Here is a 56924-nt window from a genome sequence, read left to right on the forward strand (position 1 = left end):
CCGAACTGGCGCGGGCTCAGCCCGGTGAACGGGGCTATCCAGGAGGGCTCCGACGCCGTGATCACACCAGACACAGCAAGATCATCTCATCCGTGGACCAGCAGTTACGGGACAGCCCTTAGCTACTCCTCGGTGACGAGCCGTCAACTGACTCCCGTCGCCCTCCGGGAGCATCACGTCGCGAACTCGCAGGGCGCGAGCCTCCCCCGGACGCAGTGCCTGCTCGGCCACGGTGAGCATGAAGGGGTACACCGAGCGATCGGCACCCGCGTGCCCACGTATCCACTCGAGCAGCGATCGAACTTGCTCCACGGAAAGCAGCCATTCTTCGTCCATTACGTCGACGGGCACAGGATTAACTCCTCAGGGAAAGAGACAGAATGCGCCACTCGGGGATCCGCGTGACAGATTCAATGGTCGGCACGATCCCCGGTTTCGGTAACCGGGGATCCCGTGCTATAACGCCACGGGATCTCAACGATGCTGACGTCAGATCCACGTCAGGGATGGCGACGGCAAGTCATCACGATCTTCAGGAAGCGCTCTAGATTGACTTGCACAGGGCCCTCTATTCCAGTCCGTTCCGGCCCCAACTTGTCTGCCGTCGGCGAACCGCCCCGATGCCGCCGCCTCGCAAGGGAGCATCGACAGCGCCCGTTTCGTGGCCCGAAGCAGCCGAACAGAGCAGGCGCCTTCTAAGCGCCTGCTCTATCGCGACGGCTCATCGCGTACGCCGTACCGCGACTTGAACGGTCTACAGATCTACCGCAAGGCTACAGAGATCCTCCCCTGCGCCTTACTCGGGCGACAATCTCAGCACCCGAATATCAGGGATTAGAAATGCAGGCGGATGGCAGGTAAGGCGAGCCCACATTCAGCCCTGAATCGCCGCAACCAAATTACTGGCTGCGGCCAACGAGTTCATACTGAAAGGGCGGGTAGAGACCGCCAACGAGGCTATGGGCATTAACCGTCGAAGAGATCCGCTTGCTCCCAGTGAGCTGGGGCTGGCTCGCCCGTGTCAAGCAAGTTCCCAAGTTGCGCGGCATCTTCGGCATCCAAGCCCAGGATCAGTCGGAGAGTTGTGCCGAGCAGCTCGGTATATGGAACCAGCGCCCTCGCTCCCGGTGGACTGGCGGTCCTGCTGACGAAATTGCAGCGCAGAGGGACGCGGGTGGGGGTGAGGGCTTGCGCTTCGACCACGCCTTCCTCCTGTCCCAACGCGGCGCTGATCCCATCCAGTTGCGGATCATGGGTCACGTCTTCGCCCGGGGCGTCGTAGCCGATGCTGCGGTTGGTCATCAGCATCCGGATCGAGGTCAAGGGGATGGCAAACCTGGCGGCCCGTTCCCGGACCTCGGCCAGCAGGGGCGCCTCGTACTCCTCTGGAGCATGGAGATCCTTACGGCTGGCGGCCAGGAAGGCCACGAAGTCAGATCCGCGCAGGCCGAGATGTCCATCGTCGATGACCCAGCGCCAAGCGCCCCCGGCCCTTACGGTCTCCGATTCGACCACCATGCACACGTGCGCCTTCCATGCCTGCACTGCGCTACGCATCAACCGCTGGAGGTTGGGGGTGTCCGTGATGTCGGTACGCAGCAGCGTCTTGGCGTCCACGAGCGGTCGGATGCGACGCCAGAAAGCCTCATCCGTGATCTCCGGAGAGGAGAGGAGCAGGCTCAGCGAGGTCTCGTCGAGGGATGCCTGGTGGGGCACATTGGCCGGGAACTCGGACAACGAACGGCCGCTGCCCTGCCACATGGCCGCCATCAACGTGGACATGCGGCGCGACACATCAGGCACCGTGTGCCGAGAGACTTCGGAGAGAGCCAGCCGAGTGGGGTCGGCTTGGCCCTCGCGGGCCGCCTCCACTCCCGAGCCGACCATGTACAGGAAGCGCTCCACCTGACGCTCCCCCATGATGCCGCGACCGCCCTCGACGATCGCGTCGGATGCCAAAGCGGTCGGCGTCCGTGTAGGGGCGCGGGCAGGCAGCGCTCCAAGTCCGGAGGGATCGAGCACAAGGGTGTGATGTTCCTCGGCGACGGTTTCCAGCTGGTCTCGTGCAGGCCCGGACCCGAGGCGGGCGAGTGGCACCACCAGTGGCTGCTGTTCACGCTCGAAGAGCTGAACATCCGATGCCAAGAGTTCAGGATCAGAGGACGCGCGAAGGTAGACGCGTCGTTCGGACCTGCGGGTGCCGGCGCTCCACGTCATCAGCAGGTCCGGAACGTAGGTGTGGTTGAAGAAGTCCGTCCGCACAATCCGCGCGGTTGGGTACACGTCCAGGAGACGCCGCTGGATCACATCCTTGACGCGCTCGACCGCTTGCCGCGGATCGGGGTGGTCGAGAGCGCTGTCGATCTCCGGCGCCACCGGCGTCACCATGACGACCTCCCCTGGCTGTTGTAGAAGTTGGCGACGACTCCACGCCAGTCGTCCAGCGGTACCAGCTTCTCCTGCTTCTCTGACATCACGACCAGCCAGAGCCGCTTGGACAAGTCCTCCACAAGCTCGTCCTTGATCGACTCGGCAGCCGCTTCAGGATCCTCGATGCCGAAGATCCGCAGCGACTCCGCGAGGACGGCCTCGCGGATCGTCTGCGGGCTGGTGAGCAGGTCCCAGTCATTGGCACGAAAGGGCGCCCAGCTGATCCACATGTAGTGGTCGCCGAGCATGTACTCCTGGCTCAGTGCCACGTAGCACTTGGCCAGGAAGCTCTTGTAAGCGGGGCCCTGGTCGCTCGCGTTCTTGCGCCACTTCACCTCGGCGCAAAACATCTGGCCGTCCCACTCGCCGCCCCGCATCATTCCGCCGAGGTCGTACGAGAAGGGCCGCTCGTTCCCGTTCGGCCATCGCAAGGTGAGCTTCCGCGCCCACGCACCATCGATGTTGGTGTAGGACTGCGACACACGCATGGTGCCTTCAAGCCACCGCTTGACCCGCTGCACCGCCTCGGCGCCCTTGACGTGCTCTTCTTCACCCGGCACGGCGCAAGAGTATCTTTACGTACCATCTCCGATACAGAATGCGAGGAATCTGGCAGCGTTCACACGTGGTCGTCGGCCACGACCACGACTGCGGTCCCTGTCTCGGCCGCGAGGCCACGGAACTCGTTCAAGCGAGCGCCCTATGAACGATTTCAGCCTCAGTACTCATCGTCCAGCCTGCCGCTCGGGCCGGTGCGGACTCCAGCCCTTCAGATACGGCTGAAGTTCATCCGGCGCCGGATCACGCGGAGTCGGCATGCTCGGAGGGTTAAGCAGCGGGTCGATTCCCCGCGCATACGATCGTGCCCACTCCAGCCAGAGTCGGGGCGAATGCAGGGTCTGCTCGCCCAAGTCCCCGTCCAGCTCAGCGAGACGACGCTCCAGGGCGTCGCAGTACTCACCAATCACGACGACTTCCCGCCAGCGCCCGGCCTCCTCACGCAGCACCTCGGCGAACTGCTCCCGGACGGCAAGCTCCTTCGCTTCCTCCATAGCCTCCCGCAAGCGCACTGCACGCTGTTCTCTCGCGCGTTCCTCCCTCTCTCTGCGCCGGGCGTCCTCCACCGCTCGCGCCTCGATCTCCCCGAGAACCAGCCCCAGAGATTGTTCAAGGGGCCGGCTCTTGCGGTCCCGCCAGCGGCCGGGTCTGCCGGTCAGCCCGTGGGCGACCTCCACGACGAGACGCGAGGACCGCTCCGGATCCAGGGACTCGGGAAACTCCTGCCTGATGGTGACCGGATACGCGAAGCCGTCGACAACAACGTCCATCCCACCCTCGCGCGGGCGGTAGGACGACCCGACCTTCCGCACCTCGTACCCGCGCCGCGCCGCCTCGGAGGCCAGCCCCTGGAGCATCAGAAGCGATCTGCGGCGCAGCGCAGGCGGCATCACCAGCCGCCTCACGTCATCCTTGAGCGCAGCTACAACTGGGTGAAGGGATGCCAGCCGCGTAGGCACCCTGACCGCCGATGTACCCGTCTTCGGTCGCTGACTCCGGGCATTGGGATGCGGGCCCTCCGCGAGAAAAAACTCCAGCCCGACCAGACCGTACGGCACCTTCTCGATGCGCTTCCCCTCCGGCTCCATGCCGTGGCGCTTCGCGTAGTTGACCACCCGCCGCCATTCCGCGATCTCCTCATCATCGGCATGGGCGAAGCGGACGTGCCCTTCAGCGAGGAGCCGTTCGACCAACTCGCGAGCTTTCGCCCGCCGCGCACGAGCGACGGGCCGCTCGCCGTACGACGCCGAAGACTCGACGGGCACCGACGGCCCACCGTGATCGGCAGGCACCGCGTCGTCAGGATGGCGGCCATGGCGCAGATAGAACCGGCCGGCATCCGTGACCTCCACACGAGCAGCACCGCCACCCTTGTCCACCGTCAACAGCCCACGGTGACGCAGGGCATACGCCGAGCGCCAATCCCCCGGCGCCCAAGCTCCGGGTTCCTCACCGTCCGCGAGCCGCTCAAGAAGCGCGCGCTGCTTTTCATTCGGAGCAGGCCGTCGTTCCACGGCATCCAGCCCACACCGCGCAGGCACGCCCTGTATAGACCCGAAAGGGCGGCTCCCTGCCGTGGGAGTCCTCCTGGGTCTGCTCTGGGACTCCCGGCTGCATTGCCGAGAGCGTCACCAGCCCTCAACACCCCACCAGCAGTCGCCACATGGCTAGGGTCTGACGTGCCCAAAAGCCGCCTGACACTCCATCAGAACGAGCGTCAAATGAGCGTCACGAGCGTCATTTCAGCGTCAAGATATCGCCCGTAACGCCCACACCGCACATAATGCGCACGGGAGAAACCGCAGGTCAGGAGCCCTTCGCGGCCGGTTCAAGGATGGCAACGCACTCCACATGATGAGTCATCGGAAACAGATCGAACGCCCGCAGCATCCGCACCCGATACCCCCCCTCTCGGAAGTACCCCAAGTCCCGCGCCAACGCCGCCGGATCACACGCCACGTACGCGATCCGCCGCGCCCCGAGGGTCGACAGGTGCTCGACCGTCTTCCGGCCCGCCCCGGCCCGCGGCGGGTCGAGGACGATCAGGTCGACCTCCGTGATCCCCGTGCGCGGCAACACGCTCTCGACCTTGCCCTGCTCGATACGCACACGGTCGAAGTCGGCGAGGTTGTGCCGCGCGTCCTCCACCGCCCGCTTGCCGGACTCGATGCCGAGGACCGCGCCCTGCTCGCCGACGCGGTCGGCGAGTGCGCCCGCGAAGAGGCCGACGCCGCAGTAGAGGTCGAGGGCCATGTCACCCTTGCGGGGCAGCAGGCCCTGCATGACGGCGGTCACCAGGGTGTCCGCCGCCTTCGGGTGGACCTGCCAGAAGCCGCCGTTGCCGACGCGGTAGGTCCGGCCGTCCGCGCGCTCGCGGACGAAGGGGCGGCCGTGGACGCGATGGACGCCGCCGGAGCGCTCGTCCACGCGCAGCACCGACACCGGGTGGTCGAGCTCGACCAGCGGGAGGCGCGCGCCCGGCTTCGGCGTGAGGATCACCTGGCGGTCCTGCGAACCCGTCGCCGCGATCGCCTCGACGGAGTCCATGCCGGTCCAGACCCGCTTCTCGATGCCCAGCTCGCTGACGCCCTCCGCGGCGATCATGCAGTGGTCGATGGGCTCCACCTCGTGGGAGCGGTGCCGGCGCAGGCCCGCGCGGCCGTCGGCCGTGACCGCGTACTGGACGCGGGTACGCCAGGACGGGACCTGGCCCGCGGGCACCTTGTCGCCCTCGGCGGGCACCACCGTGCCGTCCCAGCCGGCCTCCTCAGGCGTGAGCCCGGCGAGCCGCTGGAGCTGTTCGGCGACGACGTCGGCCTTCAGGCGCCGCTGCGCGCCGGGCTTGGCGTGCTGCCAGTCGCAGCCGCCGCAGCGGCCGGGGCCGGCGAACGGGCAGGGCACGTCGATCCGGTCCTTGGAGGCGTCCAGCACCTTCACCGCGTCCGCGCGCAGGAACCGGGCGCCCTGCTCGCCCTCCGTCACCCGCGCCACGACCCGCTCACCGGGCAGCGCGTGCCGGACGAACAGCACCTGGCCCTCGGACGTACGGGCGATGCAGTGGCCGCCGTGGGCGACGGGGCCGATCTCGACCTCGTACTCCTCCCCCACCAGTGACTTCCTCGGTTCTGCCTGCATGGTGGGGTGACTCCAAAAGCGTTGGGGAAACGGCCGAACGGAAACGGCCGGACAACAGCCCACCAGTCTACGTGGGTGCCGCCCGGCCGATTCACGCCCGTTTCGCACAGGCGGACGGCTGCCCTCAGGCCTTCGGGTCCGAGGGCTCCTTCGGCCGCTCCTGCGCCGGCCCACGCCGCACCGAACCCGGCGCGTTCCACTCCTGCTGCCTGCGGGCCCGCCGCTTGGCCGCCTCGGAGGACTGGAGCTGGTACGGCACCGAGGTCACCATGATCCCCGGCGTGAACAGCAGCCGGCCCTTCAGCCGCAGGGCGCTCTGGTTGTGCAGCAGTTGCTCGTACCAGTGGCCGACGACGTACTCGGGGATGATCACGGACACCGCGTCCCGCGGCGACTCCTTGCGCAGTCCCTTGACGTACTCGATGATCGGCCGCGTGATCTCGCGGTAGGGCGAGTCCAGGACCTTCAGCGGTACGTCGATGCCGCGCCGCTCCCACTCGTCGCGCAGCGCCTTGGTCTCGGCGGGGTCGACGTTGACGCTCACCGCCTCCAGGGTGTCCGAGCGCATCAGCTTGGCGTAGGCCAGGGCGCGCAGGGTCGGGCGGTGGATCTTGGAGACGAGGACGACGGAGTGCACCCGCGAGGGGCGGACGACGTCGTCGCTGGGGCCCTCGGGCGCCGCGATCTCCTCGGAGACCCGATCGTAGTGCTTCCGGATCGCGGTCATGATCGCGTAGAAGATCACCATGCCGACCAGGGACACCCAGGCGCCGTGCTCGAACTTGGTGACCAGTACGACGACCAGCACCAGGCCTGTGAAGAAAGCGCCGAACGCGTTGATCGCGCGGGAGCGGATCATCCGGCGCCGTACGGCGGGGTCCGTCTCTGTGGCCAGGTGGCGGTTCCAGTGCCGGACCATGCCGGTCTGGCTGAGCGTGAAGGACACGAACACGCCGACGATGTACAGCTGGATCAGCCGCGAGGAGTCGGCGCCGTAGATCCACACCAGCAGCATGGCCGCGCCCGCCAGCAGCACGATGCCGTTGGAGAAGGCGAGCCGGTCGCCGCGGGTGTGCAGCTGGCGCGGCAGGTAGCGGTCCTGGGCGAGGATCGAGCCGAGTAGTGGGAAGCCGTTGTAGGCGGTATTGGCGGCGAGGAAGAGCACGAGCGCGGTGGAGGCGGCGAGCAGGACGAAGAAGAAGGTTCCGTCGCCGAACACGGCGGCCGCGACCTGGGAGATCACCGGGTTCTGGACGTAGTCGCTGCCGACGGGGACGCCGTCGCGGAGCAGGTCCCTGGCCGGGTACTCCGCCATGTGCACATCGGTGGCGAGGGCCAGGCCGATGATGCCGCAGAACATGGACACCGCGAACACGCCCATCAGGGCGAGTGTCGTCGCCGCGTTCTTCGACTTGGGCTTGCGGAAGGCGGGCACGCCGTTGCTGATCGCCTCGACACCGGTGAGCGCAGCACAGCCGGAGGAGAAGGTGCGCAGCAGCAGGAAGACGAGGGCGAAGCCGGCGATGCCCTGATGCTCGGGCTCGATGTGCAGGTCGGCGGTGGGCGCCTTCATGTCGTCGCCCAGCACCAGGCCGCGAAAGGCGCCCCAGGCGATGAGCAGGAAGACGCTCGAGACGAAGACGTAGGTCGGGATCGCGAAGAGCGTGCCGGACTCCTTGACGCCGCGCAGGTTCATCAGCGTGAGCAGCAGGATGATGCCGACCGCGCACGCCACCTTGTGCTCGACGAAGAACGGAATGGCCGAGCCCAGGTTCTCCACGCCGGAGGAGATCGAGACGGCCACCGTGAGGACGTAGTCGACGAGCAGGGCGCTGGCGACGGTGAGCCCGGCCTTCGGTCCGAGGTTGGTGTTCGCCACCTCGTAGTCACCGCCGCCGCTCGGATAGGCGTGCACGTTCTGCCGGTACGACGCCACCACCGTGAACATCAGGACGACGACCGCGACTGCGATCCACGGGGCGAAGTGGTACGCCGCCACACCCGCGATCGACAGGACCAGCAGCACCTCCCCCGGCGCGTACGCGACGGAGGACAGGGGGTCGGAGGCGAAGACGGGTAGTGCGATGCGCTTCGGCAGGAGTGTTTCCCCCAGCCGGTCACTGCGCAGTGCGCGCCCGATCAGGATCCGTTTGGGCACGTCGGTCAGTTTGGACACAACAGAGGATCGTAAGCGTTCGATTGCGGGCTCGCCCACCCGCCACCCCCCATTGGCGTTCCGTCTGCTCTCCGAGTGAATTCAGGGGCTGCTGTGGCTGCGGATTGCGCAGGTCACCCGGTTCCCATGCCTATATGACTAAGCCCTGTCCGTCCCCGGCTGTCGCCGCCCCTGGAGGCCCCATGCACCCGACCGCAGAACTGATCGGCGCCGCAGCCACACTGTTCGTCCTCGGAATCCTCACCGTGGCGAGTTTGCGGAGCATCAGCCGCCGCAAGGACGTGTCGCCGGGGACGCGTTAGGGACACGAGCCGTGGCCGCAGCGCAGGAGCGCGTCACCGGCTTCCGTCGCCCTGCCCGCTGCCGGCCCGGGCCCTCTCCAGTTCCGTCACCCCGGCACGCAGCTCCTCCCGCCCGATGCTGTCCGTCCGTGTCGACGGGACCGTGCAGGCGTACGCACCGGCCACCGCGCCGTGCAGGGCGCAGCGGCGGGGCTCGGCGCCGTTCAGCCAGGCGTGGAGGAACGCGGCGGCGAAGGCGTCGCCCGCGCCGTTGGAGTCGACGACCGGTGCCGGAGGTGTGGCGGCGGGTACGTGGGTCAGCTCGCCGTCGGTCAGCAGGTACGCCCCGTCCGCCCCGGCCGTTGCGACGACGACCTGGGACCGGCCCCGCTCGGTGATCCGCCGCATGGTCCGCTCCGGGTCGGCCAGCGCCGTGCAGGACAGGAAGACCAGGTCGGCCTGGTGGGCGAAGGGCTCGTGGTAGGGGTTGGACCCGTCCCAGTCGTGCAGGTCGGTCGAGATCGTGATGCCCGCCTCGCGCAGGACGGGCAGCGCGTGGGCGCACGGCTGGGTGATGACGACATGGGCGTGCCGGCTGGCCGCGGCCAGCTCCCGCAGCGTGGCCTCGGGCAGCCGGTCCGTCTCCGCCGAGCGGGTGGCGTCGTACAGGGACAGCCGTCTGCCGTCGGGGCCGACGAGGTTGACCGCGCGCTTGGTGCCGAGCGGCTGGGGGACGGCGGTGAGGGCGATGCCGCGGTCCCGGTGCAGGGCGCGGACCAGGTCGCCCTCGGGGTCGTCGCCCAGCATGTCGACGTGGTGCGTGCGCAGCCCCAGCGCGCTCGCGGCCAGCGCGACGAAGTCACCGCTCTGGCCCGCCCGCGTCACGATCCCTGGCCGGATCATGTGGCTGTCGGCGAACGGCACGGGCAGCTCGGGCACGTGCACGATCGTGTCCACGCCCGCGCCGCCCAGGACCAGGACGTCGATCACGGTACTCATGTCGGCTTCCTCCCCCGCCGAGGGTGGCAAGGCCCTCGGCAACCCCCTCGACTTTGCCGATACGTTGGAGTCGGGCAGTCGAACGCGGCACCGGCCCCGGAAGGCATCATGGCGTGATTCCACCGGCATGATGTTGCCTGGCGGCCCGCACTCAGGCCGCGACATGGTGCCTGGCGAGCCGAAAGAGAGACATGAGCAGGACATTGATGATGGTCAGAGGGCCCGTAGGAAGCACGGTGTGACGCGATGCATATTGTGATCATGGGTTGCGGAAGGGTGGGCTCCGCCCTGGCCCAGACCCTGGAGCAACAGGGCCACACGGTCGCCGTGGTCGACAGGGACCCCACCGCCTTCCGCCGCCTGGGCTCCTCCTTCGGCGGCCGCCGGGTCACCGGGGTCGGCTTCGACCAGGACACCCTGCGCGAGGCGGGCATCGAGGAGGCCGGCGCCTTCGCCGCCGTCTCCAGCGGTGACAACTCCAACATCATCGCCGCGCGCGTGGCCCGCGAGATGTTCGGTATCGAGAACGTCGCCGCCCGCATCTACGACCCCCGCCGCGCCGAGGTCTACCAACGCCTGGGCATCCCCACCGTCGCGACCGTCCGCTGGACGGCCGACCAGATGCTGCGCCGCCTGCTCCCCTCGGGCGCCGAGCCCCTGTGGCGCGACCCCACCGGCGGCGTCCAGCTCGCCGAGGTGCACACCTCCACCGCGTGGGTCGGCCACAAGATCAGCCGGATCCAGGAGGAGACGGGCGTGCGCGTGGCGTTCCTGACCCGGCTCGGCGAGGCGGTCCTGCCCACCTCGCAGACGGTGCTGCAGGAGGGCGACCTGGTGCATGTGATGATGCGCACCGACGAGGTCGACACGGTCGAGGCGGCGTTCGCCAAGGGTCCCGAAGAGGAGGGCGGTCACTGATGAGGGTCGCCATTGCCGGAGCCGGCGCGGTCGGCCGCTCGATCGCGGGCGAGCTGCTGGAGAACGGCCACGAGGTCCTGCTGATCGACAAGGCGCCGACCGCCATCTCGGTCGAACGCGTCCCGCAGGCCGAGTGGCTGCTGGCCGACGCCTGCGAGATCACCTCCCTGGACGAGGCGGCGCTCCAGCGCTGCAACGTCGTCATCGCCGCGACCGGCGACGACAAGGTGAACCTGGTCGTCTCGCTCCTCGCCAAGACGGAGTACGGCGTTCCGCGGGTGGTCGCCCGGGTGAACAACCCGAAGAACGAGTGGCTGTTCAACGAGTCCTGGGGCGTGGACGTCGCCGTCTCCACGCCGCGTCTGATGTCGGCCCTGGTCGAGGAGGCGGTGAGCGTGGGCGACCTGGTCCGCCTGCTCCGCTTCAGCCACGGCGACGCGAACCTGGTCGAGCTGACCCTGCCGGAGGAGTCGGCCCTGGCCGGCACGCAGGTCGGGGACGTCGAGTGGCCCGAGGACACGTCCCTGGTCACGATCATCCGCGGCACTCGCGTCCTGACGCCCTCCCGGGAGGACTCCCTGGAGGCGGGCGACGAACTCCTCTTCGTGGCCGCACAGGCCCGTGAGGAGCAGCTGGAGGACCTGCTGTCGGTACGCCGGGACAGCGCGGCGAGCTGAGCGGGGCCCTGCGGGGAGCGAGCAGAAGGGGCGTCCCGGGTTTCCGGGACGCCCCTTCTGCTCGCTTCCTTCAGCTCTGGAGGTTCACTGCTCGGTGGACCGGGCGGCGGTCTGCCGTTCCCTCTCCTGCGCGGCCTTCTCCTCCGCCTCCATCTCCGCGAACACGTCGATCGGCGCGGGCGCCTTCGCAAGGAAGACCCACGTCAGCCATACGGCGAGCAGGAAGGGCGGGATCTTCAGGGCGACCAGGACCCAGCCCAACTGTGTGGTGTCGGCCCACCAGTACAGCGGGAAGAGGATCGCGCACTTGGCGAGCAGGATCGCACCCCAGGCGTAACTGGCCTTCGCGTAGGCCTTCTTACGGCCGGGGTTCCGCGTGCGCCAGGAGAGGTTCTCCTTGAAGACCGGGCCGAGGATCAGCCCGATCAGCGGCACACCGCACAGGGTGGTGATGATGTAGGCGAGTCCCAGACCCAGCGTGTAGAGCATGCCGGGCAGGTAGAAGTCCTTGGCGTTGCCGGTCATCATCGCGAAGACGACACCGAAGGCCACGCCGAAGACACCGCTGAAGGCGTGTTTGACGGTGTCCTTCATCACCAGCCGGACCACGACCAGTACCAGCGACACGGCCAGCGCCGCGATCGCCGACAGGTGCAGGTCCTTGTTGATCGTGTAGATGGTGACGAACAGCAGGCCGGGCAGCACCGTCTCGACCATGCCCCGCAGGCCGCCGAACGCTTCGAACAGGGCGGCCTCGGTCACCGCCCGGGCGTCGTCCGCAGATGTCTCTTCGGTCGGCTTGTCGAGCGACGTCACCGGCTACTCCCGTCCGAGGGGTCTCAGTTCGTACTTGGGATTGAACAGCACCCGGCGGCCCCGGCTCATCGAGATCCGGCCCGATGCGATCAGCTTGCGCCCCGGCTCTATGCCGACGATGGAGCGCCTGCCGAGCCACACCACGTCCAGCGCGGCGGAGCCGTCGAACAGCTCGGCCTCCAGGGCGGGGACTCCGGCGCGCGGTCGCAGGGTGACCGTGCGCAAGGTACCAGTAACCGTCGCTATCTGCCGGTCCTGGCAGTCTCCGATCCGGATACAGCCCGCGGTCTCGGTGTCCTCGCGCAGTTCCTCGGACTCCAGGTCCTCCTGCGACGAGGAGAGCCGGTCGAGCATGCGCCGGAACCGGCCCGCCGGCTTGTGCGAACGAGGAACAGCACTCATGCCTAGAGCGTACCGGGGGCCGCCGACAGCCACGTAGCCCCCGGGGCGAGGACCTCACTTCTCGAACCGGTACCCCATCCCCGGCTCCGTGATGAAGTGCTTCGGATGGGAGGGGTCCGCCTCCAGCTTCCGCCGCAGCTGCGCCATGTACACGCGCAGATAGTTGGTCTCCGTCCCGTACGACGGCCCCCACACCTCCTGGAGCAGCTGCTTCTGCCCGACCAGACGGCCGCCGTTGCGGACGAGGACCTCCAGCAGGTGCCACTCCGTGGGGGTCAGCCGTACGTCCTTCCCGGCGCGGTTGACCTTCTTCGCGGCCAGGTCGACAGTGAACTCGCCGGTCTCCACGATGAGGTCGTCCTCACCGCCCCCGGCCGGTTCGGCCCGGCGCACGGCGGCCCGCAGCCGGGCCAGCAGTTCGTCCATGCCGAAGGGCTTGGTGACGTAGTCGTCGGCGCCCGCGTCCAGCGCCTCGACCTTCTCGTCGGAGGAGTGCCGGGCGGACAGCACCAGGATCGGCACGCGGGTCCAGCCGCGCAGGCCCCTGATCACCTCGACGCCGTCCATGTCGGGCAGGCCGAGGTCGAGGACGACCACGTCGGGGTGGCGGGCGGCGGCGAGCTGGAGGGCGGTGGCGCCGTCGTGGGCGGCGTCGACCTCGTACTTGCGTGCCCTGAGGTTGATCACGAGGGCGCGCACGATCTGCGGCTCGTCGTCGACCACCAGCACCCGGGTCATGAGGCCTGCCTTTCCGGTTCGGCTACGTGTTCCGTCACGGGGAGAAGCCCCGGGCGCGGTCCCGCCGCGCGGAGGGTGAGGACCATGGTGAGCCCGCCGCCGGGGGTGTCCTCGGCGGCGAGCGTGCCGCCCATGGCCTCGGCGAAGCCGCGCGCCACCGCGAGCCCCAGTCCGACACCGGCGCCGCGCGGGGCGTCGCCGTAGCGCTGGAAGGGCTCGAAGATGCGGTCCTTGGCCTCGTCGGGGACGCCCGGCCCCCGGTCGACCACCCGCACCTCGACCCGGTCGGCGAGCGCGCTGGCGGCGACCAGCACGGGCGTGCCGGACGGACTGTACTTGACGGCGTTCTCCACGAGGTTGGCCATGGCCCGCTCCAGCAGCCCGGGGTCCACGCCGACCATGGGCAGGGTCTCCGGGACGTCGAGGTCGACACTGCCCTCGGGTACGCCGCCGAGCGCCATCGGCACCACCTCGTCGAGGTCGATCTCGCGGATCAGCGGGGTGACCGTGCCGGTCTGGAGCCGGGACATGTCGAGCAGGTTGCCGACGAGATGGTCGAGGCGGTCGGCGCCCTCCTCGATGCCCTCCAGCAGCTCCGCCCGGTCCTCCTCGGACCACTCGACGTCCTCGGAGCGCAGGGAGGTCACCGCCGCCTTGATCCCGGCGAGCGGGGTGCGCAGGTCGTGGCTGACGGCTGCGAGCAGCGCCGTACGGATGCGGTTGCCCTCGGCGAGCGTGCGGGCCCGGTCGGCCTCCTCCAGGAGCCTGCGGCGGTCCAGGACGACGGCGGCCTGGGCGGCGAAGGCGGCCAGCACCCGGCGGTCCTCGGCGGGCAGGACGCGGCCGGTCAGCGCGAGCGCCATGTGGTCCCCGACCGGCATGTCCACGTCCGCCTGGTCGGGCCGCTCGACGGGACGTCCCTGCCCGACGCGGCCGGCGCAGGTCCACGGCTCGACGTCGCTCGCCCTCTCCAGCAGGGCCGCCGACTCCATGCCGAAGGTCTCCCGGACCCGTTCCAGCAGGTCCTCCAGGCCGGTCTCGCCGCGCAGCACGTTGCCCGCGAGGAAGGACAGGATCTCGGACTCGGCCCGCAGCCGGGCGGCCTGGTGGGTGCGGCGGGCGGCGAGGTCGACCACGGAGGCCACCGCCACGCCGACGGCCACGAAGATCACGAGGGCGACGATGTCCTTCGAGTCGGCGATGATCCACCGGTGCAGGGGCGGTGTGTAGAAGTAGTTCAGCAACAGGGAGCCCACCGCCGCCGAGGCCAGCGCCGGGAGCAGCCCGCCGAGCAGGGCCGCCGCCACGGTCAGCGCCAGGAACAGCAGCATGTCGTTGGCCAGGCCGAGGTCGACGGCGCTGAGCAGCGCCGCCAGGACCGGCGGGCCGACGACCCCGGCCAGCCAGCCCCACACCCGCCGGGACCGCCCGAGGCGTGCGCCCCGGGCCACCGGCAGTCCGCGGCCCTTGGCGACCTCGTCGTGGGTGACGATGTGCACGTCGAGGTCGGACCCGGACTCCCGGGCGACCGTCGCGCCGACGCCGGGCCCGAAGACGTACTGCCAGGTCCTGCGGCGCGAGGAGCCCAGCACGATCTGGGTGGCGTTCACACCGCGGGCGAAGGCGAGCAGCGCGGCCGGTATGTCGTCGCCGACCACGTGATGGAACGTTCCGCCGAGGTCCTCGACGAGGGTCCGCTGAATCGCCAGTTCCTTGGGCGAGGCCGAGGTCAGCCCGTCGCTGCGGGCTATGTAGACGGCCAGCACCTCGCCGCCGGCGCCCTTCTCGGCCAGCCGCGCGGCCCGGCGGATCAGCGTCCGGCCCTCCGGGCCGCCGGTCAGGCCGACCACGATCCGCTCGCGCGAGCCCCAGATCCTCGACACCCGGTGATCGCTGCGGTACTGGGTGAGGTAGGCGTCGACCCGGTCGGCCACCCACAGCAGCGCCAGTTCGCGCAGGGCGGTCAGGTTGCCGGGGCGGAAGTAGTTCGACAGGGCCGCGTCGACCTTGTCGGGTTGGTAGATGTTGCCGTGCGCCATCCGCCGCCGCAGCGCCTCGGGCGACATGTCGACCAGCTCGACCTGGTCGGCCCGCCGTACCACCTCGTCCGGCACGGTCTCCTGCTGCCGCACACCAGTGATCGACTCGACGATGTCGCCCAGTGACTCCAGGTGCTGGATGTTGACGGTCGAGATCACGTCGACACCGGCCGCCAGCAGTTCCTCCACGTCCTGCCAGCGCTTGGCGTTGCGGGAGCCGGGGATGTTGGTGTGGGCGAGTTCGTCGACCAGGGCGACCTGGGGGCGGCGGGCGAGGACGGCGTCGAGGTCCATCTCGAGGAAGACGCCGCCGCGGTACTCCTGCCGCCTGCGGGGCACCTGCTCCAGGCCGTGCGGCATCACCTCGGTGCGGGGGCGGTCGTGGTGCTCGACGAAGGCCACCACGCAGTCCGTGCCCCGCTCGACGCGGCGGTGCGCCTCGGACAGCATCGCGTACGTCTTGCCGACGCCCGGTGCCGCACCGAGGTAGATCCGAAGCTTGCCGCGTCCCATGGCCTCATTGTCTTCCGGTCTGCCCGCTGCGCAGCGTCGACCTTACGGCCAACAATTACGACATATGGTTACGGGCGCGGCAGTGGAACCGTTCTTGACGGAACTCTGACGCGCCCGGCCGTTCAGCGGGTCACGCGGGGTTGTCGCCGTGGTGAGGGTCTCCCAGGCGACGAAGAGGTTGTTGCTGCCGGCGGGGCGGCCGCGCACGGTCAGCGTCCCGGTGTTGGTCATGGCGTGTCCGAGACGGTTGGCCAAGGCGTTGTGACCGACCTCGGGGACCGGCCCGAGCCCGAGCTTCAGGGAGCCGCCGCACAGCCGGCCGGGGGCGGCGGCGCCGAGCTGGTACTCGGCGTGGAAGCCGAGCCCGTGCCGCAGCCGCTCGCCCACGTCGGTGCCGTAGAGGTCCTGCCCCTGGATCCGCCTGGTCTCGGCGACGTGCGAGATGGCCGAGTGGCCGTACCCGGTGTGCGTGGAGTCCCGGCAGGTCTCCTGGCTGAGCCCGTCGACGAAGGTCGACTGGCCCTGCCAGTACTTGACGATCTTCTCCCGGGTGTCGAGGTGCTGGCTCGGCACGGTCCTCGGCAGGTCGCCGTCGGAGGCCAGGTAGACGTAGGCGGCCGTGCGCGTGCGGAACTTGGCCATGGCCTTGTGGTACGACGCCTTGTCCTCCAGGAAGACGGAGATGCCGACGGCGGCCTCCGTCATCGACAGCTCCCAGTTGCCGTTGGAGTTCGAGCCGTTGATCACCTCGGGCAGGTACACGTCGCGGAGCATGGTGGCGAAGCGGCCGGAGCCGGCCCAGGTGCCGGTGTACGTGTACTTGATGATCTCGGCGGCCTTGGGCCAGGAGGAGCCGGCCCAGCCGGTCTGCAGGGGCGCGCTGCTGTTGGTGTGGTCCCGGATCACGGCGGACCAGGCATCCATCAGCTCGATCGCCTTGCGCGCGTGCCGTTCGTCGCGGGTGACGTACCAGGCGAGGGCCTGGGTGTAGGCGGCGATCGCGTCCTCGCGTTCGCCGGTGCAGCCGTGGTCGGGCTGGGAGTATGAACCGCACTCGACGACCACCCGGGGTCGGGGCGTGCGGTCGAGGTCGGCGTATTTGCTCGCCATCATCCGGTCGAAGGCGCCCTTCCAGGGCTGGGCGCCGGCGTCGACCTTGGCGCGGGTGAAGTCCAACTGGCCCTTGGAGACGGTGACTCCGGGGTGGACGAAGGTGGCGGGAGCGGAGCCTGCGGGCCGGGCGAGAACACCGGCGACGAGGGTGGCCGCGGCTGTTAAGAGTACGGTTCTGCGCATACGTGGGGGCCTTACGTTCTTGTATGTGAACGTGAAGCGCCTTTATGAACAGACGCGTTGGAGGGAAAGTAGGTACAGACCAATGACCCGTCAAGGCTCCACGCATGAGAAAGGGCCGCACCCCCTGGGGAGTGCGGCCCTGGTGTCTTGTGTGACGCTCAGCGGACCTCGGTGATCTCCGGTCCGCGCTGGAGCTGGCCCATTCCGCCGGCGAAACGGGAGCCCCCCTCCTCCTGCTGGACACCCTCGGGGACCATCTGGGCGTCGTTGGGCAGCTTCAGGACGATCGGGTCGCGGGGCGCCATCGGGCCCTCGCCGCGGACCACGACCGTGTCCCGGAAGATCTGCTCGAGCAGCCCGGCCGCCTGCGGCTGCACCGCGCCCTGGCCCGAGATGACCCCGCGCAGGAACCAGCGGGGGCCGTCCACACCGACGAACCGCACGACCTGGAAGCCGCCGGTGCCGTCCGGCAGCTGCACCGGCACCTGGGCGCGCAGCTCCCAGCCCAGCGGCCCCTCGACCTCGTCGACGATGCCGCCCTGCTGGGTGATGCCCGAGCCGATCTCCTCGCGCACCTCGGCCCAGATGCCCTCACGCTTGGGCGCGGCGAAGCCCTGCAACTGGATGGCGCTGTCCCGCAGCACCACCGTCGCCGCCACGATCGCGTCACCCGCGACCTCGACGCGCAGCTCCATGCCGTCGACGCCCGGCACGAACAGACCGCCCAGGTCGACCCGGCCCTCGCCCGGGTCGCGGACCTCGGAGCTGTCCCAGGGTCCGTCGGGCCGCGGCGCCGGCTCGAGCCTCAGGCGCTCGCCCTCGCCGCCCGCCTCACTGTCGACACCGTCGACGACCTGCTCGGCCTCGCCGGCCGCGTCCTCGGCGGCATCCCTCTTCTTGCGACGTCCGAACACGTCACTGTCCTTCCCGGTCGGATACGACCGAAGCGTATCGATTCCCACCCGCCTGACCGCCCAGGGCGGCCTGACCGCTTGTGCCGCTCGTCCCGTCCACCGCGGCGTGTCCTCCGGTGGACCCGAAGCCCCCCTCGGCCCGCGCGGAGCCGGGAAGCTCCGCCACCTCCTGGAAGCGGACCCTCTCGACCTGCTGGACGACCAGTTGGGCAATCCGGTCGAAGCGCTCGAACCGCACGGCCTCGCGCGGGTCGAGATTCACCACGATCACCTTGATCTCCCCACGGTACCCGGCATCAACCGTCCCCGGGGCATTCACCAGGGCGACGCCGCAGCGGGCGGCCAGGCCGGACCGAGGGTGCACGAAGGCCGCGTACCCCTCCGGCAGGGCCACAGACACTCCCGTGGGCAGCACCGCCCGCTCACCCGGCGCCAGTTGGCACGCCTCGGTGGTGCGCAGATCGGCTCCCGCGTCCCCGGGGTGCGCATACGACGGAAGCGGTACGTCCGGATCGACGCGCCGGATCAGCACGTCCACGGGCTGACGGCTCACAGGGCTCGTGGGAGTCATGGGGCCTTCCGGACTGACGGGGCTCGTGGGGGTCATGGGAGCAGCAGGGGTCATGGGGCTCAAGAGGCTTTCGGGACTCACGGGTTCACCTCGAAGGCGCGAGCGCGCCGGACCTGGTCCGGGTCGTTCATGGCCGCCTGGATCTCCTCCTGGCGGCCGTGGTCGACGAAGTGGTCGACCTTCACCTCGATGAAGAGCGCGTCGGCACGAACAGCGACGGGCCCGTCGGGGCCGCCGACGCGTCCGGTGGCGGTCGAGTAGATCTTCCGCCCGGCCACCGCCGTCACCTCCGCCTCCAGGTACAGCGTGGTACCGACGGGCACGGGCCGTACGAAGTCGGTCTCCAGCCGTCCGGTCACGGCGATGGTGCGCAGCAGCCAGTTCAGCGAGCCGAGGGTCTCGTCGAGAGCGGAGGTGAGCACCCCGCCGTGGGCGAGGCCCGGGGCGCCCTGGTGGGCGGGCTGCACGGTGAACTCGGCGGTGAGTGACACGCCCTCGCCGGCCCGTGCCTCCATGTGCAGCCCGTGCGGCTGGTCGCCGCCGCAGCCGAAACACTGGCCGTAGTGCGCACCGAGCAGCTCACCGGGCGCCGGAGCGTCCGGATGTCGCACCGGTCGCACGGCGTCGGCCGGAGGCTGAAGAGCAGCGGAAGTACGACTCACAGCCGGAGACCTTACCCGCGCGTCGGCCCCTTGCGGACACCGTGTCAAGCTTGGCTCCATGCAGCTCTCCGCCGCCCCTTACGAAGAACGCCTGACCGCTCCCCGGTCCTGGTGGCTGATCTCGTTCCTCGTCGGGGTCTCCATGGCCCTGGTCCTGCTCCCGTTCGGCACGCTGCCGATGCTCGGCGGCCTGGCCGGGGGCACCGCGGTCGCGGCCGTCGCCGCGAGTTCGTACGGCTCGGTCCGCATCCGTGTGGTGGGCGATTCACTGATCGCGGGCGAGGCGAAGATCCCGGTGGCGGCCCTGGGCGAGGCGGAGGTCCTGGACGCGGAGGAAACCCGTGCCTGGCGCACCCACAAGGCCGACCCGCGCGCCTTCATGCTGCTGCGCGCCTACATCCCCACGGCCCTGCGCGTGGAGGTCACGGACCCGCAGGACCCGACTCCGTACCTGTACCTGTCCACGCGCGAGCCGGAGCGCCTGGCGGAGGCGCTGAGGACGGCGAAGCCGGCGTAGTACACCTGCGCGGGCTTCATCCGGCAGCGGCGGCAGACCGGCGGCACGCGCACGCGCACGCGGACACCCGGAAACGCGGGCCCGGTGTCGCCTCAGCGTCCGTCGTCGCGCTCGTCTCGATTCTCGTCGTGCTTTTCGTTCCCGAGATTTTCGTTCCCGAGATTTTCGGTTCCGAGGCGGCCCAAGGGGTCGTCGGTGATCTCGCCCATCTCCAGGGCGTCCGCCGGACGTTCAAGGACGGGGAGTGGCTCCAGGGCCTCCCAGGGCACCTGGATCTTGCGCAGGTCCTCGCGGATCCGGGCGGCGAGCTTTCTCGTCTCGCTGCGGTTCATGGCCGCCCCGACGGCGGCGCCGACCAGGAACGGCACCAGGTTCGGCATGCTGCGGACCATCCGCTTCATGATCCGCTGCCGCAGCTCGCGCTTCATGCGGCTGTTCAGCGCCGTGCTCAGCGTCGACGGCTTGGTCGCGTCGATCCCGCGCTCCCCCGACCACGAGTTGAGGTACGCGGTGCTGCGCTGCTTGAGGTTGCCGGGCGGCCGTACGCCGTAGACCTCGTGGAGCTCGGCGATCAGCTTCAGCTCGATCGCCGCGACGCCGGTGACCTCGGCGGCCAGTTCCGTCGGCATCGCGGGCGGCACGGGGAGCATCGCAGCCGCGCCGATGCCGGCTCCGACCGTCGCCGTCGCCTTCGCCGCGCCCGCGACGAGTTTGTCCGCGAGCTCTTCGGGCCCCAGACCCGGGAACTGCCTGCGGAGCGTCGCCAGGTCCCGTACGGGGACGCGCGGGGCCAGTTCGATGATCCGGTCGGCGAGATGGGCAAGCCCGGCCCGGGCCCGGACCGAGCCCTTGCGGACACTGTCCCTGGCCCGCTCCCGGAGCGTCCCCGCCATCCGCCGGGCGACGGGTGCGGGGACGTCCACGGACGCCGGGAGGTCTGCCCGGTCCGCTGCCGGTTCGAGCGAGGCCGCCCCCGTACCGGTTGAGCCTCGCTCGTCGTCACGCGCGCCGTGCTTCGGGCCGTCGATCGGCCCTTCGTCCGCTTTCCTCTTGGAGAAGCGGCGCTTCCAGGGAGGGGTCGAGCCAGTCACGGCCGACCCGTCCTCAGTCGCAGTCGCGGCAGATCGGCTGGCCGTTCTTCTCCCGGGCCAGCTGGCTGCGGTGGTGCACCAGGAAGCAGCTCATGCAGGTGAACTCGTCCTGCTGCTTCGGGAGCACTCGAACTGCCAGCTCCTCGTTCGAGAGATCGGCGCCGGGCAGTTCGAGGCCCTCTGCGGCCTCGAACTCGTCGACGTCCACTGCGGAGGCCGACTTGTCGTTCCGTCGAGCCTTCAGCTCTTCGAGGCTGTCCGAGTCAACGTCGTCATCGGTCTTGCGTGGAGTGTCGTAATCGGTTGCCATGTCGCTCTCCCCCTCTGGGTGTCTGCGGTGTCTCCAGCGCACGTAACGCGTGAGAGGCCGGACTTGTGCCCGACCTGAGGCGGAGATTTTGCCTCACATCAAGGTCTGTTACTCAATCGACACCCAGCCGGACTCCTCACGAGTGATCGGCTTGGATGGCGATGGGGACCGTACACGGTCCGAATGCCGCACTTCAAAGGCGTCTCACCGTGTACTTCCCGTGATCAAGACCCCCGAAAACCGGTACTTTCCCGACTTTCCGACAGGACACATGATCACGGAGAGTAGATGACCGGAAAGGCGCCCCTGTGATCGATCACACATGCGGCACGTGCGAGGAGATCTCGAAAATTCCGCGCAAAGCGAACATCCCCGTTTGCCGCCGAGTTGATCGGCGACATGATCTCAGACGGGCAGCGTGACCCGCATCACGAGCCCACCCCCTTCGCGCGGCTGTGCGTAGATGTGCCCGCCGTGCGCCCGGGCCACCGACCGGACGATGGACAGACCGAGTCCGACGCCCTTGTCGCTGCCCGTGCGCTCCGTGCGCAGCCGCCGGAACGGCTCGAAGAGGTTGTCGATCTCGTACGCCGGCACGACCGGACCCGTGTTGGAGACGACCAGGACGGCCTGGCCGTGCTGCTCCTCGGTGGTGACCTCGACCCAGCCGCCCTCTGCCACGTTGTAGCGCACGGCGTTCTGCACCAGGTTGAGCGCGATCCGCTCCAGCAGCACGCCGTTGCCCTGGACGACCGCGGGCTTCTGCTCGCCGCGGATCCGCACGCCCTTGGTCTCGGCCTCGCCTCGCACCTGGTCGATGGCCTGCCCGGCGACCTCGGCGAGGTCCACCGGGCCCCGCTCGACGACCTGGTTGTCGCTGCGGGCGAGCAGCAGCAGGCCCTCGACGAGCTGCTCGCTGCGTTCGTTGGTGGCCAGCAGCGTCTTGCCGAGCTGCTGGAGCTCCATCGGTGCGTTCGGGTCGGACAGGTGCACTTCGAGGAGCGTGCGGTTGATCGCCAGCGGTGTCCGCAGCTCGTGCGAGGCGTTGCCGACGAAGCGCTGCTGGGCGGTGAAGGCCCGCTGGAGCCGCTCCAGCATGTCGTCGAAGGTGTCCGCCAGCTCCTTCAGCTCGTCGTCCGGGCCGTCCAGCTCGATCCGGCGGGACAGGTCGGAGCCCGCCACCGCGCGCGCGGTGCGGGTGATCCGGCCCAGCGGCGACAGGACGCGGCCGGCCATGGCGTAGCCGAAGGCGAAGGCGATGACCGCCAGACCGAGCAGGGCCAGGAGCGAGCGGCTGAGCAGATTGTCCAGGGCGTTCTGGCGCTGCTCGTTGACGCACTGGTTCATGGCGTGGTTGAACTCGGCCGGCGAGGCCTGGTCGGGCAGGTTGCAGATGTCGCTGGTGACCTTGCCCTCGACGATCTTGAACGGCAGCTCGCTGCCCACGTTCAGCGCCTGCGCGGCCAGCAGGTAGATGATCGACAGCAGCAGGATGCCGGCGATCAGGAACATACCGCCGTAGAGCAGCGTGAGCCGTATGCGGATGGTCGGGCGCAGCCACGGCAAGGGCGGCGCGGGCCTTCTGGGGTCCCAGGTGGGCTTCGGGGGTGCCTGCGGGGGCGCGGGAGTCGCTGCCACGGGGTATCAGATCCGGTAGCCGGAGCCGGGGACCGTGACGATCACGGGCGGCTCGCCGAGCTTGCGGCGCAGGGTCATGACCGTCACGCGCACGACGTTCGTGAACGGGTCGGTGTTCTCGTCCCAGGCCTTCTCCAGCAGCTGCTCCGCCGAGACGACGGCGCCCTCGCTGCGCATCAGCACCTCCAGGACGGCGAACTCCTTGGGCGCGAGCTGGACCTCCCTGCCGTCGCGGAAGACCTCGCGGCGGTTGGGGTCGAGCTTGATCCCGGCGCGCTCCAGGACCGGCGGCAGGGGCACGCTGGTGCGCCGGCCGAGGGCGCGCACGCGCGCGATGAGCTCGCTGAACGCGAACGGCTTGGGCAGATAGTCGTCGGCGCCGATCTCCAGGCCCTCCACCCGGTCGCTGACGTCACCGGAGGCCGTGAGCATCAGCACGCGCGTGGGCATGCCGAGCTCGACGATCTTGCGGCAGACGTCGTCGCCGTGGACGAGCGGGAGGTCGCGGTCGAGAACGACCACGTCGTAGTCGTTGACACCGATGCGCTCCAGGGCGGCCGCGCCGTCGTACACGACGTCGACGGCCATGGCCTCCCGGCGCAGTCCGGTGGCCACCGCATCGGCGAGCAGTTGCTCGTCCTCGACGACGAGTACGCGCACGTTCCTGGTCCTTCCTCATGTCCACCCGCGTAGCGCCGTACAGGCGCAGCCGGGCAGGGGTCCTCGACGGTGTGTTGGTGTGTTGCCCTCCATCCTGCCCTTTTCGGCCATAAGTCGGAGGTAAGGCGAGTGCGGGGACGGGGCCCGAGGCGGAATAAGAGATTTTCTCCTCCGGTTAGGTTTCCGCGGAAGGGAGCTTGGGGAGGACGGCTTTACATCCCACGATCACGCTCTGCTGGTACCGCACCACCATGCGGTCGCATCAGCCCGCTTTCCGCAGGGCAGGCGTGGTGTCCGGCACCGTCGCCGCCCAGCTGAGCGGCGCTGGGCATCCACCGGAGACGTGATCGTCCCTTCCGAACGGCACACCCCCGTGCCATCGACCCACGACCCAGGACGAGGGGGCGCAGCATGGACGCATTCACCGCAGGACTTCTGCAGCGCATAAGGGCGACCGAGTCCGATCTGTCCCGGGCTCGCGACGAGGGCGACGACTTCCTCGTCGAGGTGGAGCAGGGCGAGCTCGACGACCTGCGCCGTCTCGCCGCCGAGCACGGTGTGGAGGTCAGCGCGACGAGCGTCTGATCAGGCCGTACGGAGCGGGCCCCGGCGAATCCAGCGCCGGGGCCCGCTTCGTCGTCCCTCGGCCCTGTTCACTCGGTGTTCGGCGTGCCGCCTGCCGTCGTATGACGGCCGGGCCGCCCTCAGTCGTGCCAGGCCCCGAAGTCCTCCAGCAGGCGCTGGAGGGGCTCGAAGACGCCCGGGGTCCCCGCGACCGCGAGATCACCCGACGGCCGCTCTCCGGGGCGTCCACCGGTCAGCGCGCCCGCCTCCCGGGCGATCAGGTCGCCCGCCGCGAGGTCCCAGGCGTGCAGGCCGCGCTCGTAGTAGCCGTCGAGGCGTCCCGCGGCGAGGTCGCACAGGTCGACCGCCGCCGAACCGCCGCGCCGGATGTCGCGCAGCAGCGGGATCAGCCGCTGGGCGACCTCGGCCTGGTGGGCGCGGACCTCGGCCACGTAGTTGAAGCCCGTCGAGACCAGCGCCTGGTCCAGGGGCGGCGCGGGACGGCAGGCCAGCCTGCGCTCGCCGTCCCAGGCCCCGCTGGCCCAGGCACCGCCGCCGAGCACCGCGTGGAAGGTCTCGCCGCGCATCGGGGCCGCGACGACCCCGACGACGGTCTCGCCGTCCTGCTCGGCGGCGATGGAGACGGACCAGGTGGGCAGCCCGTAGAGATAGTTGACCGTGCCGTCGAGCGGGTCGATCACCCAGCGGACGCCGCTCGTGCCGTCGGTGGTGCCGCCCTCCTCGCCGAGGATGCCGTCGTCCGGGCGGCGCTCGGCGATCAGGCCGGTGATCAGCTTCTCGGCCGCGATGTCCATCTCCGTGACGACGTCGATGGGGCTGGACTTGGTCGCGGCCACCGCGAGGTCGGCCGGGCGCCCGTCCCGCAGCAGCGCGCCCGCGCGGCGAGCGGCCTCCTGGGCGAGATCGAGCAGGTCCTTGTGCAGGGGGTCGGTCACGGGGCTCCTCACGCGTAGGTGCTGTCGGCGCCCGCGGCGGCGGGGCGGGGGGCGCGGGCCGGGCAGCAGCCGACCGGGCACAGGTGGTGGCTCGGCCCGAGGGCGCCCAGGGCACAGGGGGTGATCTCCTGCCCGCGCTCGACGGCGGCGCGCTCCACGACGAGCTCGCGGATCGCGGCGGCGAACCTCGGGTCGGCGCCGACGGTGGCCGAGCGGCGCATCGGCAGCCCCAGCTCCTCCGCCTTGGCCTTGGCCTCCGTGTCGAGGTCGTAGAGGACCTCCATGTGGTCGGAGACGAACCCGATGGGGGCGATCACCACGGCCGGGACACCGGCCGCGTGCCGCTCCTGAAGGTGGTCGCAGATGTCGGGCTCCAGCCACGGGATGTGCGGGGCGCCCGAGCGGGACTGGTAGACGAGCTGCCAGGGGTGGTCGACGCCGGTGCGCTCCCGGACGGCGTCCGCGATCAGCTTCGCCACGTCCAGGTGCTGCTTCACGTACGCGCCGCCGTCGCCGTGGTCCTCGACCGGGCCGGAGGTGTCGGCGGAGGCCGTCGGGATCGAGTGCGTCGAGAAGGCGATGTGCGCCCCGTCCCGGACGTCCTCGGGCAGCTCGGCGAGGGACCGGATCACCCCGTCGATCATGGGCTCCAGGAAGCCGGGGTGGTTGAAGTAGTGCCGCAGCTTGTCGACCTTCGGCAGCTCCAGCCCCTCGGCCTCCAGAGCCGCGAGCGAGTCGGCGAGGTTCTCGCGGTACTGCCGGCAGCCCGAGTAGGAGGCGTAGGCGCTGGTGGCGAGGACCAGGATGCGCCGCCGGCCGTCGCGGACCATCTCGCGCAGGGTGTCCGTCAGATACGGCGCCCAGTTGCGGTTGCCCCAGTAGACCGGCAGGTCCAGGCCGTGGTCGGCGAAGTCCTTGCGCAGGGCGTCCAGCAGGGCCCGGTTCTGGTCGTTGATGGGGCTGACTCCGCCGAACAGGAAGTAGTGCTGCCCGACTTCCTTGAGGCGTTCCTTGGGGATGCCGCGCCCACGCGTCACGTTCTCCAGGAACGGGACCACGTCGTCCGGGCCTTCCGGGCCGCCGAAGGAGAGCAGGAGCAGGGCGTCGTAGGGGGTGACATCGCGCGCGTCTGGCATGAGTCGATCCTGCCACCCTGCACTGACAGCCGGGAAACGGCGGGGTGACGCCTGCGCGGCGGCCGACCCCGGGCGGGCCTGACGGGTGCGTCGGAACACCGCGAGGCGTAATCTGTGTCGACGGCGTTCGCAGCTTACTGAGCCTTTCGGAGACCCCGTGCCCAGCCCCTACCGCGCCCTGTTCTCCGCTCCCGGCAGCAAGGGTTTCTCCGCCGCGGGCTTCCTCGGCCGTATGCCGCTGTCGATGATGGGCATCGGCGTGGTCACGATGGTCTCCCAGCTCACCGGGCGGTACGGCTTGGCCGGCGCCCTGTCGGCCACCATCGCGCTGGCGGCGGCGGTGGCCGGACCGCAGGTCTCGCGGCTGGTGGACCAGTACGGACAGCGGCGGGTGCTGCGGCCGGCGACGCTGATCTCGCTCACCGCGGCGGCCGTCCTGCTGTTCGCGGCGCACCACGGGTGGCCGGACTGGGTGCTGTACGTGGCGTGCGTCGGCATCGGCTGCGTGCCGAGCGTCGGCGCGATGATCCGGGCCCGCTGGGCGGCCTTGTACCGGGGCACCCCGCAGCTGCACACCGCGTACTCCTTCGAGTCCGTGGTGGACGAGGTGTGCTTCATCTTCGGGCCGATCATCTCCATCGGCCTGTCCACGGCCTGGTTCCCGGAGGCCGGTCCGCTGCTCGCCGCCTGCTTCCTGGCCGTCGGCGTCTTCTGGCTGACCGGGCAGCGCGCCACCGAGCCGAAGCCGCATCCGCGCGAACACCGTGGCGGGCGCACGGCCATGCGCTCGCGGGGCCTTCAGGTCCTGGTGGCCACCTTCGTGGCGACCGGGGCGATCTTCGGGGCGGTCGACGTGGTCACCGTGGCCTTCGCCGACGAGGAGGGGCACAAGGCCGCCGCGAGCATCGTCCTCGCGCTGTACGCGGCCGGTTCCTGCGTGGCGGGCATGGTTTTCGGACTGCTGCACTTCGCCGGGGCGCCGGAACGCCGGTGGCTGCTGGGCGTGTGCGCCATGGCCGTGAGTATGATCCCCCTCCTACTGGTCGGAAACTTGCCGTTTCTGGCCGTGGCGCTGTTCGTTGCGGGTCTGGCCATCGCTCCGACGATGATCACGACGATGTCCCTCATCGAAGAGCACGTACCACGCGCGCAGCTCACCGAGGGCATGACCTGGGTGAGCACCGGGCTCGCGGTGGGGGTCGCGCTCGGCTCCTCCGCGGCCGGCTGGGTGATCGACGCGGCCGGGGCGCGTGCCGGGTACGGGGTTCCGGCGGTGGCCGGGGCCGTCGCGGTCGCGGTGGGTTTCCTCGGATTCCGTCGGCTCAAGCGGCCGGCTACGGGTCGGGGAGGCTCCGTTGAGCAGCACAGCGAACGGAAAGAACGGCACGTGGCGTAACTGGGGCGGCAACGTCTCCGCGCGGCCCGCGCGGGAGGTCACCCCGGCCTCCGTCGACGAGCTGGCCGCCGCGGTGCGGCGGGCCGCCGAGGACGGTCTGAAGGTGAAGGCCGTCGGCAGCGGGCACTCCTTCACGTCCATAGCCGCGACGGACGGTGTGTTGATCCGCCCTCAACTGTTGACCGGCATACGCGACATTGATCGCGAGGCCATGACCGTCACGGTGGAGGCCGGCACCCCGCTCAAGAGACTCAACGTGGCCTTGGCGCGCGAGGGACTGTCGCTGACGAACATGGGCGACATCATGGAGCAGACGGTCTCCGGAGCCACCAGTACCGGCACGCACGGCACGGGCCGTGACTCCGGTTCGATCGCCGCCCAGATCAAGGGTCTGGAACTGGTCACCGCCGACGGCTCGGTCCTCACCTGCTCCGAGAAGGAGAACCCGGAGGTCTTCGCGGCCGCCCGCCTCGGCCTCGGCGCCCTGGGCATCGTCACCGCGATCACCTTCGCCGTGGAGCCCGTCTTCCTGCTCACGGCACGCGAGGAGCCGATGCCGTTCGACAGGGTCCTCTCCGACTTCGAGGAACTCTGGGCCGAGAACGAGCACTTCGAGTTCTACTGGTTCCCGCACACCGGGAACACCAACACCAAACGCAACAACCGCAGCGCGGGCCCGGAGAAGCCGGTGCCGCAGCTTCAGAGCTGGTTCGAGGACGAGTTCCTCTCCAACGGGGTCTTCCAGGTGGCCAACTGGGTCGGCCGCGCGGTGCCCGCCACGATCCCCGCGATCGCCCAGATCTCCAGCAAGGCGCTGTCCGCGCGGACCTACACCGATATCCCTTACAAGGTCTTCACGTCTCCGCGCCGGGTGCGCTTCGTGGAGATGGAGTATGCCGTTCCGCGCGCCGCCGTCGTCGAGGTGCTGCGCGAGTTGAGGACGATGGTCGACCGCTCCGGACTGAAGGTCAGCTTCCCCGTGGAGGTGCGCACCGCTCCGGCGGACGACATCACGCTGTCCACCGCCTCGGGCCGGGACACCGCGTACATCGCCGTCCATATGTTCCAGGGCACGCCCTACCAGCGGTACTTCACCGCGGCCGAACGGATCTTCACCGCCCACGAGGGCCGCCCGCACTGGGGCAAGGTGCACACCAGGGACGCCGAGTACTTCTCCCGGGTGTATCCGCGCTTCGCCGAGTTCACCGCACTGCGGGACCGTCTCGACCCTGATCGGCGGTTCCAGAACGACTACTTGCGGAGGGTTCTGGGGGCGTAGGCGACGCACTGGGGGTGCGTGTGTAGACCCCGAAGTACGAGGCACATGGTCGTTCAACTGCACAAGAAGGGGGCGCCTGTCCGAAACTGTTAGTTCCGTTTCTGAGGGTTTCGTGAAGTTCCCCACGCTCAAGATCGCGAAAAGCGGGCACAGGGCGGCCAAGTCCGACCCCTTGCCAGAAGTTGGACGGCGCGCCAATCCACGCACGTGGCCCAAATGGAGTACTGTTGCGAGCCCTGGGTCCGGTCTCCCGTCAGGGTGTACAGGGCCTTTAAGGACCGCCGGGAGGGGGGCTAGTTGCACAGGGTGACAGAGTTCGTCACTTAGCGTTGCGAATAGGTAACCGTGCCATAACGGCGATCCAGGGCCCGCGCCCGACACGCCGGGCAACTCGGCAAGGTTGTGGCAGGCTGCACCCGGGCAGGCCACACTCGACTAGCGGAAGCAGCGACGCACGTGACGTCGGCAGGCACCACCCGGGAGGTCCCCATGCCCGAACTGCGTGTCGTGGCCGTCTCGAATGACGGCACACGGCTGGTGCTGAAGGCTGCGGACAGCACGGAGTACACGCTTCCGATCGACGAACGGCTCCGCGCCGCCGTGCGCGGCGACCGTCCTCGCCTCGGCCAGATCGAGATCGAGGTGGAGAGCCACCTCCGCCCCCGCGACATCCAGGCGCGTATACGTGCCGGCGCGACCGCGGAAGAGGTCGCGCAGATGGCAGGCATCCCCGTCGACCGGGTCCGCCGCTTCGAGGGTCCGGTGCTCGCCGAGCGTGCGTTCATGGCCGAGCGGGCCCGCAAGACCCCGGTCCGCCGCCCCGGCGAGAACGCCGGTCCGCCGCTGGGCGAGGCCGTGCAGGAGCGACTGCTGCTGCGTGGTGCCGAGAAGGACACCGTCCAGTGGGACTCGTGGCGTCGCGACGACGGCACGTGGGAAGTCCTGCTGGTCTACTGCGTCGCGGGCGAACCGCACTCGGCGAGCTGGACGTACGACCCGCCCCGGCGGCTCGTCCAGGCCGTCGACGACGAGGCGCGCATGCTCATCGGCGAGTCCGACGACCTGGCCGCGCCCGAGCCCAGCTTCCCGTTCGTCCCGCGGATCGCCCGGCTGCCGCGCGACCGGCCGCTGGACCGTTCCGGCGACCGGGAGCGCCTCAGCCTTCCGGCGCAGGCGTCCGAGCCGGTGGAGGAGAGCCCGGATGAGCGGGACTCGCTGACCAGCCTGCTGGAGGCGGTGCCGAGCTTCCGCGGCGACCTGGTGGTGCCGGAGCGCCCGGCGCCGGAGCCCGAGGAGGAGGAGCCCGTCGCCGAACCGGAGGCGGAGGAGCCCCCGGCTCCCGCCGCCTCGGCCGGTTCCGCCTACGCGGACGTACTCATGCCGCGCTCCGTCGGCAGCCACCGCGACCGCCTCATCGGCGCCACCGACCGGCAGGCCGAGGCCGACGGCGTCCGACCGGGCCGCAGAGCCGCCGTCCCGAGCTGGGACGAGATCGTGTTCGGGACGCGGCGCAAGAAGCAGGAGTAGCCGGATCGGCTACGGCTACACGAGAGCGAGGGCCGCGCCTTCCGGGCGCGGCCCTCGCTCATGTCGGGTTACTGGGGATCCGGTCCCACGGCCACCGGCCGGTCCGGGTCCGAGGACCACTCCGACCACGAACCCACGTACAGCTCCGCCGGAATGCCGACGACCGCCAGCGCCAGGACCTCGTGGGCCGCGGACACCCCCGACCCGCAGTACACGCCGACCCGCGCGTCCTCGGTCACGCCAAGCCCCTTGAAACGCGCGCGCAGTTCCTCGGCGGGGAGGAAGCATCCGTCCGCCCCCACGTTCTCCGTGGTGGGCGCGGACACCGCTCCCGGGATGTGCCCGGCCACCGGATCGATCGGCTCCACCTCGCCCCGGTACCGCTCCCCCGCCCGCGCGTCCAGCAGGACCCCGGCCCGCGCCAACTCCGCGGCGGCGTCGGCGTCGAGCAGACCGGCCGCCCCCGGCTCGGGCACGAAGTCGCCCTCGGCCGGTGTCGGCACGGTCTTCTCCAACGGCCCCTCCCAGGCCGGCAACCCGCCGTCGAGGACCCGCACGTCGGGGTGCGCCGTCCAGCGCAGCAGCCACCACGCCCGGGCCGCCGCCCAGCCCTGGCCGCCGTCGTAGACGACCACCGGCCTACCGGACGAGACGCCCGCCCGGCGCATCGCGGCACCGAAGCGCGCGAGGTCGGGCAACGGATGCCGGCCACCCTCCCCCGGAGCCGAGGCCAACTCCCGGTCCAGGTCGACGAAGACGGCCCCGGGAAGGTGACCTGCCTCGTACGCGGCCCGGCCGTCGTACGGCGGCTCACCGGACGCCTTGGCCACGGTGAGCTGCCAGCGGACATCGAGCAGGACAGGCGGGTTGGCGCCCGTCAGGTCGCTCGCGAGGTCGGATGCGGAGATGATGGCGTTCATGGCTCCATCCTCGCGCACAGAGGTGGCCGAGCCGTCCGTGTCCGGCTACTGTGCTCGGCCGGACAGGGCGATCACGCGGTGTACGGGAACAAGCACATGTTGTACAGCTGAACGACACCTGCGACAAGCGCGCCGCAAGGGACAGCGCCCCGCACATCAGGCATTCTCCCGCACAGGGGCCGCCCCGCGGGGCGTACCCACGAGGGCTGCGCAGAGCACGCCCACCGCGAGGCCGAGAAGAGAGTGACGATGACCGACGCACGGGAGTCAGCCGGTCCGCACGGCGACACACCCGCTCGGCACACGCCCGGCACCCCCTGCTGGGTGAGCCTGATGGTGCACGGGCCGGCCGCGACCCAGGAGTTCTACGGAACGCTGTTCGGCTGGGAGTTCCAGCCGGGCCCTCAGCAACTCGGCCCGTACGTACGGGCGCTGCTCGACGGGCACGAGGTGGCGGGCATCGGCCGGTTGCCGCCGGACCGTCATCTGCCCATCGCGTGGACCCCCTACTTCGCCTCGGAGAACGCCGACCGGACCGCCGAGACGGTGCGCAGCTGCGGCGGCACGATCGGCGTGGGCCCGCTGGACGCCGCCGACGCCGGCCGCCTGGCGATCGGCTCCGATCCCTCGGGGGCGGTCTTCGGCATCTGGCAGGCCGCCGCGCACCTGGGCACGGCCGTCTCGGGCGTCCCCGGCACGCCCGCCTGGAACGAGCTGCTGACCTTCGATTCGGCGAGTGTCGCCAAGTTCTACCGGACGGTGTTCGGCTACGAGGAGGAGCCGGTGGTCTGCGCCGACTTCGACTACGTGACCCTGCACCTCGGCGGCCGGCCCGTCGCCGGCGTCCACGGGCTGGGGCAGGCGCTGCTCCGCGACCGAGGGCCGCACTGGGTGACGTACTTCCAGGTCGCGGACGTCGACGACGCCCTGGATCACCTTGTGCATCTGGGCGGGCAGGTCCTGAAGCCGGCCCACGACACCGCTCACGGCCGGGTGGCGGCGGTGGCGGATCCGGAGGGGGCGCGGTTCGCGCTGCTGCAACGGCAGCGCTGACGGTCCACCTGGTGGTCGGGAGCGCACCGCCGAGTGGGCAGGAGCACGACACCGCCGATGGTCAGGAGGACGACACCGGCAGCACGTCCGGGGACAGGGCCGCCGCGCGGGCCGTCGCCGAGGTCATGCGGCGCCTGTGGTGGCGGCGGCACAGGACCTCGTAGCCGATCTCGTCGGCGGAGCGGGTGACGTCTCCGACGACCACCTGGGCGCCCTCGACGACCATGACGCCGCCTACCGTGCGGGCGTTGTGCGTGGCCCGGGCGCCGCACCAGCACAGGGCCTCGACCTGGAGCACCTCGACCCGGTCGGCCAGTTCCACCAGCCGCTGGGAGCCGGGGAACAGCTTGGAGCGGAAGTCGGTCGTGATGCCGAAGGCGTAGACGTCGAGGCCCAGGTCGTCGACCACACGCGCGAGTTGGTCGATCTGCTCCGGCGCGAGGAACTGTGCCTCGTCGGCGATCACGTAGTCCGCGCGGCCGCCCTGCGAGAGGTGGTCGACGAGGTAGGCGTAGAGGTCCTGGCCGTCCTCGACCTCCACCGCGTCGGTGACCAGGCCGAGGCGGGAGGACAGCTTGCCCTCGCCGGCGCGGTCGTCGCGCGAGAAGATCATGCCCTGGAGGCCTCGCGCGGAGCGGTTGTGCTCGATCTGGAGAGCCAGCGTCGACTTCCCGCAGTCCATCGTTCCGGAGAAGAACACCAGCTCGGGCATGTCGAGTTGAGCACCTTTCGGCGGGAGAGGTCAGGCGGAGGAATCGGGGTGGGGCTTCAGGAGCGTACTTCGAGCAGCGGGACCAGCTGCTCGGCGGGGGTCATCGAACCGTGGTTGCCGACCATCGCCGACTCCTTCGGCTCCCGCTCGGAGGCGATGAGCAGGACGTCGTCGCGCGCGGCGGCGACCACGTCGCCGATCCGGCCGTACACCCGTTCGTCGATCTTCGGGCCGAACCAGCCCGCCGCGATGGCCTCGTCGCGGGAGGCCACCCAGAACTGCTCGCCGAGCACCTCGCGCCAGCAGGTCAGGACGTCGTTCGTGGCGCCGGGCACCGCGTAGACGTGCCGGGCGCGGCCCTCGCCGCCGAGCAGGGCGACTCCGGCGCTCAGCTCCCAGTCCTCGTCGAAGTCGATGCGGTGTTCCTCGTCGAACGGCACGTCGATCATGCCGTGGTCGGCGGTGATGTAGAGGGCGCTGCGCGGTGGCAGTTGCTCGGCCAGGCGCTGGACCAGGCGGTCGGCGTACATGAGCTGGCCGCGCCAGGTGTCGGAGTCGACGCCGAAGCGGTGACCGGCGCCGTCGACCTCGGCGAAGTACGTGTAGACCAGGGAGCGGTCGCCCGCGGCCAGTTGCTCGGCCGCCAGGTCCATACGGTCCTCGCCGGTCAGCCGCCCGAGGAACCTTCCACCGCTGAGCGCGACCCTGGTCAGCGGGGTGTTCTCGAAGGTCGGGGACGACACCTGCGCGGCGTGCACGCCCGCCTCGTGGGCCAGCTGGAAGACCGTCGGGTACGGCTGCCAGGGGCCGGGCGGGGTCCACGGCTGCCAGCGCAGCTGGTTCATCAGCTCGCCGGTGTCCGGGTTGCGCACGGTGTAGCCGGGCAGGCCGTGCGCGCCGGGCGGCAGGCCGGTGCCGACGGAGGCCAGGGAGGTGGCCGTGGTCGCCGGGTAGCCGGCGGTGAGGGGACGTCCGGTGCCGCCGCGCGAGGTGGCGAGCAGGGACGTCATGAAGGGGGCGTCCGCGGGGTGCGCCTTGAGCTGTTCCCAGCCGAGGCCGTCGATCAGGAACACGCAGTTCCGGTCGGCGGGGGTCAGCTCGGAGATCGCGGCGGTCATGCCCGGCACGCCCAGGCCGGCGGCCAGCGTGGGCAGCAGGTCGGCGAGGGAGCCGCTGCCGTACTCGGGGGACGGCGCGGAGGCGACTGTGAGCGGTTCGGGGTGGTGGTCCCAGGCCGTCATGGGGTGTGCCATCAGTGAGCGGTGTCCGCGGTCGCCTCGGAGAGAGCCTGCGCGAAGGCGAGCGCCTGACGCACGGTCTCCGGTCCGTCCCCGGCCTCGCTGACGCGCAGGCTGAGATCGTCCGCCGTCGAGTTGCCGGTGTAGCCGTGGTCCGCCTCGCAGTTGGGGTCGCCGCAGGCGGCCGGCTCCAGGTCGATGCGGGAGACGGCGCCCCAGCCGATGGTGAGGACGACCTCGCGGGGCAGCGTGCCCGGCTTGTACGACTCCGGGTTGGCGACCACTCGGCTGACCACGATCGACGAGATACGGCTCAGCTTCACGGACTCCGTCGACGTCGTGGCGTACGGCGTCGGGGAGGTGCCGTCGGCGGCCTGTTCGTCGGTGTGGCTGACGATGAAGCGGTGGTCGGTGAGGACGAGCACCGTCACGTGCCGCCGCACCTCGTTCTGGTCGAACGTCGTCTCCTGATGGACCAGGTACGACCGGATGGGCTCGCCGCCCACGGCGGCCTCCACCGCCTCGGCCACGAGGGCCGGGTAGTAGCCGCTGCGCTCGATCGCCGCCCGCAGCCCCTGGGTCGTCGTACTGGTCTTGGCCATGACGCCCATCCTACGGGGGACGACTGACTGCGAGGCACCGCTCGCCCCCTGTCAGTACGCGGGGAGCGTCCGCGGGCCGAGGTCGTCGCGGGCGGGCGGCGGCGCGAGGCGGACGGAGGCGCCCAGGACGCTCAGGCCGTGCGAGGCGACGACGACCGGCTCCAGGGTGACCGCGACGACCTCGGGGTGGTCGTCGACCAGCCGGGACACCCGCAGCAGCAACTCCTCAAGGGCGCGGGTGTCGGCCGGTGCGGAGCCGCGCCAGCCGAACAGCAGGGGGGCGGTGCGGATCGAGCGCACCAGCGAGGTCGCCTCCTTGTCGGTGACGGGGATCAGCCGGTGGGCCGTGTCCCCGAGCAACTGCGAGGCGGCCCCGGCGAGCCCGAAGGAGAGCACGGCTCCGGCCGCGGGATCGATGACGGCCCGTACGACGACGTCCACGCCGCGCGGCGCCATCCGCTGCACGACGGGGCGCAGCTCCTCGGGCGCTCCGAACAGCTCGGTCAACTCGGTGTACGACCGCCGCAGTTGGTCCTCGTCCGCGAGGTCGAGGCGTACGCCGCCCAGGTCGGCGCGGTGCCGCAGGTGCGGGGCGGTGGCCTTGAGGGCGACGGGGTAGCCGAGGGTGCGGGCGGCCTCGGCGGCGGCGTCGGGGGTCGGGGCGGGCAGGGCGCGGTGGACGTGGATGCCGTAGTGGCCGAGCAGGTCGCAGGTCTCCTCCGTGCCGAGCGTGAGTCCCTGCCCGCGCGCGAGGAGCCCGTCGATCAGCGCGGCGGCGCCCTTCTGGTCGATGTCCTCGTACTCGGGCACCTTGCCGGGGTCGGCGGCGTCGCGCCGCCACTGCGCGTAGGTGACGGCCTGCGCCAGGGCACGGACGGCGCGTTCGGCGGCGGGGTAGGCGGGAATGAGGTGGGAGTCCTCAGAGGGTTCCCCGGGAGGCGTCGGGCGGGGGGTGACCTGAGGGCTGTCGGGGCGGGTTTGTGGCCCGTTGTCCGCGTCGGCCTGCGGTGCCGTGCTCGCCGCCGCCGAGAGGGCCTCTGCCAGGCCGCCCAGCTCCACGTGCACCACCAGGACCGGCTTGGCCGGGGCGGCGGCAGCCGCGGAGCGCAGCGCGTCGGCGAGAGCCGCGTCCGCGACCGAGCCCTCCCCCACCGCCGGTATGGCGGTGACGATCACCGCGTCGCACCGGTCGTCGGCCAGCGCCCGCGACAGGGCCGTGTGGAAGTCCGCGGCGGAGGCCGCCGTGGTCAGGTCCTGCGGGGGGTGCGGTCGCAGCCCCTCGGCGAGACACGCGTCGTACGTGAGCAGGCCGAGCGACTCGGAGTTGCCGAGGATCGCCACCCGGGGCCCGGCCGGCAGCGGCTGGCGGGCGAGGAGCAGCCCGGCGTCCACCAGCTCGGTGATGGTGTCGACCCGGATGACGCCGGCCTGCCTCAGCAGCGCCGAGACGGTCGCGTGCGGCAGCCGGGTCGCCCGTACGGCATGCCCCTGGGGAGCCGCTGCGTGCCGGGCGCCCTGGACCACGACCAGCGGCTTCGCGGCGGCGGTGCGGCGGGCGAGGCGGGTGAACTTGCGGGGGTTGCCGATGGACTCCAGGTACATGAGGACGACGTCGGTGTCGGGGTCCTCGTACCAGTACTGGAGGACGTCGTTGCCGGAGACGTCGGCCCGGTTGCCGGAGGAGACGAAGGTGGAGACGCCGGTCACGCCCGTGACGCCGCCGCCGCGCCGGTGCAGCCGGGACAGCAGGGCGATGCCGATGGCGCCGGACTGGGCGAACAGGCCGATCCGGCCTGGGCGCGGCGTCTCGGGGGCGAGGGAGGCGTTGAGCCGTACCCGCGGGGAGGTGTTGATGATGCCGAAGGCGTTCGGCCCGATGATCCGCATGCCGTATGTGCGCGCCTGCCGCACGAGGGCGCGCTGGCGTTCGCGTCCCTCGGTGCCGCTCTCGGCGTATCCGGCCGAGACCACGACCAGCCCCTGCACGCCGTGTTCGCCGCACTCGGTGACGACCTCGGGGACGTGTGCGGCCGGCACGGCGACGACCGCGAGGTCTACGGGGCCGTCGATGTCCCGCACCGAGCGGTGGGCGGGCACCCCGTCGAGCTCCTTCTGTCCCTCGGGGAGTGCCTTGTTCACGGCGTGGAGGCGGCCGGTGAACCCGGCGTCGCGGATGTTGCCGAGGACGCTTCGGCCCACGCCGCCCGGCGAGCGCCCGGCGCCGATGACGGCGACCGAGCCGGGCGCGAGCAGCCGCTGCACGGACCGCGCCTCGGCACGGTGCTCGCGCGCGTACTGCACGGCGAGGGAGCGGTCGGTGGGTTCGAGGTCGAACTCCAGACGGACGACGCCGTCCTCGAAGCTGCGCTTCTGGGTGTACCCGGCGTCCGTGAACACCTTGATCATCTTGCTGTTGGCGGGCAGCACCTCGGCGGCGAAACGGCGGATGCCGCGCTCGCGGGCGACGGCGGCGATGTGTTCCAGGAGAGCGGAGGCGACGCCACGGCCCTGGTGGGCGTCCTGCACCAAGAAAGCGACCTCGGCCTCGTCGGCAGGTGCGGACGCGGGCGTTCCGTCCGCGCCGATCCGGTCGTAGCGTACGGTGGCGATGAACTCGCCGCCCACCGTGGCCGCGAGTCCCACCCGGTCCACAAAGTCGTGGTGCGTGAAGCGGTGGACGTCCTTGGCGGACAGGCGAGGGTACGGCGCGAAGAAGCGGTAGTACTTCGACTCGTCGGAGACCTGCTCGTAGAAGCTGACCAGGCGCTCGGCGTCATCAACGGTGATGGGCCGGATGCGCGCGGTACCCCCGTCGCGCAGCACCACGTCGGCTTCCCAGTGGGCGGGATACTCGTGCCGGTCCGGCGAGGTCTGCATGGGCCCCAGAGTACGGCTAGGGTCTGTCATTTGGATCAGGTCGCAGGGAAGCGACTGTTCTGCTCGGACCCCGCGTCTGCGGCGTGACCCAAACGACAGGCCCTAGCGTCCGACAACGGCGCGAGGCAGTCTGTGGAGGGCGTCAGTCGGGTCGAGGCCGCGATCCGACTGACGCCCCGGGGCGGGACGTCAGGACCGCTCCGGCGCAGCTTCACGATATGGGAAACTGGTCTAGACAACCCTGAAAACCGAAGGGCAGCAACACATGGCTGAGCGCCGCGTCAACGTCGGCTGGGCCGAGGGCCTTCACGCCCGCCCCGCCTCCATCTTCGTCCGAGCCGCCACGGCCGCAGGCGTCCCGGTGACGATCGCCAAGGCAGACGGCAACCCCGTCAACGCGGCCTCCATGCTGGCCGTCCTCGGCCTCGGTGCCCAGGGCGGCGAGGAGATCGTCCTCGCCTCCGACGCCGAGGGCGCGGACGCCGCCCTGGACCGGCTGGCGAAGCTGGTCTCCGCGGGTCTCGAGGAACTGCCCGAGACCGTCTGAGCATTCTTTCGCACCTGATCCGGTGCACTCCGATCCGGTGCACCCTGAAGGGCTCGTCCGAATTCACCGGGCGAGCCCTTCGCCATTTCCGGTCGCGGGTCGTTTAATTCCCGTTCACGGGCAGCAGAAATAATCCCCCGCGAATTACCTGGTCTTTGTATACGGCTCGCGTGTTAATGCCGCGGGCTCGCCGTGTTTACGGGATGTTGCGAGTTCCTCACACGCTCGGCCCGCTCCCCGGCGGAGCCGAAACGCAGCCGGTGCGCGGCCGTCGCGCGCTCGGCGTGCAGCGCCGTGACCGCCCGCGCCCGCTCGCTGTCACCACGCGCCACCGCGTCCACGATCGCGCCGTGCTCGGTCCAGGACTCCACAGGACCGGCCGGCGCCTCGACGGTGTACATCCAGGCGATCTTGTGGCGGAGCTGGGTGAGCATCGAGGTCAGCGCGGGGCTGCCGGAGGCCTGCGCGAGCGTCTCGTGGAACCAACCGCCCAGAGAGCGCAGGTCGTCGCTGTTGCCCCGGCGGGCCCGCTCCTGGCCGAGCCTGACCAGGCCGCGCAGGACCTTCAGATGGGCCTCGGTGCGGCGCTGGGCGGCGCGGGCGGCGCCGAGCGGCTCCAGCAGCATCCGCATCTCCAGCAGGTCGGCGGCCTCCTGCTCGGTCGGTTCGGCGACGCACGCGCCCGCGTGCCGCCGGGTCACCACGAAGCCCTCGGCCTCCAGAGTGCGCAGGGCCTCCCGGACGGGGACGCGCGAGACGCCGTAGCGGCGGGCGAGGAGTTCCTCGGTCAGCCGGCTGCCCCGCTCGTAGACACCCGCGACGATGTCGTCCCGGATGGCCGTGCACACCGAGTGCGCGGGAATGCGCATGACCGACCTCCGTTTAATCCCCGTGAAACGTCGACGAGTGACGCGTGTTCCGTGACTCTATTGCAATGAGCCGGAATTTCCGACGGCGGACCGGAATCCATGGATATTTTTTGGACAGCCGGGCGTCACGAACGCCGAAAGCCCCGGCTCGGGGAGCCGGGGCCTCGGGATGCGAAGTGGTACGCCGTCAGACGTTCACGCCGTGCGAGCGGAGGTAGGCGACGGGGTCGATGTCGGAGCCGTACTCGGGGCTCGTACGGGCCTCGAAGTGCAGGTGCGCGCCGGTGACGTTGCCGGTCGCGCCGGACAGGCCGATCTGCTGGCCGGGAGTGACCTGCTGGCCCACCGAGACGCCGATGGACGACAGGTGGCCGTACTGGGTGTACGTGCCGTCGTTCATCTTGATCACGACCTGGTTGCCGTAGGCACCGCCCCAGCCGGCCTCGACGACCGTGCCCATGCCGACGGCGTGGACGGCGGTGCCGCTGGCGGCGTGGAAGTCGACGCCGGTGTGGCTGCCGGAGGACCAGACGGCGCCGCCGGACTTGTAGCCGGTGGAGACGTACGAGCCGGAGATCGGGGGCACGAAGGTGTTGAGGCGCTTGCGCTCGGCCTCGCGGGCGGCGCGCTCCTTGGCCTCACGGGCCTTCTCCGCTGCCTCCTTGGCCTCCTTGGCCGCCTCGGCGGCCCGCTTGCGGGCGGCCTCCTCGGCCTTCTTCTTGGCGGCGGCCTCCTCGGCGGCCTGCTTCTGGGCGACGGCCTGAGCGTCTACCTGCTGGGCCACGCTGTCGCCCATGGTGACGACTGGGGTGAGGCCGGTCTGCTCGACGGCGGGCTCGGTGGCGAAGGCCGGGGCGGCCACGGTGCCGATGACACCGGTGGTGGCGAGGGCCGCGACGCCCGCCGCGCGGGCGGTGCCGCGCTGCATCCGGCTGGGACGACGATGCTTCCCGGTGGCGCGGGTGAACGCCATGGAGTGGCTGGTCCTTTCCTTCCTTCTCGCCTACCGGGTTAGCTGACGGGTTCGGAGCAGGAAGGTCTCCTACGGACCCCCTCGCGGCTCGCGCGGGCGTCCGATTCACCCCAGGGACTGCGGTTGGGTCCCCGGCTCCCCTGGCTCGCGCCGTACGGGGACTCGGCGATGACTGTCCGGTGCCGCGGGTGCGGCGCACTGCCTGACGAACAGCCCGGACGAACCTAAGCGGGGCCACTTTCAATTCCCAAACGGATCCCCGTTTTTGTAGCGCATCCCACAGGGCAGACAGGCAACCTCCGCATCAATTCGGGCATAAAGGAGCCCTGGTGCCTTAGAAGACAACCAGGGCCCCTGCGCCGCGTGCTCCTACTCGGCGGTGACGACCGAGACTTCGCCGATCCCCAGGGCCTCGACCGGGCCCTTGATCTGCGCCGCGTCGCCGACGAGGACGGTCACGAGCCGGTCCACCGGGAAGGCGCTGACGGCCGCCGCGGTGGCCTCCACGGTGCCGGTCGCGGCGAGCTGCCGGTACAGCGTGGCCTGGTAGTCGTCGGGCAGGTGCTGCTCGACCTGGTCGGCCAGCGTGCTCGCGACGGCCGCCGCGGTCTCGTACTTCAGCGGCGCGACGCCGACCAGGTTCTGCACGGCGACGTCCCGCTCGGCGTCGGTCAGTCCGTCGGCGGCGAGGGTGCGCAGCACCGTCCAGAGGTCCTGGAGGGCCGGGCCGGTGTTGGGGGTGTCCACGGAGCCGCTGATGGCGAGCATCGCGGCACCGGTCCCGTCCGGGGCGGACCTCAGGACCTGGCCGAAGGCCCGCACCCCATAGGTGTAGCCCTTCTCCTCGCGCAGCACGCGGTCCAGGCGGGAGGTGAGGGTGCCGCCGAGGCAGTACGTGCCGAGCACCTGCGCGGGCCACACGCGGTCGTGCCGGTCCGGGCCGATCCGGCCGATCAGCAGCTGCGTCTGGACGGCGCCGGGGCGGTCCACGATGACGACCCGGCCCGTGTCGTCGGCGGTCACCGGCGGCACCGGGCGCGGCTCGGCCACGGAGCCGGTCCAGGAGCCCAGCGTGTCGCCGAGCAGGTCGTCGAGGTCGATGCCGGTGAGATCGCCGACGACCACGACGGTGGCCGTGGCGGGCCTGACGTGCCTCTCGAAGAAGGCGCGCACGGCGCCGGAGTCGATCGCGGCGACCGTCTCCTCGGTGCCCTGGCGGGGCCGCGACATGCGCGAGCCCTTCGGGAACAGCTCCTTGGAGAGCTCCTTGGCGGCACGGCGGCCGGGGTTGGCCAGCTCGTGCGGGATCTCGTCGAGGCGGTTGCGGACCAGCCGCTCGACCTCGCTGTCGGCGAACGCGGGCGCGCGGAGGGCATCGGCGATCAGCCCGAGCCCCTTGGCGAGCCTGGAGGCCGGCACCTCCAGGCTGAGCCGGACGCCGGGGTGGTCGGCGTGTGCGTCGAGGGTGGCGCCGGCGCGCTCCAGCTCGGCGGCGAACTCCTCGGCGGAGTGCTTGTCGGTGCCCTCGGAGAAGGCCCGGGCCATGATCGTGGCCACGCCGTCGAGGCCGGCCGGCTCGGCGTCCAGGGGCGCGTCCAGCAGCACCTCCACGGCGACGACCTGCTGGCCGGGGCGGTGGCAGCGCAGCACCGTCAGGCCGTTGCCGAGCGTGCCGCGCGCGGGGGCCGGGAAGGCCCAGGGCTTCGGCTCGCCCCCGTGCGGCTGGGAGTGGAACTGCATCGTGGCGAGCTCGGTCACTTCGCCACCTCCTCGTTCTCGTCGGTGGCTTCCACGGTCGCCGCGGATTCCGGGTCTTCGGTGCCTTCCGCGGCCTCGGCCTCGGGGTCGGCCGGGGCGGTCGGCTCGTAGACGAGCACCGCGCGGTTGTCGGGCCGCAGGCGGGCCTTGGCGACCTCCTGGACCTCCTCGGCCGTCACGTCCAGCACGCGCTGCACGGCGGTCAGGGCGAGCTGCGGGTCGCCGAACAGGACGGCGTACCGGCACAGTTCGTCGGCGCGGCCGGCGACCGTGCCGAGCCGGTCCAGCCACTCGCGCTCCAGCTGGGCCTGGGCGCGCTCCATCTCCTCGGCCGTGGGGCCCTCCTCGGCGAACCGGGCGAGCTCCTCGTCGATGGCGGACTCGATGACCGGGACCTCCACGTCACCGGACGTCTTCACGTCCAGCCACCCCAGGGAGGGCGCCCCGGCCAGCCGCAGCAGGCCGAAGCCGGCCGCCACGGCCGTACGGTCCCGCCGCACGAGGCGGTTGTACAGGCGGGAGGACTCGCCGCCCCCGAGGACGGTGAGGGCCAGGTCGGCCGCGTCGCACGCGCGCGTGCCGTCGTGCGGCAGCCGGTAGGCGGCCATCAGGGCGCGCGCCGGGACCTCCTCCTCGACGACCTCACGCAGCTGCTCGCCGATGATCTCCGCCAGCGTGCCGTCCTGGGGCGCGGGCTTGCCGTCGTGGCCGGGGATGGAGCCGAAGTACTTCTCGATCCAGGCCAGGGTCTGCTCCGGGTCGATGTCACCGACGACGGAGAGCACGGCGTTGTTCGGCGCGTAATAGGTGCGGAAGAACGCGCGCGCGTCCTCCAGGGTGGCCGCGTCCAGGTCGGCCATCGAGCCGATCGGGGTGTGGTGGTAGGGGTGGCCCTCCGGGTAGGCGAGGGCGGTCAGCTTCTCGAAGGCGGTGCCGTAGGGAACGTTGTCGTAGCGCTGCCGGCGCTCGTTCTTGACGACGTCCCGCTGGTTCTCCATCGACTCGTCGTCGAGCGCGGCCAGCAGGGAGCCCATGCGGTCGGCCTCCAGCCAGAGGGCGAGCTCCAGCTGGTGGGCGGGCATGGTCTCGAAGTAGTTGGTCCGCTCGAAGCTGGTGGTGCCGTTCAGCGAGCCGCCCGCGCCCTGGACGAGCTCGAAGTGGCCGTTGCCCTTCACCTGGGCGGAACCCTGGAACATCAGGTGCTCGAAAAGGTGAGCCAGGCCGGTACGCCCCTTGACTTCGTGGCGCGAGCCCACGTCGTACCAGAGGCACACCGCCGCGACCGGGGTCAGGTGGTCCTCGGAGAGCACCACGCGCAGGCCGTTGGCCAGGCGGTGCTCGGTCGCTGTCAGGCCCCCGGAGCCTGCCTGGGCTGTGGCCGTGTGACCCATGGGCATGTACGTCCCTTCGATCGCGGCGCGGTCGTTCAAACCGCGGTTTTTCCTGGCGAGTCCTGCCACTGTATGCAAGCGTGCGGGGCCCTGGTGAAGTTCCCGGGGGGCGTACGCGCAGAGCGAGAGGGGGAAGCGGCCGGGGGCGGTGTGCGGTGGTGACAGCGTGCCTGGCCGGGGGCCCGGCACCGCGGCGTTCCGCGCGCGGTGATCTCGGCGCACGGCAGGCGGCCCGGAGCCGGGCGGGCGGCGGGCGAAAGACCTCGGACAGGCCGGTCCGCGGCAGTCCTGAGACGGGGTCCCGGCCGCCGCCGCGGTCCGGCGAGCGGCACCCGCGGCCCGCGTGCGAACCCCTGCCGGGGAGGCCGTAGACCGGGTCCTGGTCCCGGTTGTCAGTGCGGCGGTCCACAATGGTCGGCGTCAGATCTCGTTCAACGCTTCAGCAAGGAGCCGGCAGCGATGGCCCGCCGCAGCACGAAGACCCCGCCGCCCGACGACTCGTACGAGGAGAGAATCCTCGACATCGACGTCGTCGACGAGATGCAGGGCTCCTTCCTCGAGTACGCGTACTCGGTCATCTACTCCCGCGCCCTGCCCGACGCGCGCGACGGTCTCAAGCCGGTGCACCGCCGCATCGTCTACCAGATGAACGAGATGGGCCTGCGCCCCGAGCGCGGGTACGTCAAGTGCGCCCGTGTAGTCGGCGAGGTGATGGGCAAGCTGCACCCGCACGGCGACACGTCGATCTACGACGCCCTCGTGCGCATGGCCCAGCCCTTCTCGATGCGTGTCCCCCTGGTCGACGGCCACGGCAACTTCGGCTCGCTGGGCAACGACGACCCGCCGGCCGCCATGCGGTACACCGAATGCCGGATGGCCGAGGCCACGAGCCTGATGACGGAGTCGATCGACGAGGACACCGTCGACTTCAACCCCAATTACGACGGCCAGGAGCAGGAACCGGTGGCGTTGCCGGCCGCCTTCCCGAACCTCCTGGTCAACGGCGCCTCGGGCATCGCGGTCGGTATGGCCACGAACATGCCGCCGCACAACCTGCGCGAGGTGATCGCCGCCGCCCGCCACCTGATCAGGCACCCGAACGCGGATCTCGATGCCCTGATGAAGCACGTCCCGGGCCCCGACCTGCCCACCGGCGGCCGCATCGTCGGCCTCTCCGGCATCCGGGACGCGTACGAGACGGGCCGTGGCACGTTCAAGATGCGCGCGACGGTGTCCGTGGACAACGTGACGGCGCGCCGCAAGGGCCTCGTCGTGACGGAGCTGCCCTTCACGGTCGGCCCGGAGAAGGTGATCGCCAAGATCAAGGACCTGGTCGGTTCGAAGAAGCTCCAGGGCATCGCCGACGTCAAGGACCTCACCGACCGCGCGCACGGCCTGCGCCTGGTCATCGAGATCAAGAACGGCTTCGTGCCGGAGGCGGTACTGGAGCAGCTGTACAAGCTGACGCCGATGGAGGAGTCCTTCGGCATCAACAACGTCGCCCTGGTCGACGGCCAGCCGCTCACGCTGGGCCTGAAGGAGCTGCTGGAGGTCTATCTCGACCACCGCTTCACCGTCGTGCGGCGGCGTTCGGAGTTCCGCCGCGGCAAGAAGCGCGACCGGCTGCATCTGGTCGAGGGCCTGCTGACGGCCCTGCTGGACATCGACGAGGTCATCCGTCTGATCCGCTCCAGCGAGAACTCCGCGCAGGCCAAGCAGCGCCTGATGGAGCAGTTCTCGCTGAGCGAGGTGCAGACGCAGTACATCCTCGACACGCCGCTGCGCCGCCTGACCAAGTTCGACCGCATCGAGCTGGAGGCGGAGAAGGACCGGCTCAACGCGGAGATCGAGGAACTGACCCGGATCCTCGACTCGGACGCCGAGCTGCGCAAGCTGGTCTCCTCCGAACTGGCCACCGTCGCCAAGAAGTTCGGCACCGACCGGCGTACGGTCCTGCTGGAGTCGGGTGGTGCCCCGGTCGCCGTCGTGCCGCTCCAGGTGGCCGACGACCCGTGCCGGGTGCTGCTGTCCTCGACGGGTCTGCTGGCCCGTACGGCGAACGGCGAGCCGTTCGCGGAGGACGCCGGCGCCAAGCGCGTGAAGCACGACGTGATCGTCTCGGCGGTGCCGGCCACCGCCCGCGGCGAGGTGGGCGCGGTGACCTCGACGGGTCGGCTGCTGCGGCTGAACGTGATCGACCTGCCCCAGCTCCCGGAGTCGATGGCGACGCCGAACCTCGCGGGAGGCGCCCCGCTGGCGGAGTTCGTCTCCCTGGAGGACGACGAGATGGTGGTCTGTCTGACGACGCTCGACGAGTCGTCGCCGGGCCTGGCGCTCGGCACGGAACAGGGCGTGGTCAAGCGCGTGGTGCCGGACTATCCGTCCAACAGGGAGGAGCTGGAGGTGATCACCCTCAGGGAGGGTGACCGGATCGTCGGCGCGGTCGAGTTGCGCACCGGCGAGGAGGATCTGGTCTTCATCACCGACGACGCCCAGTTGCTGCGCTTCCAGGCGTCCCAGGTCCGACCGCAGGGCCGCCCGGCCGGCGGTGTGGCCGGCATCAAGCTCTCCGAGGGCGCGAAGGTCATCTCCTTCACGGCGATGGACCCGGCCGTGGACGCCGTGGTCTTCACCGTCGCCGGCTCGCGGGGCACGCTGGACGACTCCGTGCAGACGACGGCCAAGATGACCCCGTTCGACCAGTATCCGCGCAAGGGCCGCGCCACCGGCGGCGTCCGCTGCCAGCGGTTCCTGAAGGGCGAGGACTGCCTGTCCCTGGCCTGGGCGGGTCCGGCCCCGGCCCTCGCGGCGCAGAAGAACGGCACCCCGGCCGACCTCCCGGAGATGGACCCGCGGCGTGACGGCTCGGGTGTGTCCCTGGCGAAGACGGTGGCGGTGGTGGCGGGGCCGGTCTAGAGCCCTCCGGCGGAGGACTCAGGCAGGTTCTGCCGGGTCCTCCTCCGGGTTCCGTACGTACCTCAGGACGCCCCACATGCCGTGCTCTTCGGCGTGCGGGGCGTCGCTCCTGCACGCGCCGAGTTCCTTGTCGAGGGCGGAGGCGTCGATGCCGGAGCCGATGAGCACCAGCTGGGTGAGGCGATCACTCCCGGCCGGCCAGGGCTCCGGGTAGAAGCGCAGGAACCGCCCGACGGCATGGACGGCGTAGCGGTTCCGGAGGTCGTACGGCCCGAAGTCGACGTAGCCCTTGATCCGGTACAGCCCTTCGGGCCGGCTGTCGAGGAACTCCATCAGCCGGCGCGGGTCGAGGGGCTCCCGCGAGACGAACGACAGGCTGTCGTAGGCGCAGTGCAGGTGCTCGGCGTGGTCGTCCGCTCCGTGCTCGTGCAGGTCGTCGAAGGACAGCTGCCCGATGCGTTCCTCGCTCGGCCGGCAGTCGAAGAGGAACTCGGGGTCGATCCGGCCGTAGGTGGCCGGGACGACGGCGGCGCGATCGACGAGGGACCGGACCAGTCCGAGGACGCGTTCGCCGTCCGCCGCCCGGTCGAGCTTGTTGACCACGACGAGATCGGCCAGCGCGAGATGCCGGTCGATCTCGGGATGCCTGGACCGGGTGGCGTCGAACTCGGCGGCGTCGACGACCTCGACCAGCCCGCCGTACACGATCCCCGGATGCTCGCTGGCGAGCACCATCCGCACGAGTTCCTGCGGCTCGGCGAGCCCGCTCGCCTCGATGACGATGACGTCGATGCCGAGGGAGGGCTCCGCGAGCCGTTCCAGGTACTGGTCCAGCTCGCTCGCGTCCACGGCACAGCACAGACACCCGTTGCCGAGCGAGACCGTCGAGTCGCCGAGCGCTCCCGCCACGGCCATCGCGTCGATCTCGATGGCCCCGAAGTCGTTGACGACGGCGCCGATACGGCTGCCTCCGCTGCGGTGCAGGAGGTGGTTGAGGAGTGTGGTCTTTCCCGAGCCGAGGAATCCGGCCAGGACGACGACCGGGATCTGCTGCGGTTTCGGGCTCGGCAGGCTCACCGTGCGACCTCTCTCACGCCGACGCGTGCACCGGCTCGCGTTCCCGGCACACGTACGAGGATGGGATGCCGCCCCAGGATACGAGCCGTGGGAATCGCGACGAAGTGAACGATTGTTAGCAGCACTCGCGGGGCAGACGTTGGTCATGGCGCCGGTTTGTGCGACCCTCGCTTCCCTCCGTGCGCCTCCTCTCCGCCTCCCCGCCGATCAGAGCCGCTCGGCACTCTGGGAGACGGCAAGCGCCGCCCACCGCTCGCCGGTCCCCTCCAGTCGACCCGCGTACCGACGACCGGCGGACGGCCGCCTGAATCGGGGGTTGACATGAGCACACGGAATTTGAGCTTTCGGGGGCTGGGCGCCACCGCCTCGGCAGGGATCGTCCTGGCGGCGGGCGCCGCGCTCGCCATGGCCGCGCGGTGGCCCACGTACCACGCGTTGCGTGCACGGATCGAGCACCTTGAGGAGGCCGCACAGTCACAGCGCCGGACCAACTTCGCCCACCAGCAGCGCCTGCACTGGGAGTTGCTGAGCAAGGCGATGGACGACCCGGAGCTGGCCGAGGTGCTGGACGCGTACGACGGGACCGTCTCGCCCAGGAAACTCCGCCAGTTCCTCTTCGCCAACGCCCTCTACACGAACGCCCTGTGCTACTACCGCATGGGCAACATGAGCCGGGAGGAGTTCTTCGGCTTCGCCCGGAGCATGCTTCAGAACCCCGTCTTCAGGGAGTACTGGTACGCCTCCCTCCCGCATCGGGCGACGCTCGTCGGCTCCTCGGAGGAGGCCAGGCTCGGACGCATGGTCGACGATCTTCTCGCGCAGTTGGAGGAGGCGGACACCGACGAGTGGTGGGTGGTCGGGGAACCGCCGAGCGAATAGTGCGGAGCTCTGCCGTAAGCGCCGTACCTCCGGATCACTCTCCGGAAGGCATCACACGGCTGGGCGGTAACGAACCCATAAACCGGCGCGTTTCCCCAGGTACCAACAAGGTTGACTACTGCACATCCCGCGAACCGGGTCGACCACCGCCGAACCGCCGCTCCACGCCGCCCGGTTGTCGAGGCCGCGGCCCCACAGGGCCGCATCGCACCGCAGGCTACAGTGCGCACCAAGCCTCGAGATCAAAAGGAACGCCAGAACAGTGAGCCACATCATCCGTCGGATTGGCACCCCTCCCAGCGCGCGGGGAAGTGCGACTGGTGCCAATTGCCCCGATATCTTCGAGCTGTCCGACGGCCGGTTCGCTGTGATCGGCACCGACGTCACGGAAGAACTCGACGGAAAGCTCCCCGGCGACGCATCCAGGGCCGACTACGAGCGCATCGTCGTGGTCACGCGCAAGACGCTCATCGACGCCAAGGGCGACATTCCTGACGCCTGATCGCGTCGGATGCCCGTCGAGCCGAAGGGTCAGGTACCCGTCGGGACGGCGCCGCGGGGGGCCCGGAGGGGCCCGCCCCCGGGGGGGCGGGGGCGGCCGGGGGGCCCCCGGGGGCCGCGGCCCCGGGGGCCGCGCCCCCCCGGGCCCCCTGGGGCGCCGCCCCGCGGGCGGGGCCGGCGGGGCCCCCGGGGCCCCCCCCCCCGCGCGCCCCCCCCCCCCCCCCCGCCCCCCCGCGGCTCAGGCAGGCACTGGCGCCGGCGCCTCCGGTCCCACATAGCGCGCCACCGGCCTGATGATCTTCGTGTCCTCCGCCTGCTCAAGGACGTTGGCGCTCCAGCCCACCGCCCGCGCCGCGGCGAACGTCGGTGTGAACATCTCCCTGGGCAGGCCGCAGAGTTCCATGACCACACCCGCGTAGTACTCGACGTTGGTGTGGAGTTCACGGCCGGGCTTCAGCTCCGCCAGGATCGCCTCGACGTGCCGCTCGACCTCCACGGCGAAGTCCACCCGCGGACCGCCGAACTCCTGGGCGACCTCGCGCAGCATCCGTGACCGCGGGTCCTCCGTGCGGTAGATCGCGTGCCCGAAGCCCATGATGCGCTCACCTGCGAGCACCCGCTGCCGCACCCAGGAGTCGATACGGTCCGGGGTGCCGATCGCGTCCAGAGTGTCCAGCGCCCGACTGGGCGCGCCCCCGTGCAACGGCCCCGACAGCGCCGCCACCGCACCGACGAGGCACGCCGCCACATCCGCACCCGTCGACGCGATGACCCGAGCCGTGAACGTTGACGCATTGAATCCGTGGTCAATGGTTGAGATCAGGTATTGCTCGATCGCCCGTGCGTGCTGCTCGGTCGGCACCGAACCGGTCAACATGTACAGGTAGTTGGCCGCGTAGGACAGGTCCTCGCGCGGCTCCACCGGCTCGAGCCCCTTCCCCAGCCGGTGCAGCGCGGTGAGCAGCGTGGGTACGGCCGCGGCCGCCTCCAGGGTGTCCAGCCTGCGCCGGTCGGCATCGATGTCGTACACGGGCCGGAAGCCCTTGGCCGCGCCCAGCAGCGACAGCGCCGTGCGCATCCCGGCGAGCGGGCCGGAGCGCCCGCCGGCCGCCGCGATGGCCGGCAGCGCCGCTCGCACCTCGTCGGGCAGCCGCCGCAGCGCCGCGGTCTGCGCCGCGAAGGCCGCGCTCCGCCCGGCGTCCGGCAGTTCGCCGTGTACGAGCAGGTGCCAGACGTCCTCGAAGGCGCGGGTCCGCGCGAGGTCGACGGCGGAGTACTGCCGGTAGTGGTAGAAGCCCTCGACGCCACGGACGTCACCGATTCGGGTGTCGGTGACGACGACACCGGCGAGTCCCCGTGGTGCGTCGATGAGAGCGGTTGCGGGCCTGTTGACGGACATGTCTTCCTCCCTGGACTTGATTCGACTGTCCATGGTTGACTTAATCCGTGTCAATATTGATTGGATCAATACATCAGTCAATGGTCCGCTAGACGGATACGGTGACCCCCATGCGCGATCAAGAACCCGCCCCCCTCGACGCGGAACGGCGGCTGAGCACCAAGGAGGCCGCCGAGCTGCTCGGTGTGAAGCCGGAGACCGTGTACGCGTACGTGAGCCGCGGTCAGCTCAGCAGCCGACGGGTGACCGGCGGACGGGGCAGCACCTTCGACGCCGGGGAAGTCGAGGCGCTCGCCCGGCGCAACAGGCGGGACAGCACGGCAAGTTCCCCCTCCGGCGGTGAGTTGTCCGTACGGACCCGCATCACGCTCATCGAGAGCGACCGCTACTACTACCGCGGTGTCGACGCGGTCGACCTGGCCATGCGGCACACCTACGAGGAGGTCGCCGAGTGGCTGTGGACGGGCCGGATGCGGCCGGGCAACACGTTCACCGCGCCGGCCGCCTCGGTCGCCGTCGCCCGCCGCGCCGTCGACGCGCTGCCCGAACACGCCGCGCCCACCGACCTGCTGCGCGTCGCGACGATCGCCGCCGCGACCGCCGACCCGCTGCGCTTCGACCTGTCCGAGGACGCCGTGCTCGGCACGGCGCGCACCCTCATTCCCACGCTCGTCGACGCTCTGCCACCGGCGGGGCACGACCGCCGCGACAAGGGACCCCTGGCCCACCGTCTGTGGACCCGGCTGTCGCCGCGCAAGGACCCCGACGAGGCGTCCCTGCGCGCGCTGGACACCGCCCTCGCCCTCCTCGTCGACCACGACCTGGCCGCCTCCACGCTCGCGGTGCGCGTCGCCGCGTCGGCTCGTGCCCACGCCTACGCGGCGGTCTCCGCCGGACTCGGTGTGATCGAGGGCCCGCTGCACGGCGCGGCCAGCGGGCTCGCCCACCGGCTGCTCGTCGACGTGCTCGACCAGGGCGACGCCGCGCCCGTGATCGCGGACGAACTGCGCGCCGGCCGCCGCATCCCGGGACTCGGCCACCGGCTCTACCCGGGCGAGGACCCACGCGCGCGTGCCCTGTTCGGCCTCCTGGAGCAGATCCCGCGCGCGGAACCCGCCCTCCTCGCGGCCCGGGACATCGTCGAGACCACCGCCCGCCACGCCCCGCTGCACGCCAACGTCGACCTGGCGCTCGCCGTGTTCACCACGTCCTGCGGCATGCCCCCGACCGCGGGCGAGACGATCTTCGCGGTGGCCCGTACGGCGGGCTGGATCGCCCACGCCCTGGAGGAGTACGGCGAGCGCCCGCTGCGCATGCGCCCGAGCGGGCTCTACGCGGGTCCGAAGCCGCCCCAGCCACTACCGGAGTAGCGCAGGGCGGGGGCCGAGAGTCGCCGTGAGCCAAGTCAGGTTAGGCTCACCTCTGTGAGTACGTGCTCAAGCGTGTCCCGGGACTCCGACGAGCCCGTTTCGGGAACCGCGGCCACCGCGAAGACCTGGCTGCTGCTGGAACAGCCCGGTCCGTGGGGTGCCAAGGCGCTCACTTCGAGCCACCTGGACCCCGCGCTGGGCCGTGCCCTGGAGGCCGCCGCGAAGGACACGGGCGTGCGGATCGCGCTCATCCGCCGCCCCGGACGCCACGCGGACCGCCGGATGCCCGCCACACGCCGGGTGTACGCGGCCCACACCGTTCCGGGAAACGTGTGGCTGCACGGCGCCACGACCTCGGATCCCGGGCAGCTCCTCGATCTCGACTTCGCCGCGCTCGGCCGGGGCGAGCACCGCTCCTTCGACGCGGTGCTCGGCGGACGGCCCCACGACGGTGATCCGCTCGCCCTCGTCTGCACCAACGGCAAGCGCGACCGCTGCTGCGCCCTCCTCGGCCGGCCCCTCGCGGCCGAACTCGCCACGTCCGGCGTCGAGGGCGTCTGGGAGGTCACCCATCTGGGTGGTCACCGCTTCTCCCCGACGGTGCTCGTGCTGCCGTACGGATACGCGTACGGCCGGGCCGAGGCACACACCCTCAAGGAGGTCCTGCACGGCGCGCGGGAGGGGCGGATCGTCGTGGAGGGGTGTCGGGGCAGCTCGGCCTGGGAACGGCCCGGTCAGGCCGCCGAGCTCGCCGTGCGCACCCGGACCGGTGAATACGCCGCGGAGGCGCTGAGCGTCGTACGGACGGCCGGCGCGGCCCCGCGCTGGGAGGTGACCGTCGCCCACGCCGACGGGCGCCGCTGGCAGGTCGAGGTGGCCCAGGGCGCGGCCCTGCCGCCCCGGCCGGAGAGCTGCGGAGCGGCGGTCCTCGGTTCACCCGCGCGGATGGACGTGGTGGCGGTGCGCGAGGTGAGGGTGACGACGGCGCTCGCGAGCTGACCGGTCCGCCGGCCGCGGTCCGGACCGTCTCCTCAAGCATTGATCAAGAGATCCACGCCACACCCATTACGGCAGGTAGGCAGCCCCACGTACCTTCTTGGGTATGAGCCCCACTCCCCCCGCACGCCGCCTGCGCCTCGGCCTGCCCCGGCGGGTGTTCTCGCAGGTGCTGCTGATGCAGGTGGCGATCGCCGCGGGAGTCGCGGTCCTCGCGACCGGGCTGTTCCTCGCGCCCCTGAGCGACCAGCTGGACGACCAGGCGATGCGCCGCGCGCTCGCCATCGCGCAGACCACCGCGCAGCAGCCGGGCCTCGCGAGGGAGGTGCGGGACACTCCTCCCTCACCGAACGGTCCGGTGCAGAAGGAGGCCGAGCGGATCCGGAAGGCCACCAAGGCCGAGTACATCGTGGTGATGGACTGGCGGGGCGTGCGCTGGTCGCACACCGACCCGAAGCAGATCGGCGGCATCGTGTCGACCGACCCCGGCCAGGCCCTGGCCGGCAGGGAGGTTATGGAGATCGACAGCGGCACCCTGGGCCGCTCCGCCCGCGGCAAGGTGCCGCTGCGTGACAGCGACGGCACGGTCGTCGGCGCCGTCTCGGTCGGCATCGCCTACGACAGCGTCCGGGCCCGGCTGATCCACGCGATCCCGGGGCTGCTCGCGTACGCCGGCGGTGCCCTGGCCGTAGGCGCGCTGGCCGCGTGGCTCATCTCCCGGCGGGTCCAGCGGCAGACCAGGGACCTGGCCTTCTCGGACATCGCGTCGCTCCTGTCGGAACGCGAGGCGATGCTGCACGGCATCCGGGAGGGCGTCGTCGCCTTGGACCGCACCGGCCGCATCCGCCTGGTCAACGACGAGGCGCAGCGCCTGCTGGGCATCGGGGACGCGGTGGTGGGCCGTTCCCCCGACGAGGCGCTCGGCGCGGGCCGTACGGCCGACGTGCTGGCCGGGCGCGTGAAGGGCACGGACCTGCTCACCGTCCGGGGCCAGCGGGTGCTGGTCGCCAACCGTATGCCCACCGACGACGGCGGCGCCGTGGCCACCCTGCGCGACCGCACCGAGCTGGAGCAGCTGGGCCGCGAGCTCGACTCCACCCGCGGCCTGATCGACGCCCTGCGCGCCCAGGACCACGAGCACGCCAACCGTATGCACACACTCCTGGGGCTGCTCGAACTGGAGATGTACGACGACGCCGTCGAGTTCGTCGGCGAAGTGGTCGGTGACCACCGGGCCACCGCGGAACAGGTCACCGAGCGGATCGAGGACCCGCTGCTCGCCGCCCTGTTGGTCGGCAAGGCGACCGTCGCGGCCGAGAAGGGCGTCGCGCTGTGGGTGTCGGACCGGACCCGGCTGCCCGACCGGCTGATCGATCCCCAAGGGCTCGTCACCGTCGTCGGCAACCTGGTGGACAACGCCCTCGACGCCGTGGCGGGCAAGCCGCACGCGCGCGTGGAGGTCGAACTGCGCGCCGAGGGTCGTACGGCGATCCTCCGGGTGCGCGACACGGGCCCGGGAATCCCGCCGGAGCACCGTGAGTTGATCTTCACCGAGGGATGGTCCACGAAGAAGCCGCCCGCGCACCGCGAGCGGGGCATCGGGCTCTCCCTGGTGCGCAGGCTCGCCGAGCGGCAGGGGGGCAGCGCGACCGTCGGCGAAGCGCACGGCGGGGGTGCGGAGTTCATCGTCGTCCTGCCCGAGGCGCTGACCGAGCCGGGTCCGGAACCGGCCCTGACCGTGCCGTCAGCTTCGCAGACCGCCAAGGAGGAGTCGTGATGATCGAGGTCCTGGTCGTGGACGACGACACCAGGGTCGCGCGGGTCAACGCCGCCTACGTCGAGAAGGTGCCGGGCTTCCATGTCGCCGGCGAGGCCCACAGCGCCGCGGACGCGCTGCGCCAGCTGGAGACGTTGCCCCGGCTCGACCTGGTGCTCATGGACCACTACCTGCCCGACGAGACGGGGCTCGCGGTCGTCCAGGAGATGCGCCGGCGCGGCCACCAGACCGACGTGATCATGGTGACGGCGGCCCGGGACGTGACCACCGTGCAGGCGGCCATGCGGCACGGCGCGCTGCAGTACCTGGTCAAGCCGTTCGCCTTCGCCGGCCTGCGCTCCAAGCTGGAGGCGTACGCGGAGCTGCGCCGCACCCTCGACGGCGGCGGGGAGGCGGAGCAGGCCGAGGTGGACCGCATCTTCGGGGCCCTGTCGGCCCCCTCTGAGCCGGACCTGCCCAAGGGTCACTCCCCCACCACCGCGGAGCTGGTCCGTCAGTCCCTGATGAACGCCGACGGGCCTCTGTCCGCCCAGGAGATCGCCGAGCGGACCGGAGTGAGCCGCCAGACCGCCCAGCGCTATCTGAAGCTCCTGGAGCGCACGGGACGGGCCAGGCTGACCCTCAAGTACGGCGACGCGGGCCGCCCGGAACACCGTTACGTGTGGGCGACTCGCGCCTAGGTGTATCGACCCGCAGGATTCAGACAGATCCTACGGCCTCAGCCCGTGGCCTTGTCCGCGGTCAGCCCGTGGCCTTCTTCGCGAACTCCGTCGTGTAGGTCCGGGCAAGGTTGATCTTGGCTTTCCTGACGTCGAGGTTGAACGCCTTGAGCACCTTCTCAACGCGTGGCGGCCCGCGCGCACAGCGCTGCCCAGGCTCTGGCGACGGTGCAGCGTGGAGGGATCGATCTGGTCCTGGCCACGGCACCGACATCGGATCTTCAGGGCCCTGCGCACCACCCCCGGCCCTCGCGTCACCGGGGCCGCCGAGTGGCCACTCGGAGCCGACGACGGAGCTATCTGCCGCGTCCTGCACCGCGTCGACCACCCGCTCTCCGCCCACGAGGTCGCCGCCGAGACAGGACTGAGCCGCCTGGAGCAGTCCGGCCGCCTGCGCCTCTGCCTCAAGTGCGCAGACACGGGTCGGCCGGAACACCGTTACGCGTGGGTGGCGCCGTAACCGTACGCCGGTGAAGGCACCGCCTCTACGCCGCTCCCGCCCCGGTCAGCGACCGCACCTCGGTCTCCGCGTGCCTGGCCTCGTCCGGGATCTCCGCCGAGGTGACAGTGCCCAGCCAGCCCGCGAGGAAGCCCAACGGGATCGAGACCAGGCCCGGGTTCTGCAACGGGAAATACTGGAGGTCGACGTTCGGGAACAGCGAGTCGGGGCTTCCGGAGACCACCGGGGACAGCACCACGAGCACCACGGCCGGGACCAGACCGCCGTAGACGGCCCACACTGCGCCCCGTGTGGTGAAGCCGCGCCAGAACAGGGAGTACAGCAGCACCGGAAGGTTCGCCGACGCGGCGACGGCGAAGGCGAGACCCACCAGAAACGCGACGTTGAGATCCCGCGCCAGCAGACCGAGGGCGATCGCCACCACGCCGACCCCGACGGCCGCGACACGGGCCACGGCCACCTCGCTGCGGGGCTTACCGCCCCGGCGCCGCAGGGACGCGTACAGGTCGTGGGCCACCGACGCCGAGGACGCGAGCGTGATCCCGGCGACCACGGCGAGGATCGTGGCGAAGGCGACCGCGGCGACGATCGCGAAGAGAACCGTTCCGCCGGTGGATCCGGCACCGCCGCCCAGATCGAGCGCCAGCAGTGGAACAGCCGTGTTCCCGGCCGCATTCGACCCGCGTACCGCGTCGGGCCCCACGATGGCAGCCGCGCCGAATCCGAGCACGATCGTCATCAGGTAGAAACCGCCGATGAGCCCGACGGCCCAGACGACCGAGCGGCGTGCGGCGCACGCGGTGGGCACTGTGTAGAACCGGGACAGGATGTGCGGCAGCCCGGCCGTGCCGAACACCAGGGCCAGCCCCAGACTGATGAAGTCCAAACGGGCGGTCCAGTCCCCGCCGTACTTCAGCCCGGGCGCCAGAAACGCCTCCCCGTGACCGCTGCGCTCGGCCGCCGTGAGCAGCAGCCGGTCCAGGTCGCCGTGGAAGCGCACCAGGACGAGCGCCGTCAGCGCGATCGTGCCGCCGAGCAGCAGGACGGCTTTGACGATCTGGATCCACGTCGTCGCCCGCATCCCTCCCAACGACACATAGATCACCATGAGCGCGCCGACCCCGATGACGGTCCAGGCCCGCGCCGCCCCGCTCGTGCCCCCGAGCAGCAGCGCCACCAGGCTGCCCGCGCCGACCATCTGCGCCACCAGATACAGAACGGACACGGTGACCGAGGAGGTTCCCGCCGCAATCCGTACCGGCCGCTCCCTCATCCGCGCCGCCACGACGTCGGCGAGCGTGAACCGGCCGCAGTTGCGGACCAGTTCGGCCACGAGGAACAGCACCACCAGCCAGGCCACGAGGAAGCCGACGACATACAGCAGCCCGTCGTAGCCGAACAGCGCGATGAGTCCGGTGACCCCCAGGAAGGACGCGGCCGACATGTAGTCACCCGCGATGGCAAAACCATTCTCCATGGGAGAGAAGAGCCGCCCGCCCGCATAGAACTCCTCGGCCGAACCGCGCCGGTTGCGGCTCACCCATGTCGTGATCGCCAGCGTGACCGCGACGAACCCGCTGAACAGCAGCAGTGCCAGCGTCTGGTGTTCACCCGTCACGAGACACCGCCATTCACGCCACGCGTCAGCTCCTGTGTGTCCCAGCGCAGTTCGAGCGCCGCCCGGTCCCTGC

At 70.8% G+C, this 56924-nt stretch carries 48 protein-coding genes, 2 pseudogenes and 1 riboswitch (1 of these 51 running past the window's edge); of the genes and pseudogenes, 17 read left to right on the forward strand and 33 right to left on the reverse strand.

Annotated elements, in window-relative coordinates:
* Positions 1 to 966 precede the first annotated feature (966 nt).
* The 6 genes from ACIBNA_RS22570 to ACIBNA_RS22595 form a co-directional block, all read right to left on the reverse strand.
* Positions 967 to 2388, reverse strand: a complete 1422-nt coding sequence (locus tag ACIBNA_RS22570) for a hypothetical protein (protein WP_399166942.1) — start codon at positions 2386 to 2388, stop codon at positions 967 to 969.
* Positions 2382 to 2990 (reverse strand): hypothetical protein, encoded by a 609-nt coding sequence (locus tag ACIBNA_RS22575; protein ID WP_362933555.1) that lies wholly within the window; start codon positions 2988 to 2990, stop codon positions 2382 to 2384. The genes ACIBNA_RS22570 and ACIBNA_RS22575 overlap by 7 nt, the downstream gene beginning before the upstream one ends.
* A gap of 165 nt (positions 2991 to 3155) precedes the next feature.
* Entirely contained in the window at positions 3156 to 4367 is a 1212-nt protein-coding gene (locus ACIBNA_RS22580) for a hypothetical protein (RefSeq protein WP_399167044.1), read from the reverse strand.
* Between the two features lie 427 nt (positions 4368 to 4794).
* Positions 4795 to 6123, reverse strand: a complete 1329-nt coding sequence (locus ACIBNA_RS22585) for a class I SAM-dependent RNA methyltransferase (RefSeq protein WP_399166943.1) — start codon at positions 6121 to 6123, stop codon at positions 4795 to 4797.
* Between the two features lie 124 nt (positions 6124 to 6247).
* Entirely contained in the window at positions 6248 to 8299 is a 2052-nt protein-coding gene (locus tag ACIBNA_RS22590; RefSeq protein WP_399166944.1) for an APC family permease, read from the reverse strand.
* 335 nt (positions 8300 to 8634) lie between these two features.
* Positions 8635 to 9579, reverse strand: a complete 945-nt coding sequence (locus ACIBNA_RS22595) for an adenosine kinase (RefSeq protein WP_399166945.1) — start codon at positions 9577 to 9579, stop codon at positions 8635 to 8637.
* A 246-nt stretch (positions 9580 to 9825) separates the two neighbouring features.
* Between ACIBNA_RS22595 and ACIBNA_RS22600 the strand changes: the two genes are divergently transcribed.
* Positions 9826 to 10497, forward strand: coding sequence for a potassium channel family protein (locus ACIBNA_RS22600; protein ID WP_399166946.1), 672 nt, complete (start codon positions 9826 to 9828; stop codon positions 10495 to 10497).
* Entirely contained in the window at positions 10497 to 11174 is a 678-nt protein-coding gene (locus ACIBNA_RS22605) for a TrkA family potassium uptake protein (protein WP_010035052.1), read from the forward strand. Before ACIBNA_RS22600 ends, ACIBNA_RS22605 begins: the two co-directional genes overlap by 1 nt.
* An 84-nt stretch (positions 11175 to 11258) precedes the next feature.
* Here the strand turns inward: ACIBNA_RS22605 and ACIBNA_RS22610 are convergent, their stop codons facing one another.
* The 8 genes and pseudogenes from ACIBNA_RS22610 to ACIBNA_RS22645 form a co-directional block, all read right to left on the reverse strand.
* A complete protein-coding gene (locus tag ACIBNA_RS22610) occupies positions 11259 to 11990 on the reverse strand; it encodes a DUF3159 domain-containing protein (RefSeq protein ID WP_399166947.1) in 732 nt (243 codons plus the stop codon).
* 3 nt (positions 11991 to 11993) lie between these two features.
* On the reverse strand, positions 11994 to 12392 hold the full coding sequence (locus tag ACIBNA_RS22615) for an OB-fold nucleic acid binding domain-containing protein (protein ID WP_184989393.1): 399 nt from the start codon (positions 12390 to 12392) through the stop codon (positions 11994 to 11996).
* A 54-nt stretch (positions 12393 to 12446) separates the two neighbouring features.
* Positions 12447 to 13130 carry a response regulator gene (locus ACIBNA_RS22620; protein ID WP_399166948.1) on the reverse strand — a complete coding sequence of 228 codons (684 nt, stop codon included), beginning with the start codon at positions 13128 to 13130 and terminating at the stop codon, positions 12447 to 12449.
* Positions 13127 to 15682: an ATP-binding protein gene (locus tag ACIBNA_RS22625; protein WP_399166949.1), complete on the reverse strand. Its 2556-nt coding sequence runs from the start codon at positions 15680 to 15682 to the stop codon at positions 13127 to 13129. The genes ACIBNA_RS22620 and ACIBNA_RS22625 overlap by 4 nt, the downstream gene beginning before the upstream one ends.
* Before the next feature lie 130 nt (positions 15683 to 15812).
* Positions 15813 to 16978: pseudogene (locus ACIBNA_RS22630) on the reverse strand (alginate lyase family protein).
* Between the two features lie 158 nt (positions 16979 to 17136).
* Complete coding sequence (locus ACIBNA_RS22635) at positions 17137 to 17892, reverse strand: DUF3710 domain-containing protein (protein ID WP_399166950.1); 756 nt, start codon at positions 17890 to 17892, stop codon at positions 17137 to 17139.
* 1 nt (position 17893) lies between these two features.
* Positions 17894 to 18463: a dUTP diphosphatase gene (gene dut / locus ACIBNA_RS22640; RefSeq protein ID WP_399166951.1), complete on the reverse strand. Its 570-nt coding sequence runs from the start codon at positions 18461 to 18463 to the stop codon at positions 17894 to 17896.
* Positions 18464 to 18540: 77 nt separating this feature from the next.
* Positions 18541 to 19125, reverse strand: a complete 585-nt coding sequence (locus tag ACIBNA_RS22645) for a PaaI family thioesterase (protein ID WP_399166952.1) — start codon at positions 19123 to 19125, stop codon at positions 18541 to 18543.
* Between the two features lie 58 nt (positions 19126 to 19183).
* Here ACIBNA_RS22645 and ACIBNA_RS22650 point away from each other — a divergent pair, with 58 nt between their 5' ends.
* Positions 19184 to 19642, forward strand: a complete 459-nt coding sequence (locus ACIBNA_RS22650) for a DUF3093 domain-containing protein (protein WP_399166953.1) — start codon at positions 19184 to 19186, stop codon at positions 19640 to 19642.
* 92 nt (positions 19643 to 19734) lie between these two features.
* On the opposite strand, the gene ACIBNA_RS22655 is transcribed toward ACIBNA_RS22650, so the two are convergent.
* The 4 genes from ACIBNA_RS22655 to ACIBNA_RS22670 form a co-directional block, all read right to left on the reverse strand.
* Positions 19735 to 20733: a hypothetical protein gene (locus ACIBNA_RS22655; protein ID WP_399166954.1), complete on the reverse strand. Its 999-nt coding sequence runs from the start codon at positions 20731 to 20733 to the stop codon at positions 19735 to 19737.
* A 13-nt stretch (positions 20734 to 20746) separates the two neighbouring features.
* On the reverse strand, positions 20747 to 21043 hold the full coding sequence (locus ACIBNA_RS22660; protein ID WP_003993510.1) for a DUF4193 domain-containing protein: 297 nt from the start codon (positions 21041 to 21043) through the stop codon (positions 20747 to 20749).
* A 405-nt stretch (positions 21044 to 21448) separates the two neighbouring features.
* Entirely contained in the window at positions 21449 to 22681 is a 1233-nt protein-coding gene (locus ACIBNA_RS22665) for a sensor histidine kinase (RefSeq protein WP_399166955.1), read from the reverse strand.
* Between the two features lie 6 nt (positions 22682 to 22687).
* Positions 22688 to 23341 (reverse strand): response regulator transcription factor, encoded by a 654-nt coding sequence (locus ACIBNA_RS22670; protein WP_010353034.1) that lies wholly within the window; start codon positions 23339 to 23341, stop codon positions 22688 to 22690.
* A gap of 411 nt (positions 23342 to 23752) precedes the next feature.
* Here ACIBNA_RS22670 and ACIBNA_RS22675 point away from each other — a divergent pair, with 411 nt between their 5' ends.
* Positions 23753 to 23926 (forward strand): hypothetical protein, encoded by a 174-nt coding sequence (locus ACIBNA_RS22675; protein WP_167407432.1) that lies wholly within the window; start codon positions 23753 to 23755, stop codon positions 23924 to 23926.
* 119 nt (positions 23927 to 24045) lie between these two features.
* Here ACIBNA_RS22675 and ACIBNA_RS22680 read toward each other — a convergent pair whose 3' ends face one another.
* Both ACIBNA_RS22680 and ACIBNA_RS22685 read right to left on the reverse strand, forming a co-directional pair.
* Positions 24046 to 24861, reverse strand: a complete 816-nt coding sequence (locus ACIBNA_RS22680) for an inositol monophosphatase family protein (RefSeq protein ID WP_399166956.1) — start codon at positions 24859 to 24861, stop codon at positions 24046 to 24048.
* Between the two features lie 8 nt (positions 24862 to 24869).
* Positions 24870 to 25997: a ferrochelatase gene (locus tag ACIBNA_RS22685; protein ID WP_399166957.1), complete on the reverse strand. Its 1128-nt coding sequence runs from the start codon at positions 25995 to 25997 to the stop codon at positions 24870 to 24872.
* A 157-nt stretch (positions 25998 to 26154) separates the two neighbouring features.
* On the opposite strand from ACIBNA_RS22685, the gene ACIBNA_RS22690 reads away from it, so the two are divergent.
* From ACIBNA_RS22690 to sepH, 3 genes are all read left to right on the forward strand, one after another.
* On the forward strand, positions 26155 to 27393 hold the full coding sequence (locus ACIBNA_RS22690; protein WP_399166958.1) for an MFS transporter: 1239 nt from the start codon (positions 26155 to 26157) through the stop codon (positions 27391 to 27393).
* On the forward strand, positions 27353 to 28672 hold the full coding sequence (locus ACIBNA_RS22695) for a D-arabinono-1,4-lactone oxidase (protein WP_399166959.1): 1320 nt from the start codon (positions 27353 to 27355) through the stop codon (positions 28670 to 28672). Before ACIBNA_RS22690 ends, ACIBNA_RS22695 begins: the two co-directional genes overlap by 41 nt.
* Positions 28673 to 29161: 489 nt before the next feature.
* Complete coding sequence (gene sepH, locus ACIBNA_RS22700; RefSeq protein ID WP_399166960.1) at positions 29162 to 30199, forward strand: septation protein SepH; 1038 nt, start codon at positions 29162 to 29164, stop codon at positions 30197 to 30199.
* A gap of 68 nt (positions 30200 to 30267) precedes the next feature.
* Here sepH and ACIBNA_RS22705 read toward each other — a convergent pair whose 3' ends face one another.
* The gene (locus tag ACIBNA_RS22705; RefSeq protein WP_399166961.1) at positions 30268 to 31119 is read right to left on the reverse strand and encodes a sulfurtransferase; all 852 of its coding nucleotides are present in this window, start codon (positions 31117 to 31119) and stop codon (positions 30268 to 30270) included.
* Positions 31120 to 31368: 249 nt separating this feature from the next.
* On the opposite strand from ACIBNA_RS22705, the gene ACIBNA_RS22710 reads away from it, so the two are divergent.
* Positions 31369 to 32172 carry a VOC family protein gene (locus tag ACIBNA_RS22710; RefSeq protein ID WP_399166962.1) on the forward strand — a complete coding sequence of 268 codons (804 nt, stop codon included), beginning with the start codon at positions 31369 to 31371 and terminating at the stop codon, positions 32170 to 32172.
* Between the two features lie 61 nt (positions 32173 to 32233).
* Here the strand turns inward: ACIBNA_RS22710 and ACIBNA_RS22715 are convergent, their stop codons facing one another.
* Genes ACIBNA_RS22715 through ACIBNA_RS22730 form a run of 4 tightly spaced genes read right to left on the reverse strand, consistent with a single transcriptional unit; the run spans position 32234 to position 37601 of the window.
* The gene (locus tag ACIBNA_RS22715; RefSeq protein WP_399166963.1) at positions 32234 to 32884 is read right to left on the reverse strand and encodes a thymidine kinase; all 651 of its coding nucleotides are present in this window, start codon (positions 32882 to 32884) and stop codon (positions 32234 to 32236) included.
* A gap of 56 nt (positions 32885 to 32940) precedes the next feature.
* On the reverse strand, positions 32941 to 34137 hold the full coding sequence (locus ACIBNA_RS22720) for an alkaline phosphatase family protein (protein WP_399166964.1): 1197 nt from the start codon (positions 34135 to 34137) through the stop codon (positions 32941 to 32943).
* The gene (locus ACIBNA_RS22725; RefSeq protein ID WP_274820313.1) at positions 34137 to 34733 is read right to left on the reverse strand and encodes a DUF5998 family protein; all 597 of its coding nucleotides are present in this window, start codon (positions 34731 to 34733) and stop codon (positions 34137 to 34139) included. Before ACIBNA_RS22725 ends, ACIBNA_RS22720 begins: the two co-directional genes overlap by 1 nt.
* Before the next feature lie 42 nt (positions 34734 to 34775).
* On the reverse strand, positions 34776 to 37601 hold the full coding sequence (locus ACIBNA_RS22730; protein WP_399166965.1) for a GNAT family N-acetyltransferase: 2826 nt from the start codon (positions 37599 to 37601) through the stop codon (positions 34776 to 34778).
* Between the two features lie 265 nt (positions 37602 to 37866).
* On the opposite strand from ACIBNA_RS22730, the gene ACIBNA_RS22735 reads away from it, so the two are divergent.
* Positions 37867 to 38148, forward strand: a complete 282-nt coding sequence (locus ACIBNA_RS22735) for an HPr family phosphocarrier protein (RefSeq protein WP_399166966.1) — start codon at positions 37867 to 37869, stop codon at positions 38146 to 38148.
* A gap of 173 nt (positions 38149 to 38321) precedes the next feature.
* On the opposite strand, the gene ACIBNA_RS22740 is transcribed toward ACIBNA_RS22735, so the two are convergent.
* The 4 genes from ACIBNA_RS22740 to ACIBNA_RS22755 form a co-directional block, all read right to left on the reverse strand.
* Positions 38322 to 39017, reverse strand: coding sequence for a GntR family transcriptional regulator (locus ACIBNA_RS22740; protein WP_274820311.1), 696 nt, complete (start codon positions 39015 to 39017; stop codon positions 38322 to 38324).
* Positions 39018 to 39204: 187 nt separating this feature from the next.
* Positions 39205 to 39990, reverse strand: coding sequence for a M23 family metallopeptidase (locus ACIBNA_RS22745; protein ID WP_399166967.1), 786 nt, complete (start codon positions 39988 to 39990; stop codon positions 39205 to 39207).
* Between the two features lie 13 nt (positions 39991 to 40003).
* Positions 40004 to 40168, reverse strand: a riboswitch (cyclic di-AMP (ydaO/yuaA leader).
* Between the two features lie 191 nt (positions 40169 to 40359).
* Positions 40360 to 41748: a M16 family metallopeptidase gene (locus ACIBNA_RS22750; RefSeq protein WP_399166968.1), complete on the reverse strand. Its 1389-nt coding sequence runs from the start codon at positions 41746 to 41748 to the stop codon at positions 40360 to 40362.
* The gene (locus ACIBNA_RS22755) at positions 41745 to 43139 is read right to left on the reverse strand and encodes a M16 family metallopeptidase (RefSeq protein ID WP_399167045.1); all 1395 of its coding nucleotides are present in this window, start codon (positions 43137 to 43139) and stop codon (positions 41745 to 41747) included. Before ACIBNA_RS22755 ends, ACIBNA_RS22750 begins: the two co-directional genes overlap by 4 nt.
* Before the next feature lie 459 nt (positions 43140 to 43598).
* Between ACIBNA_RS22755 and ACIBNA_RS22760 the strand changes: the two genes are divergently transcribed.
* Positions 43599 to 46055 carry a DNA topoisomerase (ATP-hydrolyzing) subunit A gene (locus ACIBNA_RS22760; protein ID WP_399166969.1) on the forward strand — a complete coding sequence of 819 codons (2457 nt, stop codon included), beginning with the start codon at positions 43599 to 43601 and terminating at the stop codon, positions 46053 to 46055.
* An 18-nt stretch (positions 46056 to 46073) separates the two neighbouring features.
* Here ACIBNA_RS22760 and ACIBNA_RS22765 read toward each other — a convergent pair whose 3' ends face one another.
* Positions 46074 to 47132, reverse strand: a complete 1059-nt coding sequence (locus ACIBNA_RS22765; protein ID WP_399166970.1) for a CobW family GTP-binding protein — start codon at positions 47130 to 47132, stop codon at positions 46074 to 46076.
* A 321-nt stretch (positions 47133 to 47453) separates the two neighbouring features.
* Between ACIBNA_RS22765 and ACIBNA_RS22770 the strand changes: the two genes are divergently transcribed.
* Together ACIBNA_RS22770 and ACIBNA_RS22775 are read left to right on the forward strand one after the other, a co-directional pair.
* Positions 47454 to 48011, forward strand: a complete 558-nt coding sequence (locus ACIBNA_RS22770; protein ID WP_399166971.1) for a DUF6082 family protein — start codon at positions 47454 to 47456, stop codon at positions 48009 to 48011.
* A gap of 262 nt (positions 48012 to 48273) precedes the next feature.
* Positions 48274 to 48513, forward strand: a complete 240-nt coding sequence (locus ACIBNA_RS22775) for a hypothetical protein (protein ID WP_399166972.1) — start codon at positions 48274 to 48276, stop codon at positions 48511 to 48513.
* 237 nt (positions 48514 to 48750) lie between these two features.
* On the opposite strand, the gene ACIBNA_RS22780 is transcribed toward ACIBNA_RS22775, so the two are convergent.
* Entirely contained in the window at positions 48751 to 49911 is a 1161-nt protein-coding gene (locus ACIBNA_RS22780; protein WP_399166973.1) for a citrate synthase/methylcitrate synthase, read from the reverse strand.
* Between the two features lie 110 nt (positions 49912 to 50021).
* On the opposite strand from ACIBNA_RS22780, the gene ACIBNA_RS22785 reads away from it, so the two are divergent.
* The 5 genes and pseudogenes from ACIBNA_RS22785 to ACIBNA_RS22805 form a co-directional block, all read left to right on the forward strand.
* Positions 50022 to 51281 carry a citrate synthase family protein gene (locus ACIBNA_RS22785; protein ID WP_399166974.1) on the forward strand — a complete coding sequence of 420 codons (1260 nt, stop codon included), beginning with the start codon at positions 50022 to 50024 and terminating at the stop codon, positions 51279 to 51281.
* 54 nt (positions 51282 to 51335) lie between these two features.
* Positions 51336 to 52280 carry a sucrase ferredoxin gene (locus ACIBNA_RS22790; protein WP_399166975.1) on the forward strand — a complete coding sequence of 315 codons (945 nt, stop codon included), beginning with the start codon at positions 51336 to 51338 and terminating at the stop codon, positions 52278 to 52280.
* Positions 52281 to 52383: 103 nt separating this feature from the next.
* Positions 52384 to 54054, forward strand: coding sequence for an ATP-binding protein (locus tag ACIBNA_RS22795; RefSeq protein ID WP_399166976.1), 1671 nt, complete (start codon positions 52384 to 52386; stop codon positions 54052 to 54054).
* The gene (locus ACIBNA_RS22800; RefSeq protein WP_274822198.1) at positions 54054 to 54734 is read left to right on the forward strand and encodes a response regulator; all 681 of its coding nucleotides are present in this window, start codon (positions 54054 to 54056) and stop codon (positions 54732 to 54734) included. The genes ACIBNA_RS22795 and ACIBNA_RS22800 overlap by 1 nt, the downstream gene beginning before the upstream one ends.
* A gap of 253 nt (positions 54735 to 54987) precedes the next feature.
* Positions 54988 to 55233: pseudogene (locus ACIBNA_RS22805) on the forward strand (two-component system response regulator); the annotation flags it as partial.
* A gap of 25 nt (positions 55234 to 55258) precedes the next feature.
* Here ACIBNA_RS22805 and ACIBNA_RS22810 read toward each other — a convergent pair.
* Positions 55259 to 56851, reverse strand: coding sequence for a cation acetate symporter (locus ACIBNA_RS22810; RefSeq protein WP_399166977.1), 1593 nt, complete (start codon positions 56849 to 56851; stop codon positions 55259 to 55261).
* Positions 56848 to 56924: the final stretch of a DUF485 domain-containing protein gene (locus ACIBNA_RS22815; protein WP_399166978.1), read on the reverse strand. The gene runs 484 nt beyond the window's last position; only the last 77 of its 561 coding nucleotides appear in the window; the start codon falls outside the window, past its right edge; the stop codon is at positions 56848 to 56850. Before ACIBNA_RS22815 ends, ACIBNA_RS22810 begins: the two co-directional genes overlap by 4 nt.

It is taken from the genome of Streptomyces sp. NPDC050164 (assembly GCF_044459945.1).
In the GTDB taxonomy this organism is placed as follows: domain Bacteria; phylum Actinomycetota; class Actinomycetes; order Streptomycetales; family Streptomycetaceae; genus Streptomyces; species Streptomyces coeruleorubidus_A.

Excerpts from the sequence above, each read along its gene's own strand:
- ACIBNA_RS22570 (WP_399166942.1), bottom strand. The coding sequence starts at position 2,388 with ATGGTGACGCCGGTGGCGCCGGAGATCGACAGCGCTCTCGACCACCCC.
- ACIBNA_RS22585 (WP_399166943.1), bottom strand. The coding sequence starts at position 6,123 with ATGCAGGCAGAACCGAGGAAGTCACTGGTGGGGGAGGAGTACGAGGTC.
- ACIBNA_RS22595 (WP_399166945.1), bottom strand. The coding sequence starts at position 9,579 with ATGAGTACCGTGATCGACGTCCTGGTCCTGGGCGGCGCGGGCGTGGAC.
- ACIBNA_RS22600 (WP_399166946.1), top strand. The coding sequence starts at position 9,826 with ATGCATATTGTGATCATGGGTTGCGGAAGGGTGGGCTCCGCCCTGGCC.
- ACIBNA_RS22605 (WP_010035052.1), top strand. The coding sequence starts at position 10,497 with ATGAGGGTCGCCATTGCCGGAGCCGGCGCGGTCGGCCGCTCGATCGCG.
- ACIBNA_RS22615 (WP_184989393.1), bottom strand. The coding sequence starts at position 12,392 with ATGAGTGCTGTTCCTCGTTCGCACAAGCCGGCGGGCCGGTTCCGGCGC.
- ACIBNA_RS22620 (WP_399166948.1), bottom strand. The coding sequence starts at position 13,130 with ATGACCCGGGTGCTGGTGGTCGACGACGAGCCGCAGATCGTGCGCGCC.
- ACIBNA_RS22625 (WP_399166949.1), bottom strand. The coding sequence starts at position 15,682 with ATGGGACGCGGCAAGCTTCGGATCTACCTCGGTGCGGCACCGGGCGTC.
- dut (WP_399166951.1), bottom strand. The coding sequence starts at position 18,463 with ATGACTCCCACGAGCCCTGTGAGCCGTCAGCCCGTGGACGTGCTGATC.
- ACIBNA_RS22650 (WP_399166953.1), top strand. The coding sequence starts at position 19,184 with ATGCAGCTCTCCGCCGCCCCTTACGAAGAACGCCTGACCGCTCCCCGG.
- ACIBNA_RS22660 (WP_003993510.1), bottom strand. The coding sequence starts at position 21,043 with ATGGCAACCGATTACGACACTCCACGCAAGACCGATGACGACGTTGAC.
- ACIBNA_RS22675 (WP_167407432.1), top strand. The coding sequence starts at position 23,753 with ATGGACGCATTCACCGCAGGACTTCTGCAGCGCATAAGGGCGACCGAG.
- ACIBNA_RS22685 (WP_399166957.1), bottom strand. The coding sequence starts at position 25,997 with ATGCCAGACGCGCGCGATGTCACCCCCTACGACGCCCTGCTCCTGCTC.
- sepH (WP_399166960.1), top strand. The coding sequence starts at position 29,162 with ATGCCCGAACTGCGTGTCGTGGCCGTCTCGAATGACGGCACACGGCTG.
- ACIBNA_RS22705 (WP_399166961.1), bottom strand. The coding sequence starts at position 31,119 with ATGAACGCCATCATCTCCGCATCCGACCTCGCGAGCGACCTGACGGGC.
- ACIBNA_RS22710 (WP_399166962.1), top strand. The coding sequence starts at position 31,369 with ATGACCGACGCACGGGAGTCAGCCGGTCCGCACGGCGACACACCCGCT.
- ACIBNA_RS22715 (WP_399166963.1), bottom strand. The coding sequence starts at position 32,884 with ATGCCCGAGCTGGTGTTCTTCTCCGGAACGATGGACTGCGGGAAGTCG.
- ACIBNA_RS22720 (WP_399166964.1), bottom strand. The coding sequence starts at position 34,137 with ATGGCACACCCCATGACGGCCTGGGACCACCACCCCGAACCGCTCACA.
- ACIBNA_RS22725 (WP_274820313.1), bottom strand. The coding sequence starts at position 34,733 with ATGGGCGTCATGGCCAAGACCAGTACGACGACCCAGGGGCTGCGGGCG.
- ACIBNA_RS22730 (WP_399166965.1), bottom strand. The coding sequence starts at position 37,601 with ATGCAGACCTCGCCGGACCGGCACGAGTATCCCGCCCACTGGGAAGCC.
- ACIBNA_RS22735 (WP_399166966.1), top strand. The coding sequence starts at position 37,867 with ATGGCTGAGCGCCGCGTCAACGTCGGCTGGGCCGAGGGCCTTCACGCC.
- ACIBNA_RS22740 (WP_274820311.1), bottom strand. The coding sequence starts at position 39,017 with ATGCGCATTCCCGCGCACTCGGTGTGCACGGCCATCCGGGACGACATC.
- ACIBNA_RS22745 (WP_399166967.1), bottom strand. The coding sequence starts at position 39,990 with ATGGCGTTCACCCGCGCCACCGGGAAGCATCGTCGTCCCAGCCGGATG.
- ACIBNA_RS22755 (WP_399167045.1), bottom strand. The coding sequence starts at position 43,139 with ATGGGTCACACGGCCACAGCCCAGGCAGGCTCCGGGGGCCTGACAGCG.
- ACIBNA_RS22760 (WP_399166969.1), top strand. The coding sequence starts at position 43,599 with ATGGCCCGCCGCAGCACGAAGACCCCGCCGCCCGACGACTCGTACGAG.
- ACIBNA_RS22770 (WP_399166971.1), top strand. The coding sequence starts at position 47,454 with ATGAGCACACGGAATTTGAGCTTTCGGGGGCTGGGCGCCACCGCCTCG.
- ACIBNA_RS22780 (WP_399166973.1), bottom strand. The coding sequence starts at position 49,911 with ATGTCCGTCAACAGGCCCGCAACCGCTCTCATCGACGCACCACGGGGA.
- ACIBNA_RS22785 (WP_399166974.1), top strand. The coding sequence starts at position 50,022 with ATGCGCGATCAAGAACCCGCCCCCCTCGACGCGGAACGGCGGCTGAGC.
- ACIBNA_RS22795 (WP_399166976.1), top strand. The coding sequence starts at position 52,384 with ATGAGCCCCACTCCCCCCGCACGCCGCCTGCGCCTCGGCCTGCCCCGG.
- ACIBNA_RS22800 (WP_274822198.1), top strand. The coding sequence starts at position 54,054 with ATGATCGAGGTCCTGGTCGTGGACGACGACACCAGGGTCGCGCGGGTC.